Source organism: Clostridium sp. (assembly GCF_022482905.1).
GTDB lineage: Bacteria > Bacillota > Clostridia > Clostridiales > Clostridiaceae > Clostridium_B.
Genome location: NZ_JAKVOI010000001.1, coordinates 2,306,860 through 2,364,530 on the forward strand (window position 1 = coordinate 2,306,860; position 57,671 = coordinate 2,364,530).

56 protein-coding genes, 1 CRISPR repeat array and 1 other annotated feature (2 of these 58 only partly in view) are annotated in these 57,671 nt (G+C 35.4%); of the genes, 23 read left to right on the forward strand and 33 right to left on the reverse strand.

Going from position 1 to position 57,671, the window contains the following annotated elements:
- The 6 genes in view from LKE46_RS11375 to LKE46_RS11400 are tightly spaced (at most 55 nt apart) and all read right to left on the reverse strand, a layout consistent with a single transcriptional unit that may run on beyond the window.
- Window positions 1-329, reverse strand: partial view of a P-II family nitrogen regulator gene (locus tag LKE46_RS11375; protein ID WP_291722133.1) — the 5' portion only. Its footprint begins 25 nt before the window's first position; only the first 329 of its 354 coding nucleotides appear in the window; its start codon is at window positions 327-329; its stop codon lies beyond the left edge, outside the window.
- A gap of 20 nt (window positions 330-349) precedes the next feature.
- The gene (locus tag LKE46_RS11380; RefSeq protein ID WP_291722136.1) at window positions 350-673 is read right to left on the reverse strand and encodes a P-II family nitrogen regulator; all 324 of its coding nucleotides are present in this window, start codon (window positions 671-673) and stop codon (window positions 350-352) included.
- Between the two features lie 55 nt (window positions 674-728).
- Complete coding sequence (locus tag LKE46_RS11385) at window positions 729-1,379, reverse strand: DUF1989 domain-containing protein (RefSeq protein ID WP_291722139.1); 651 nt, start codon at window positions 1,377-1,379, stop codon at window positions 729-731.
- Window positions 1,380-1,398: 19 nt separating this feature from the next.
- The gene (locus LKE46_RS11390) at window positions 1,399-2,118 is read right to left on the reverse strand and encodes an urea amidolyase associated protein UAAP1 (protein ID WP_291722143.1); all 720 of its coding nucleotides are present in this window, start codon (window positions 2,116-2,118) and stop codon (window positions 1,399-1,401) included.
- A gap of 12 nt (window positions 2,119-2,130) precedes the next feature.
- On the reverse strand, window positions 2,131-2,787 hold the full coding sequence (locus LKE46_RS11395) for an urea amidolyase associated protein UAAP2 (protein WP_291722146.1): 657 nt from the start codon (window positions 2,785-2,787) through the stop codon (window positions 2,131-2,133).
- 37 nt (window positions 2,788-2,824) lie between these two features.
- Window positions 2,825-3,544: an urea amidolyase associated protein UAAP1 gene (locus tag LKE46_RS11400; RefSeq protein WP_291722149.1), complete on the reverse strand. Its 720-nt coding sequence runs from the start codon at window positions 3,542-3,544 to the stop codon at window positions 2,825-2,827.
- A 310-nt stretch (window positions 3,545-3,854) separates the two neighbouring features.
- Between LKE46_RS11400 and LKE46_RS11405 the strand changes: the two genes are divergently transcribed.
- Entirely contained in the window at window positions 3,855-4,625 is a 771-nt protein-coding gene (locus tag LKE46_RS11405; RefSeq protein WP_291722152.1) for a response regulator transcription factor, read from the forward strand.
- A gap of 190 nt (window positions 4,626-4,815) precedes the next feature.
- On the opposite strand, the gene LKE46_RS11410 is transcribed toward LKE46_RS11405, so the two are convergent.
- Both LKE46_RS11410 and LKE46_RS11415 read right to left on the reverse strand, forming a co-directional pair.
- On the reverse strand, window positions 4,816-6,096 hold the full coding sequence (locus LKE46_RS11410) for an FAD-dependent oxidoreductase (RefSeq protein WP_291722155.1): 1,281 nt from the start codon (window positions 6,094-6,096) through the stop codon (window positions 4,816-4,818).
- Window positions 6,097-6,112: 16 nt separating this feature from the next.
- The gene (locus tag LKE46_RS11415; protein WP_291722158.1) at window positions 6,113-7,078 is read right to left on the reverse strand and encodes a sulfide/dihydroorotate dehydrogenase-like FAD/NAD-binding protein; all 966 of its coding nucleotides are present in this window, start codon (window positions 7,076-7,078) and stop codon (window positions 6,113-6,115) included.
- Window positions 7,079-7,243: 165 nt separating this feature from the next.
- Here LKE46_RS11415 and dapD point away from each other — a divergent pair, with 165 nt between their 5' ends.
- Complete coding sequence (gene dapD, locus LKE46_RS11420; protein ID WP_291722161.1) at window positions 7,244-7,960, forward strand: 2,3,4,5-tetrahydropyridine-2,6-dicarboxylate N-acetyltransferase; 717 nt, start codon at window positions 7,244-7,246, stop codon at window positions 7,958-7,960.
- A gap of 50 nt (window positions 7,961-8,010) precedes the next feature.
- Here the strand turns inward: dapD and LKE46_RS11425 are convergent, their stop codons facing one another.
- Window positions 8,011-8,850, reverse strand: coding sequence for a dimethylarginine dimethylaminohydrolase family protein (locus LKE46_RS11425; protein WP_291725669.1), 840 nt, complete (start codon window positions 8,848-8,850; stop codon window positions 8,011-8,013).
- Window positions 8,851-8,962: 112 nt separating this feature from the next.
- Between LKE46_RS11425 and budA the strand changes: the two genes are divergently transcribed.
- Both budA and LKE46_RS11435 read left to right on the forward strand, forming a co-directional pair.
- Entirely contained in the window at window positions 8,963-9,682 is a 720-nt protein-coding gene (budA, locus tag LKE46_RS11430) for an acetolactate decarboxylase (protein ID WP_291722164.1), read from the forward strand.
- Between the two features lie 75 nt (window positions 9,683-9,757).
- A complete protein-coding gene (locus LKE46_RS11435; RefSeq protein ID WP_291722168.1) occupies window positions 9,758-10,147 on the forward strand; it encodes a DUF1523 family protein in 390 nt (129 codons plus the stop codon).
- A 112-nt stretch (window positions 10,148-10,259) separates the two neighbouring features.
- Here LKE46_RS11435 and LKE46_RS11440 read toward each other — a convergent pair whose 3' ends face one another.
- The 6 genes from LKE46_RS11440 to LKE46_RS11465 all read right to left on the reverse strand — a co-directional run bounded on the left by LKE46_RS11440 (window position 10,260) and on the right by LKE46_RS11465 (window position 17,685).
- Complete coding sequence (locus LKE46_RS11440; RefSeq protein WP_291722171.1) at window positions 10,260-12,263, reverse strand: methyl-accepting chemotaxis protein; 2,004 nt, start codon at window positions 12,261-12,263, stop codon at window positions 10,260-10,262.
- A 98-nt stretch (window positions 12,264-12,361) separates the two neighbouring features.
- Window positions 12,362-13,108, reverse strand: coding sequence for a TIGR03915 family putative DNA repair protein (locus tag LKE46_RS11445; RefSeq protein ID WP_291722174.1), 747 nt, complete (start codon window positions 13,106-13,108; stop codon window positions 12,362-12,364).
- A 13-nt stretch (window positions 13,109-13,121) separates the two neighbouring features.
- A complete protein-coding gene (locus LKE46_RS11450; RefSeq protein ID WP_291722176.1) occupies window positions 13,122-14,408 on the reverse strand; it encodes a putative DNA modification/repair radical SAM protein in 1,287 nt (428 codons plus the stop codon).
- Window positions 14,409-14,581: 173 nt separating this feature from the next.
- Window positions 14,582-15,169: a hypothetical protein gene (locus LKE46_RS11455; protein ID WP_291722179.1), complete on the reverse strand. Its 588-nt coding sequence runs from the start codon at window positions 15,167-15,169 to the stop codon at window positions 14,582-14,584.
- Between the two features lie 354 nt (window positions 15,170-15,523).
- Complete coding sequence (locus tag LKE46_RS11460; RefSeq protein ID WP_291722182.1) at window positions 15,524-17,269, reverse strand: ABC transporter ATP-binding protein; 1,746 nt, start codon at window positions 17,267-17,269, stop codon at window positions 15,524-15,526.
- A gap of 116 nt (window positions 17,270-17,385) precedes the next feature.
- A complete protein-coding gene (locus tag LKE46_RS11465; RefSeq protein WP_291722184.1) occupies window positions 17,386-17,685 on the reverse strand; it encodes an MTH1187 family thiamine-binding protein in 300 nt (99 codons plus the stop codon).
- Window positions 17,686-17,887: 202 nt separating this feature from the next.
- On the opposite strand from LKE46_RS11465, the gene LKE46_RS11470 reads away from it, so the two are divergent.
- Window positions 17,888-18,961 (forward strand): hypothetical protein, encoded by a 1,074-nt coding sequence (locus tag LKE46_RS11470; RefSeq protein ID WP_291722187.1) that lies wholly within the window; start codon window positions 17,888-17,890, stop codon window positions 18,959-18,961.
- 48 nt (window positions 18,962-19,009) lie between these two features.
- On the opposite strand, the gene LKE46_RS11475 is transcribed toward LKE46_RS11470, so the two are convergent.
- The 9 genes from LKE46_RS11475 to LKE46_RS11515 all read right to left on the reverse strand — a co-directional run bounded on the left by LKE46_RS11475 (window position 19,010) and on the right by LKE46_RS11515 (window position 27,644).
- On the reverse strand, window positions 19,010-20,203 hold the full coding sequence (locus LKE46_RS11475) for a trans-sulfuration enzyme family protein (RefSeq protein ID WP_291722190.1): 1,194 nt from the start codon (window positions 20,201-20,203) through the stop codon (window positions 19,010-19,012).
- Window positions 20,204-20,228: 25 nt separating this feature from the next.
- The gene (locus LKE46_RS11480) at window positions 20,229-20,951 is read right to left on the reverse strand and encodes an amino acid ABC transporter ATP-binding protein (RefSeq protein WP_291722193.1); all 723 of its coding nucleotides are present in this window, start codon (window positions 20,949-20,951) and stop codon (window positions 20,229-20,231) included.
- Entirely contained in the window at window positions 20,948-21,628 is a 681-nt protein-coding gene (locus LKE46_RS11485) for an amino acid ABC transporter permease (RefSeq protein WP_291722196.1), read from the reverse strand. Before LKE46_RS11485 ends, LKE46_RS11480 begins: the two co-directional genes overlap by 4 nt.
- An 11-nt stretch (window positions 21,629-21,639) precedes the next feature.
- Entirely contained in the window at window positions 21,640-22,434 is a 795-nt protein-coding gene (locus tag LKE46_RS11490; RefSeq protein ID WP_291722199.1) for a basic amino acid ABC transporter substrate-binding protein, read from the reverse strand.
- A 177-nt stretch (window positions 22,435-22,611) separates the two neighbouring features.
- Window positions 22,612-23,973: an aspartate aminotransferase family protein gene (locus tag LKE46_RS11495; RefSeq protein ID WP_291722202.1), complete on the reverse strand. Its 1,362-nt coding sequence runs from the start codon at window positions 23,971-23,973 to the stop codon at window positions 22,612-22,614.
- Window positions 23,967-24,737 (reverse strand): tetratricopeptide repeat protein, encoded by a 771-nt coding sequence (locus LKE46_RS11500; protein ID WP_291722205.1) that lies wholly within the window; start codon window positions 24,735-24,737, stop codon window positions 23,967-23,969. The genes LKE46_RS11495 and LKE46_RS11500 overlap by 7 nt, the downstream gene beginning before the upstream one ends.
- A 31-nt stretch (window positions 24,738-24,768) precedes the next feature.
- Window positions 24,769-25,509: an epoxyqueuosine reductase gene (locus LKE46_RS11505; RefSeq protein ID WP_291722208.1), complete on the reverse strand. Its 741-nt coding sequence runs from the start codon at window positions 25,507-25,509 to the stop codon at window positions 24,769-24,771.
- Window positions 25,510-25,537: 28 nt separating this feature from the next.
- Complete coding sequence (locus LKE46_RS11510) at window positions 25,538-26,734, reverse strand: trans-sulfuration enzyme family protein (protein WP_291722211.1); 1,197 nt, start codon at window positions 26,732-26,734, stop codon at window positions 25,538-25,540.
- Window positions 26,735-26,843: 109 nt separating this feature from the next.
- Window positions 26,844-27,644 carry a MerR family transcriptional regulator gene (locus LKE46_RS11515; RefSeq protein ID WP_291722214.1) on the reverse strand — a complete coding sequence of 267 codons (801 nt, stop codon included), beginning with the start codon at window positions 27,642-27,644 and terminating at the stop codon, window positions 26,844-26,846.
- Between the two features lie 312 nt (window positions 27,645-27,956).
- Window positions 27,957-28,900: a CRISPR direct-repeat array (repeat unit 30 nt; unit sequence GTTGAACCTTAACATGAGATGTATTTAAAT).
- Between the two features lie 753 nt (window positions 28,901-29,653).
- On the opposite strand from LKE46_RS11515, the gene LKE46_RS11520 reads away from it, so the two are divergent.
- From LKE46_RS11520 to folK, 6 genes are all read left to right on the forward strand, one after another.
- Window positions 29,654-30,718 carry an alpha/beta hydrolase gene (locus LKE46_RS11520; RefSeq protein ID WP_291722217.1) on the forward strand — a complete coding sequence of 355 codons (1,065 nt, stop codon included), beginning with the start codon at window positions 29,654-29,656 and terminating at the stop codon, window positions 30,716-30,718.
- Between the two features lie 60 nt (window positions 30,719-30,778).
- Window positions 30,779-30,913: a CPC_1213 family protein gene (locus tag LKE46_RS11525; RefSeq protein WP_291722220.1), complete on the forward strand. Its 135-nt coding sequence runs from the start codon at window positions 30,779-30,781 to the stop codon at window positions 30,911-30,913.
- 153 nt (window positions 30,914-31,066) lie between these two features.
- Complete coding sequence (gene folE, locus LKE46_RS11530; protein ID WP_291725671.1) at window positions 31,067-31,621, forward strand: GTP cyclohydrolase I FolE; 555 nt, start codon at window positions 31,067-31,069, stop codon at window positions 31,619-31,621.
- Window positions 31,622-31,626: 5 nt separating this feature from the next.
- On the forward strand, window positions 31,627-32,106 hold the full coding sequence (locus LKE46_RS11535; RefSeq protein WP_291722224.1) for an HD domain-containing protein: 480 nt from the start codon (window positions 31,627-31,629) through the stop codon (window positions 32,104-32,106).
- Between the two features lie 43 nt (window positions 32,107-32,149).
- Window positions 32,150-32,959 carry a dihydropteroate synthase gene (gene folP / locus LKE46_RS11540; protein WP_291725673.1) on the forward strand — a complete coding sequence of 270 codons (810 nt, stop codon included), beginning with the start codon at window positions 32,150-32,152 and terminating at the stop codon, window positions 32,957-32,959.
- A 2-nt stretch (window positions 32,960-32,961) separates the two neighbouring features.
- Window positions 32,962-33,792: a 2-amino-4-hydroxy-6-hydroxymethyldihydropteridine diphosphokinase gene (folK, locus tag LKE46_RS11545; RefSeq protein WP_291722229.1), complete on the forward strand. Its 831-nt coding sequence runs from the start codon at window positions 32,962-32,964 to the stop codon at window positions 33,790-33,792.
- Between the two features lie 11 nt (window positions 33,793-33,803).
- On the opposite strand, the gene LKE46_RS11550 is transcribed toward folK, so the two are convergent.
- Window positions 33,804-34,913 carry an iron-containing alcohol dehydrogenase family protein gene (locus LKE46_RS11550; RefSeq protein ID WP_291722231.1) on the reverse strand — a complete coding sequence of 370 codons (1,110 nt, stop codon included), beginning with the start codon at window positions 34,911-34,913 and terminating at the stop codon, window positions 33,804-33,806.
- A 64-nt stretch (window positions 34,914-34,977) separates the two neighbouring features.
- Window positions 34,978-35,209, reverse strand: a binding site (T-box leader).
- A gap of 682 nt (window positions 35,210-35,891) precedes the next feature.
- Between LKE46_RS11550 and LKE46_RS11555 the strand changes: the two genes are divergently transcribed.
- On the forward strand, window positions 35,892-36,071 hold the full coding sequence (locus LKE46_RS11555; protein WP_291722233.1) for a hypothetical protein: 180 nt from the start codon (window positions 35,892-35,894) through the stop codon (window positions 36,069-36,071).
- A 208-nt stretch (window positions 36,072-36,279) separates the two neighbouring features.
- Entirely contained in the window at window positions 36,280-37,302 is a 1,023-nt protein-coding gene (locus LKE46_RS11560) for an acyltransferase family protein (protein ID WP_291725675.1), read from the forward strand.
- Here LKE46_RS11560 and LKE46_RS11565 read toward each other — a convergent pair.
- Together LKE46_RS11565 and LKE46_RS11570 are read right to left on the reverse strand one after the other, a co-directional pair.
- On the reverse strand, window positions 37,295-37,987 hold the full coding sequence (locus LKE46_RS11565) for a GDSL-type esterase/lipase family protein (RefSeq protein WP_291722236.1): 693 nt from the start codon (window positions 37,985-37,987) through the stop codon (window positions 37,295-37,297). The two genes, LKE46_RS11560 and LKE46_RS11565, sit on opposite strands and share 8 nt — an antisense overlap.
- A gap of 56 nt (window positions 37,988-38,043) precedes the next feature.
- Window positions 38,044-38,418 carry an IDEAL domain-containing protein gene (locus tag LKE46_RS11570; RefSeq protein ID WP_291722287.1) on the reverse strand — a complete coding sequence of 125 codons (375 nt, stop codon included), beginning with the start codon at window positions 38,416-38,418 and terminating at the stop codon, window positions 38,044-38,046.
- A gap of 173 nt (window positions 38,419-38,591) precedes the next feature.
- Between LKE46_RS11570 and LKE46_RS11575 the strand changes: the two genes are divergently transcribed.
- Window positions 38,592-39,467 carry an SDR family oxidoreductase gene (locus tag LKE46_RS11575; RefSeq protein ID WP_291722290.1) on the forward strand — a complete coding sequence of 292 codons (876 nt, stop codon included), beginning with the start codon at window positions 38,592-38,594 and terminating at the stop codon, window positions 39,465-39,467.
- 64 nt (window positions 39,468-39,531) lie between these two features.
- On the opposite strand, the gene tyrS is transcribed toward LKE46_RS11575, so the two are convergent.
- The gene (gene tyrS, locus LKE46_RS11580) at window positions 39,532-40,752 is read right to left on the reverse strand and encodes a tyrosine--tRNA ligase (protein ID WP_291722293.1); all 1,221 of its coding nucleotides are present in this window, start codon (window positions 40,750-40,752) and stop codon (window positions 39,532-39,534) included.
- Between the two features lie 318 nt (window positions 40,753-41,070).
- Here tyrS and LKE46_RS11585 point away from each other — a divergent pair, with 318 nt between their 5' ends.
- Entirely contained in the window at window positions 41,071-41,232 is a 162-nt protein-coding gene (locus LKE46_RS11585) for a zinc-ribbon domain-containing protein (RefSeq protein WP_291722296.1), read from the forward strand.
- A 37-nt stretch (window positions 41,233-41,269) separates the two neighbouring features.
- Here the strand turns inward: LKE46_RS11585 and LKE46_RS11590 are convergent, their stop codons facing one another.
- On the reverse strand, window positions 41,270-41,836 hold the full coding sequence (locus LKE46_RS11590) for an ECF transporter S component (RefSeq protein WP_291722300.1): 567 nt from the start codon (window positions 41,834-41,836) through the stop codon (window positions 41,270-41,272).
- 191 nt (window positions 41,837-42,027) lie between these two features.
- Here LKE46_RS11590 and LKE46_RS11595 point away from each other — a divergent pair, with 191 nt between their 5' ends.
- Window positions 42,028-42,183 (forward strand): hypothetical protein, encoded by a 156-nt coding sequence (locus LKE46_RS11595; RefSeq protein WP_291722303.1) that lies wholly within the window; start codon window positions 42,028-42,030, stop codon window positions 42,181-42,183.
- 98 nt (window positions 42,184-42,281) lie between these two features.
- Window positions 42,282-43,268 (forward strand): phosphatase PAP2 family protein, encoded by a 987-nt coding sequence (locus LKE46_RS11600; protein ID WP_291722306.1) that lies wholly within the window; start codon window positions 42,282-42,284, stop codon window positions 43,266-43,268.
- 51 nt (window positions 43,269-43,319) lie between these two features.
- Here LKE46_RS11600 and LKE46_RS11605 read toward each other — a convergent pair whose 3' ends face one another.
- Window positions 43,320-44,909, reverse strand: coding sequence for a peptide chain release factor 3 (locus LKE46_RS11605; RefSeq protein WP_291722311.1), 1,590 nt, complete (start codon window positions 44,907-44,909; stop codon window positions 43,320-43,322).
- A 244-nt stretch (window positions 44,910-45,153) separates the two neighbouring features.
- On the opposite strand from LKE46_RS11605, the gene LKE46_RS11610 reads away from it, so the two are divergent.
- The 6 genes from LKE46_RS11610 (at window position 45,154) to fucO (ending at window position 51,964) form a co-directional block, all read left to right on the forward strand.
- A complete protein-coding gene (locus LKE46_RS11610) occupies window positions 45,154-45,957 on the forward strand; it encodes a Cof-type HAD-IIB family hydrolase (RefSeq protein ID WP_291722314.1) in 804 nt (267 codons plus the stop codon).
- Window positions 45,958-46,418: 461 nt separating this feature from the next.
- Window positions 46,419-47,696, forward strand: a complete 1,278-nt coding sequence (locus LKE46_RS11615) for an MFS transporter (protein ID WP_291722317.1) — start codon at window positions 46,419-46,421, stop codon at window positions 47,694-47,696.
- Window positions 47,697-47,773: 77 nt separating this feature from the next.
- A complete protein-coding gene (gene rhmD / locus LKE46_RS11620; protein ID WP_291722320.1) occupies window positions 47,774-48,973 on the forward strand; it encodes an L-rhamnonate dehydratase in 1,200 nt (399 codons plus the stop codon).
- Between the two features lie 165 nt (window positions 48,974-49,138).
- Window positions 49,139-49,888, forward strand: coding sequence for an IclR family transcriptional regulator (locus tag LKE46_RS11625; RefSeq protein ID WP_291722323.1), 750 nt, complete (start codon window positions 49,139-49,141; stop codon window positions 49,886-49,888).
- A gap of 20 nt (window positions 49,889-49,908) precedes the next feature.
- Window positions 49,909-50,826, forward strand: a complete 918-nt coding sequence (locus tag LKE46_RS11630) for a dihydrodipicolinate synthase family protein (protein ID WP_291722326.1) — start codon at window positions 49,909-49,911, stop codon at window positions 50,824-50,826.
- Complete coding sequence (gene fucO, locus LKE46_RS11635; protein WP_291722329.1) at window positions 50,816-51,964, forward strand: lactaldehyde reductase; 1,149 nt, start codon at window positions 50,816-50,818, stop codon at window positions 51,962-51,964. The genes LKE46_RS11630 and fucO overlap by 11 nt, the downstream gene beginning before the upstream one ends.
- A 75-nt stretch (window positions 51,965-52,039) precedes the next feature.
- Here fucO and trpS read toward each other — a convergent pair whose 3' ends face one another.
- The 3 genes from trpS to LKE46_RS11650 all read right to left on the reverse strand — a co-directional run.
- Window positions 52,040-53,047: a tryptophan--tRNA ligase gene (gene trpS / locus LKE46_RS11640; protein ID WP_291722332.1), complete on the reverse strand. Its 1,008-nt coding sequence runs from the start codon at window positions 53,045-53,047 to the stop codon at window positions 52,040-52,042.
- A 165-nt stretch (window positions 53,048-53,212) separates the two neighbouring features.
- Window positions 53,213-53,593 (reverse strand): desulfoferrodoxin, encoded by a 381-nt coding sequence (locus LKE46_RS11645; RefSeq protein WP_291722335.1) that lies wholly within the window; start codon window positions 53,591-53,593, stop codon window positions 53,213-53,215.
- Between the two features lie 91 nt (window positions 53,594-53,684).
- A protein-coding gene (locus tag LKE46_RS11650) for a GH36-type glycosyl hydrolase domain-containing protein (protein WP_291722338.1) crosses the window boundary here: on the reverse strand, window positions 53,685-57,671 show its final stretch. It continues 4,602 nt past the right edge of the window; only the last 3,987 of its 8,589 coding nucleotides appear in the window; the start codon falls outside the window, past its right edge — the gene reads right to left on this strand; its stop codon occupies window positions 53,685-53,687.

A 57,671-nucleotide genomic window follows, 5' to 3' on the forward strand; every position in this document is an offset into this window, starting at 1 on the left:
TCGCCTGTTCTAATTCTTGTGCCATCTTCCACATCAACTACAAATATCTTCCCATCTCCGGAGTTACCTGTTTGATTTATACTTTTAACTATATCAATTAAAGTATCAACATCTTCATCCCTGCAGAATATTTCCATCATCTTCTTTGATACAAAAGGACGTTTGTTATATTTCAGCAGTTTATCTCCATTTTTCGTGACATAGTCTACACTGCTTTTGCCTCTTCCAAGAACATCTTTGCTGCTTAAAGAAAAAAAATTGTTCTTTACCAGAGCTTCTTTTGTTTTATAGTATCTATTTGGGCGTAAAATAATATACACTAGTTTCATAAAGGCCTCCAATCTCCTGTTTATTCTTCCTTGCCGGAACTTATTGTTACACTCTTCTCAACAGGAATTACAAAAATTTTTCCATCACCAAAAGATCCTTCCTTATCCGTTCTTGCATTCTGAATAATGATCTTTTTTATTTCCTCTACATGTTCATCTTCTACAACCATCATGATCATTTCCTTTGGGATTTCATCATAAGAAACGTCTCCTACCTTTAACCCTCGCTGCTTTCCTCTTCCCAATATGCTGATTCTTGTTGCTGAAGCATAGCCCTGATCACAAAGAACATTTAGAACTTCATTCGCTTTTTCAGGTCTTACTATGGCTTTTATCATTTTCACAATTTTATCTCCTTTCAATTTTTCATATTGTACAGTTCAAACCTTATTTTTACCTTTATTCGTCCCAAATATAAACTGCATTTGGTGTTGGTTCATATCCACTGCACGGATTGTTTATTTGTGGACAATTGCTTATTAAAATCATGGTGTCATTCAGAGCTTTAAATTCTACGTAGGAACCTGGTTTTGAAATACCATCCAGAAATTCAAATCTCCCATCTTCCAATTTTAATATCTGGGCAAACAAATTAACATTCGGTACCAGGTCTACTTTACAGTACTTGTCTGCATGATCTGAAATTTTCATAAGGAACGTATCCCTGCAGGTTTTCATGTGAAGTGTATGATGCCCGTATCTTACTGTATTACTTTCAGTTGCACATGCACCTCCCATTGTGTCATGACAAGTACAGGTGTCTGCAACAATCTCGAGCAGCTCTTTTCCGGATTCTGTTACCAGTACTGTTCCCACATTGATATACAATTTCTCCTGACGAACAATTGTCTGGGTTGCACTGTAATGATCTTCAGGATTATGCAAGTCATAGCATAAAAAATCCAGGCCCTGATTACCTTTCAAATCTACAATTCTGAGAGTTTGACCTTTAACAAGAGGATGCATCCACCCATCTCCTGCAGGTATAATCTTTTCATATATTGCAGTTTCTATTTTTTTATCACTAAATGTTTTCTCAAACTCAATCATGTCTATTCTCCCCTCTTTACTAAATTCCCAGCAAGGTATTATATTCCCAGGTGTTTTCAAAAGCACGTCTTGTATACTTTGAATAATTCACACAATAATCCAATCCATCTACAGGAGGAGCTTCTAATATTTCAATTTTAATCGGTACTGATGGATATTCTCTTTTCTCATCCAGTGGATTTGGAGTATTTGAAAGAACTATGTATACATCCATTTCCGTACGAATGGTTACAGAAGCTTCTTTAGGGCAATAATCTTTTATAAAAATCAAATTTCCTCTTTGATCAGCATCGACTTTGGAAAAGAAGTTGACTGGAGGCATCAAATCCCTCTTGCTCATTCCATTTTTAGTTAATTCATTAATAAAGTTTTCCTGACCTGACTTTAAATATTTATTTCCGTCCTTCTGGTAACTTGTAACACCGTATTTTTCATCTGTCATAACTCTGGTAGTATAACCAGTTACCGTATCATGTCCATCCAAATCATCTTCCACAATGCTTGCAAGTGCCCTTCCACAGTCACTTATAATTGCATGTCCTTTTTTTAAGAAAAATGAGTGCTGTGCCTTTATAGTGTCTGGTGCATTATAATGTTCCGACAAATTTCTGAAATTATACATCAGTACGGCCAGATTTGCTCCTTCCCCCAAAGCAGTAAACTTAATAAGTCTCTCCTTACAAATATTACCTGACCAGCGGTCCCCCGGAGCAAGGGTTTTATTCCATATTATATTCATTTAATTCCCTCCTTAATTTTTCTTGTCCCATATGACTAATCTAACCGGCGTAGGATTATATGCATTACAGGGGTTGTTCAACTGAGGACAATTGCTTATTAGAACCATGACATCCTCCAGAGCTTCCAGTTCTACGTAACAACCCGGTGCGGAAACCCCGTCGTCAAACTTCAAGCCGCCTTCTTTAGTAACCGGAACATTCATAAAAAAGTTGATATTTGGTGCCAGATCTCTTTTCATATAGAATTCATCCTTATTTGCAAGTTGAAGCATAAAACTGTCACGACAGTTATGCATATAATCTTTTTCTCTTGCATATCTCACAGTATTGCTCTGGGAAGAGCAGGCACCCCCAAGAGTATCATGCCTTCCACAGATATCTGCAACAATCTTCAATATTGGTTTTCCAGATTCCGTTCTCAAAATACTTCCCGTTGTCAAATATATATTTTTCTGTCCTATTATGGTCGATATTGCTCCATAATGATCCTGTGGATTATGAATATCATAGAAAGTCGTATCCACTGCCTGATTTCCACCAAGATCCACAATTCTAAATGTCTGGCCCTTTCTCAGCTCATGCATCCATCCGTCTCCAGCCAGTAATGTTTCATCATATACTGCATCTTCTATTTTTAAATCACTTTCTTTTCTTATAAAACCGTTCATATTTATCTCCTTCCCTGTTTAAATCAATTTGTTTGATTTAATACCCCATTAAATTGTAATAATCCCACGTATTTTCAAATGCGCGGTAATTTTCCGGCCTGTAATTTACACATTCATCGTTCAAATCCACAGGTGGTGCATCATATATTTCAACGGAAACTGGAACAGCCGGATATTCGGTACGCTCGTCTAAAGGGTTTGGCGTATTTGATAAAATCAATATTATGTCCATTTCCGTACGAAGAGTAACAGTCGCACCTTCACTGCAGTGCTTCTCATCATAATGCATGCTTCCATCACCTTCACAATAAACCTTTGAAAAGAGATTTACACATGGTACCAGATCCCTGACATTCATATTGTTTCTCACAAGTTCCACTGCGAAATTTTCCTCTCCACTTCTAAACCATTCATTGCGCACATCCTGATACTTGCTGTTGCCGTACTTTTCATCTGTCATCTTTCTTGTACTATAACCTGATATGCTGTCGTGCCATCCAAGACTGTCCTCGGTTATGCTGGCAAGCACTCTGCCATTGTCACTCATTAGAACATTGCCTTTAGTAAGATGAGATGTAAATTGTGCCTTTAGAGTATCCGGCATGTTATATCTTTCTGAAGTATCTCTCATGTTGTACATAAGCATTGATACATTGGCACCCGATTTTAATGCCTTAAAGTGTATGTATCTTCCTCTTCCTATATTGCCCGACCACTTTTCACCGGGTTTTAAAGTTTTAGACCATATTCTCTGCATATGTCATTTCCACCTTTCTCTCTTTTCATTTATGTCGAAATAAAACAATTTATTAATAATTTATGCTGTTTTGTTGTGATTTTTTATTATTTTAATATTAATAATGATGAAATTTTAACACAAAGAAAATTTGGTGACAATTATCCTAAATGTTGATTTTTTTAATAAAAAAATAGAACTTCTAGCACTAAAGTTCTACTCATCCATCACATTTTTTACATCTATTTTTGACTTTTATAGTCATGTATGTTAACATAATAAAATATTAATATACAATTTTTCTTGATTTCACTTTAAGGGAGGTAAGATAATGTCCAATATCAGTGAACATGATTGGCACGTAATCAACAATATACTTTTAGAAATATATTCACTGGATGATATTAAGGATATAGCAAATGAATTTTTAAGCCTGATTCGTGCTATTATCCCATACTCCAAGGCATATTTTATTTTATTTAATGAAAAACAATCAATTGATTACGAAAAATCCTCTTTTTATAACGTAACTGAAGAAAATATAAATAGATATATTAACTATTTTTACAATATAGATTATGTAAGTTACATATTCAATTTCACGCAGCCTATAACTTTCAAGGATACTGATATTATAGCAGATGACTTAAGAGAAAAAACCGAATTTTATCAAGGATTTCTACTTCCACAAAATATTCCTTATGGTGGAGGCATTTTATTTGTAAAAGAAAATAAGATACTAGGATTACTCAACCTTTTCCGTTCAAAAGAATTGGGGGATATAACACAAAGGGAACTGAGTATTCTTGAAATAATAAAAGATCATTTAAATAATATTCTGGCTTCCATTAGTTTAAGCAGTAAGGCTAATGACGGGAGAAAGAGTTTAAAATCAGCTAATTTTAAAAGATATAATTTATCCAATCGTGAGAACGAAATATTAAAACTGCTCATAAAAGGTTCCAGCAACAATGAGATTGGCAAAGCATTGTGTATCAGTATTTCCACTGTAAAAAAGCATGTCTACAACATATTTACCAAACTTGGTGTCAACAGTAGAATGCAGCTGATCAGGTTTATTGAAAATAATTATAAAATATAGAAAATTTAATCGTAATGCAATTAGGATAATCTGGTGAAAAACAATTATCTTATTTTTTTATATCAGTTATACTATGTTTAACTTGTCTATCCATTTCTGTCTGCTGAAGTACACAGCAAAATCACTCTTTCCTGACAATAATTATAAATTAATTGTCTAAAATTATTGTTGGGAAAGAGTGGCTTTTATTCTAACTTACCAAATTCACGTTGAATATATTCAAGAGTCCAAGCCTTTTTATTCTTGATCTTATTTCATCCTTATCTATGGAGTACAGTCCTCTTTCTTTCATCCTGCTGAAATATTCCGAGCCGGCAAATGTATATCTGTTCTTTCTGCCATCCTCAGTACGTATTTTACTGTTTGCATAATTTATTATATCGCCTATGATCGTATCTGTAGGCAATATTACAGTCGGCTTCTTCAAGCCATATCTCACTGCATTGTGCCCGGCAAGTGATCCAGTGCATATAGCCTCAGTATGCCCTACAAACAATCCGCTCTTTTCTCCACCGCAGAAAAGATTTTTTACTCCCTTTACTCTCAAATCATTGTACACAGGAGCAACAGACAAGTATCTTATGGAATTCCCCTTGCCGCCAGAATACGGGTCTATAAATTTCGCACTCTCAAGTCCATGTATTTTCCTCAATTTTTCAAGTGGGTAATAGGATGTCATAAGTTTTACATGTCCGGTATCAAGAAGGACTACATTTTCTGCAAATTCCTTCAGTGCATACTGCTGGCATACCTTTGCCTTCAACTTATCCATATTGACATCTTCTTTCGGCACCTTAAGAACTACAACCCCTTTTTCTTCAAGTTCACTCAGGATATCCACGGCAATTGTCTCCTTTGCCAGTTTACAGGAACCGCTGAAAGCTCCATAATTTCCATCAAGCCTTTCTCCGTGAAGGTCCTCCACCCCGGCGCACTTGCTTATGCTTATCCTCGGTCCAAAGGATGGACATCTAAGTACACACATGGAACATCCATTTCCATACTTTATGCAATTTCCCATTGGTCCTGTAGAACCCGTGGTTTCAACAAATACATCCCCTTCTTCATAATCCCCAGCTGAAGTATATATTCCACTTATCCTGTTTCCATCCATCCTGACATCGACAACTCTTGAAATCAAATTTAGTTTTATTCCGCTGTCAAGGAGATATTTTCTGACTACAGGTTCTATTTTATTTACATCATATAGCCATGCATGTGCATGTCCCGGGAAATCAATATTCCTATGTCTTGTAAGACTATCCGTAATATTTATCAAATCCCCGGCACCCAAGGCTTGAATTTCTTCTGCTGCGGTATATCTGCCGTTGTTCCTCATTATTCCCCCTACATTTCCGAGTCCAAGCACCATATCGGTTTTTTCATAGATGACAACATCTGCGCCGGCTTTTTTAGCAGTAAGTGCTGCTGCACAGCCAGACCATCCTGAACCTATAACTACTATTTTCATAAAATGAAATGCCTCCTTAAAACAATCTTCTATCTTTGAATAAATCTCTTGGGTCTATTTGAACCTTGCACAATCTTTTAACAACATCATTTTCATAATGCTTTGTACAACTTGCACATATTCCCTCGCCGCAGCTCATTTTGGCATTGTTGCAGCATGAAAATCTTATCGTATCATCTGCAAATTCAAGAATATTGTAGGTCAATATATCAGGTCCTCCACAGTGAATTATATTTATGGCATTTTCTGATATGATTTTCTCCAATATGGACCTGAAATTCTCCGTTAGCTTTCCATCTTCAAGCATATCGCAGTATATAGTTTCAGAGCTGTACTCTTTGAAATACTTTTCTCCAAAATTGTTTTTAAACTGTGTATCCACAATGGATATGACTCTGTTGTTGTTTGAATGCAGTTCTTTCATGACATGAATGGAAGGTACTATGCCTATACCTCTTGCTGCAACTATGGAAACCCCGTTTTTTGCCTTGTATATATTTGAAAGTCCCATTATCCCATTTGAAAATGGTCCCCTGACAAGCACATAATCGCCTTTGTTAAGCCTTAATAGACTCTTTGTTTTGGTTCCAGCAGTCTTTATCATGACTTTTAATGTCTTCTCCTTCTTGTCTGCTTCCATTATGGACAGTGGTACATCATAGTAGATTGGATCTCCATTTTTTCTCAAGAATACAAAACTTCCAGGATATATAAGTTCTCTGACCAAATTTTCAGGTGCATCTATGACAAAGGAATAAAGATCCTCTTCAATAACTTCTTTCTCTTCTATAAGACAGCTGTAGGTTTTTCTTAAGTTGTTCGGCCTGTTTCCATTGGATATATATTTTTCATATATACATACTCCACACCAGTTCTTGCATTGGCAAAAATGCCCTCCAGAAAGCTGAGAGCACAATATGCAGTCCAGTGTCTCTGCAAGATGGCATGGGCAATAAATGCTTCCAGCATCAATACAATACATGTACACAACCTCCGTCTAATTCTATATGAATTTTTATTATTTTTATAAGACTATACATTATCAGGGTATTTTTTTATAATGGGTTTTGTTACTTAAAATGGTTGGATTTTAAAAGTTTTATATGTTATAATTTGTTTCAATAAGTCAAGAAAGGATGATTTTAATATGGAAGAAAATTATGACTTAACAAACCCCTACGAAATTGCAAGATACATAAAAGAATCCAAGAAATCTACTCCGGTTAAGGTATATCTAAAAGGGGACTTGTCTGGATGCGATTTAGGCAATATGGAAGATTACAGCGGATCTGATTTTCATATTATTTTCGGTGAGAGTGATGAAATAGCAAATTTTCTGAAAGAAAACGAGGACAAAATCAAACAGTTCAAGCTGGAGTATGACAGGCGCAATTCTGCCATTCCCCTTATAGACCTAAGAAATATAGATGCGCGAATAGAACCAGGTGCAATAATAAGAGATAAAGTAAAAATAGGAAAAGGTGCCGTAGTAATGATGGGTGCCGTAGTGAATATAGGTGCTGAAATAGGTGATGGTACCATGGTCGATATGAATGCCGTGGTAGGTGCAAGAGGAAAGCTCGGCAATAACGTTCATCTAGGTGCCGGAGCAGTTGTAGCAGGTGTACTGGAACCACCAAGCAAATCTCCGTGCATAATAGGAGATGAAGTGCTGATAGGTGCAAATTCAGTCATACTTGAAGGGGTAAAAATCGGTAAAGGCTCCGTAATCGCAGCAGGCTCCGTAGTAGTGGATGATATACCTGAAAATGTGGTTGCTGCAGGTTCTCCTGCAAAAGTAATAAAGGTTGTAGACAGCAAGACAAAGGACAAGACTAAACTTTTAGCTGATCTTAGAAAATAACAGCAAAGAGGATTGCCTCTCAAAAATCGTGGTCAATCCTCTTTAAATAATTATCTGCTTAGTGGGAACGTCATGCAGTGTATGCCGCCGCCATGCTTGAACATCTCATTTATATCAACTTCTATCACATCAATTCCATTTGCCCTGAGCTCATCATTGACTTTTTTATTATTTTTAAAAGATACCACCCTGTCATTTCCAAGAGCTTGAAGATTGCAGCAGCACTTGAGCAGCCCACTCCTATCCACATCTATTATCTGAAAATTTCTATCCTTCAATATTTTAAGGAAACTGTCCGGCAAAACCTCCCTGCATGCTACGGCAAGCTTCTCCGAAATCATGTTGAAGCACATGTCCAGATGGAGACATTTTTCCGGGCTTGGAACTGATATTACACTGTATCCATATTTCTCTATCTGCCTTCTTATTTCATCCACACCAGTTTCATCAGTTCTTTCAAGCACTCCTATTGCTATGGTATTTTCATCCAGCATCCAGAAATCTCCACCTTCAAAAATGCCTATGCTGCATCTTGCTATGCATGGAATACCCATATTGCCCATTTTCTTCTCATAAGCTGTTGTCTCTCCCTTACGTCCATCATGCTTAAAGCCGCCCAGTATGTATCCCTCTTTTATACATGCTCCAAAGTCCCTTGAAAACACCTGATCCTTGAGTTTTTCATCCGGGGTCATAAGTACAACTTCAACACCGTTTGACCTGTATGCATTCACAAGTTCAGCATGCTCCCGTGCACACAGGTTATTATCTATCTGAATCTCCCTTCCATTTATCATCTTTTTTGAAACTGCATATGCTGGAGGACACATCAATACCTTCTTCAATAATCCAACTGAATTTTTTACAAAATATCCGCTAATTTTTCTCATCTCCAAACTATATTCTTCTAATATATTATTCTATCAAAATTATCATTAAATTATTTATTCCAATCCGAAATTTTTATGAAATATGCTATAATTGTTTTTGAGGTGATAGTGAATGGATGATGAGTTGAGGGTTCCAAATCATATATACCAGATGTCTACCATAAATGCCCTGGTTTCAGGATTATACGACGGATGTGTTTCTTTGAGCAAACTTCTCCAGAAAGGTAATTTTGGAATAGGAACTTTTAAAGGTCTTGATGGAGAGCTGACCCTGTTAAACGGTATTTTTTACAGGACAAGGCCTGATGGAAGCATATATACATGTTTGGAAAATGTATCTGTTCCATTTGCCGTAATTACTGAATTTGAAAACTATAATCTGCACAACATCAAAAATTGCCTTTGTTATGAGAGTATAAAGGAAAAGCTTGACAATCTCATTGAAAGTAAAAATATATTCTATGCCCTTTATATGAAGGGAAGCTTCAACCATGTCAAAACCAGAACTGTGGTAAAACAGGAAATGCCCTACAAAGTAATGTCGGATGCCGTTAAAAACCAGCCTACTTTTGAATACAGAAATATCGAGGGCCATATAGTGGGATTCAGGTGCCCCTCTTATGTAGAAGGTCTCAATGTACCTGGATATCATTTTCATTTTATAAGCAGCGATAAAAAATTTGGCGGTCATATATGTGAATTGTCAATAAAAGATGCAGATATCCGCATACAAAAGTGCTCCTGCTTTAGAATGGAACTTCCTGAAAATGAGAATTTTTACAAGTTGAAAGTCACAGACAGAAGCAATGATATAAAATCTGTTGAAAAATAATCCCATTTTATACTAATACGGCTGCAAAAAGAGTAATAATAAATATAGCAAGTTTTATTAGTTCAAGGGGATTATATGAAAAGAAGAAGAATCAGAATTCGCTCACTTATAGTTATCTTTATCTGTATACTTGTAACAACTGCCTTATTTCCACACTTTATAAGACACACCTATACCATTACTGTATCAAACAAACAGATAAATAAACAAAATGAGGAAAATATGTATATGATATATACCCAGATGGACGATGGAAGCGTAAGAACGTTCAAAAATATCAACAGCATAGTTGAATTTAAATTCAATTCCGATGATATATACGGAGGCATGCAGATTTACAGAAAATACGAGATCAGAGCATATGGTCTTAGAATACCCATCATATCCTGCTATGAAAATATAGTGAAAGTAAAAAAGGTGAAAGACAACTTTATCTATCCTGGAAATTATTTTCAGTCAAATTAAAATCAGGGAAAGGAAGCGGGAACTACTCCCGTTTCCTTTCCCTATTTTTAACAACTGCCAATAAGTCAGTTTCAAGGCCGCATATGCAGAACCATGTTATATTCACAAAATCTTATGAAATAGTCACCCTGTCAACATATTCATTTAGTTTATCAGATATGTCCTTCAATTTTTTCATATTTTCATTTATATTTTCTATGGAATTATTTTGTTCTTCCACAGAAGCTGCCAGTTCCTCACTTCCTGCAGATGCTTCCTGGGAAATAGCCGATATATTCTCTATGGATTTGACGGCTGAATTCCTGCTTTTGTCTACCTCATCGATCTTAGCAGCCAGCAGATCTATGTTCGACAGCATTTCCACCATATGCTTTTCAATCATGGAGAAGGATTCATTTGACTGTTTCATACTCTTGTTTGCTTCATCATTGGCACTTGTGGAATTTAAAACACTTAACCTGGCTTTTTCTATTTCATCCTGTATTTCCTTTATTATGGATGAAATTCTGCCTACAGCTTGTCCTGTCTGTTCTGAAAGTACCCTTACCTGATCGGCTGCTACGGAAAATCCCTTTCCTGCTTCTCCAGCCCTTGCAGCCTCAATTGCAGCATTTAATGCCAGGAGATTTGTCTGTTCAGATACAGATTGTATTGTTCCAACTATTTCACCTATTGATTTGGATTCTTCCGTAAGGCTTTCCATGCTCTCTGATACATCTTCGGAAGCTCTGCTGCTGTCTTCAAGTTTTTGATTCAGTATCTTTATTGATTTTATGCCGTCTTCACTTATATTTCTCGTGGAATGGAAATGTTCCCTCACTTCAACTGACATATCAGATATATCCTTTATTTTCAAGGATAAATTGTTCAATTCTTCTGTACATTTGTTTGCCTCACCTGACTGGGTCACCGAACCCTTTGCCATTTCATCCGTAGTTCTTGAAACTTCTGTCACGGATTTTGAAGTTTCATTCAATTCATTTCCTATATTGATCGAATGATCAAGTATATCACGGGAACTATTCTTTAGATCAGAAAATACTTCAACAAGTATATTGGAAAGTAATTTTAAATCTCCTGCTATAGCTCCAAGTTCATCCTTATTTCTTATTACACTGTTCAATTTATCCCCATCATATTTAAGATTAAGCTTTCCCATCTGCTCTATTACATATCGTATATTACCTATAGGCTGTGATATCATTTTTCCAAGATATTTGGAGACAGCTGCAGCTGCCGTTATACAGGCTGCAAGTATGATAAAATTCAGAATTATCAATGAGTACAGGGATTTTGAGAATTCACTTTTAGGTACTGCAAATCCTACAGTCCAGTTTGACATTTTCACTTTTGAGGATACAAAATATCTTTCCGTTCCATCATAATCCTGTATATTGTACACATGGCCGTTGCCAATTCCAGTTTGTTTGTATTTTCCCTTCATGAATGTATTTATATTTTTCAGTTTATCATTTGACGGTTTTAAATCTTTATAAGGATGTACAAGTACATTATTTTTATCATCCAGTAAATAGCCATAACCGTTTTTAGCTACTTTAGCCTTTTCTATTACATTTGTTATTGCATCCATTTTCATATCTTCCGATATTACCCCTATGATTTTTCCATCTTTAACAAGAGGCATTGATATGGAAACAACCATTTTTTTCGTTGCCATATCATAGTAAGGTGCATAAATAAGTCCATTTGACGCAATTGCATTTTTGTACCAAGCCCTCATCTTAACATCATAGTCTTCTGGAGGTGTCCAGTTAGCCCCATCAATAAATGGTCTGTCCTCGGAACCAATATACAAATCTGAAATATCTGGATTTGCTTTAAGCTTTCTTTTCAAATAAGCAAGTGACTTATTATCATCACCGACAATATTGTTATCATGCATATTGTCTACAATATTTGTAAACTCAGCAGTCTGTTTTTCCAACCAGCTGTTTATAATTTCAGAGTACTTCTGAGATGATTCCGTCATCTTTTCTTCATACTCTTTTACAAGTGCAGTTTTAGCTATAAAATAACTTCCAATCAATGAACACAGCAATAGCACTACAGTTAATCCCAGTACGGAAAAAGTTATTTTATTCCTTATACTTTTCATAAAAAAGCCCCCTAATCCAATAAGTTAATTTATTTATATATATCGATGTATTGTTTTATCATCTTTAATACTTTTTGGAACATAGCGGGCAGGTCCTGTCATAAAAATTCAGTCATATATTTCCAATATCGCTTCGGCATGTTGCTCATACGGCACTTTGGATTTCTCCGTTCTTGTATTCCGATGGTATTATAAAAAAGCTTCCACAGTTCCCTGAAATGTATTTCCTCTTCATCAGGTTCTGGCATAGTGAAATTTTCAGCCGGAACAATTGAATGTTCACAGGAATCATGAACAAACACAATATCATAGGTCCTATCATAAATCAAAAAGTACTCTCCGGGATATCTTCTGCAGAAGTGGCTTCCAATAATAGGCAGAACACAATTCTCAGGCTCTATCTGTGCTGCAAGTCCATCGTTGAAAACAGAAAACCTCAAGAATCCTTCTATAAGGTGACTTTCATTTTTCAAATACTTCACTGCTTTAAAAAGCCTGTTTACCACATCGTCTGCAAGCATGGTCATAACTGGAGGGCCATAATAATATCCCTTTCTCAAAAATAGCAGTATATATAATTCTTTTTGAGAAACACAGCTTAAAAATGCATACTTCACAAAGTTCAGAGTCTGATTTCCCATTTTCCTGGGTATAGATTTAATTACTCTTCCAGATTTGATTGAATCTGTCGTAACTTTTATGGAGGGAAGAAAAGTTGTCTGTACTTTAAAATGCGGCATTATATCAAGCGGAATTTCTCTCCTATAATAGCTTTCAAATACACAACACATGAGCCCTTCAAAGCTTCCATCATATTCATAGATGACATCTGATCTTTTAATCATATATTCACTCCTCCTATACCAGTGACAGTTCATTGAAAAATGACAGCTGTTCAAAATCAGGTCCTGAATTCAGATTTTTATAATATCTGCGGGCTTCACTTTTGGACATCAATGATTGCAACACCGAATTACGGTCAGTTTTAAGATTGTCAATTGTTTTCCCATTGCAGATTATAAAATACTGTGCCCTTTTAAGTACTATTCCAAGCTTTTTGAGCATGTAAAAATCAAGAATGGTATTCCTTCGCACATACACAATTCTCTTTGCACTTCTTACTCCAATTCCCGGAACTCTCAGAAGCTCTTCGTAGGACGCATGGTTTACATCTATCGGAAAATAATCCATATGACTCAGTGCCCAGTTGCACTTGGGGTCTATGTAAGGGTTGAAGCTCCGATGATTATCATCCAGAATTTCAGCTGCCTTGAATTTATAATATCTCATTAGCCAATCAGCCTGATAAAGCCTATGCTCTCTCAATAGAAGTGTTCCTCTGTCCGGACATGTCACAATTGGATTTTGAGAAACAGGTACATATGAAGAAAAAAAGATTCTTTTCAATTTGTACTTTTTATAGAGATTTTCAGACAGGGTGAGTATCTGAAAATCCGTATCAGGAGTAGCACCTACAATCATCTGTGTACTCTGACCCGCAGGTACAAATCTGGGTGAATGACAATACTTTGTCCGCTCAATTGAATTTTCACCTATTCTATCCTTGATATACCCCATTGGACCAAGTATGGAATGTTTCGATTTATCCGGTGCCAGAAGTTTCAGACTGCTCTGTGAGGGCAATTCTATATTTACGCTCATTCTGTCAGAAAACATTCCCAGTCTTTCTATGAGAATATTGTCAGCTCCAGGAATTGCCTTTGTATGTATATATCCAAAAAATCTATACTCATCCCTAAGTATCCGCAGAACTTCAAGCATTATTTCACAGGTATAGTCAGGACTCTCAATTACGCCCGAACTGAGGAAAAGTCCTTCAATATAATTCCTGCGATAAAAATTAATTGTGAGATCTGCAAGCTCACGGGGAGTAAAGGAAGCTCTTGCAACGTCATTTGACCTTCTGTTGACACAATATCTGCAATCATATGCACACACATTTGTCATAAGAACCTTTAGAAGTGAAATACACCTTCCATCTGAAGCAAAACTGTGGCATATGCCGCAAGCCTTGGAACTTCCTATTCCCCCTTTTCCCGGCTTTCTGTCCACTCCACTTGAAGTACAGGCTACATCATATTTTGCTGCATCAGTTAGAATTTTCAACTTGTCAAACACATCCACTGTATTTCGCCTCCTCATTTAGTTTATATTACCATAGAACTTATGTTCTTGTAAAGCATTCTTCACACAAAATAAGCATCCTGAATAACGGATGCTTATTAAAGGTCATCACTTATTAAATAAACTAAAACGTGCTATTTTTTATCTTGTGCATTGCTCTTGAATTAAGGCCTTCACACTATAACAGGCATTATCAATTTATTTTCAATTTCCTTCCAAAAGCTATCAAAGCATGGGTTTTCTTCTATGTACCTGAATATGGATTTTATTTCATTTATGGAAGTATAGGAAATACAGGAAGTCTTATTATTTTTTTCATTTTGAGGAGATTTCAACGTAGTACCTGCATCCATATTCAATATTTTATTTATCTCTCTAATTAATATTTTATTGCCGTATATCCTCAAGCGCAGGGATTTGTATTTTATCTTTTTCTGCTTATTTTTATATCTAGTACAGTAGTCAAATCTGCTGTGCAATTCTATATACGCTCTCAGGAAATCACCATACTGTTTTAATCTAGGCAATTGCCGGATATCAGAATTTCTGCTGCTCCAGCCTATATCCTTTAATTTTTCTATATTAAAATATTTTGTACTCAATACATATTGCACATTGTTCTTATCTTTTTGTTTATATATATTATTTCCACAAATTCTTTGTATTTGCTCAAGAAAATATTTATTTTTATTCTTAAAAATCAATCTTCCCCGTGATATATACCCAATTGAGAATATTATGCCCAAAATATAATCATTCAAAACCATCACCCCATTGATTCTATGTAATCTTCATATCGAACAATAAATTCTTCTGTAATTATTTACGAATATTAAAATTGATTTCAGGGTGCTTTTTATTAAATTTTTCAAATAGCCCATGAATACTTTTGTAAAATGGACTACAATGCAATTGAAGCAGAGAATACAATAAGAGAATGAATATACTCAAATATCTGAATAGACTAGGCAAAAAAACAAAGCAAGCATCCGAGGGGCTAACTCAAAATGCTTACAATATTAAAAATATATTAAATGCAGGTTAATATTAAATTTATGAACTTGTGATAGTAGTAAGAATAGAAGGTTACTGCTGTACATTCGCAGCAAAATTCTCTATTCCCTTATATCCAGACCCTCGAACTGCATATTGTAGTAGTGAGAATAAAGTCCGCCTTTTTGGAGAAGTTCCTTGTGGCTCCCTCTCTCTTTTATACCCTCATCGTCAATAACTATTATTTCATCTGCATTTCTTATAGTACTGAGCCTGTGGGCAATAACTATGGTAGTCCTGTTTTTTGCAAGCTTTTCAAGGGACTTTTGTATGAAGTTCTCACTTTCATTATCCAGTGCCGATGTTGCCTCATCCAGGATCAGTATAGGCGGGTTTTCAAGAAATACCCTTGCTATGGAAATTCTCTGTTTCTGTCCTCCCGAGAGCTTGACTCCTCTTTCTCCTACATAAGTATCATAACCGTTGTCAAGACTCATTATATAGTCATGTATATTTGCTTCCTTGGCCGCTATTATCACATCTTCCTCCGAGGCGTCAGGCTTTCCATATTTTATATTGTCCCTCAATGTTCCGGAAAAAAGATATACATCCTGCTGTACTATTCCAATGGAATTTCTGAGAGACTCAAGAGTAACATCTCTCACATCAATGCCATCTATCATTACAGAACCAGATGAAACATCATAAAATCTCGGGAGCAGCGAACACAAGGTTGTCTTGCCTCCCCCGGACGGTCCGACAAACGCAATTTTCCTCCCCGCCTCTATCTTTATATTTACATTGTCAAGTACCTTTTTTTCATCAGTATAGCTAAATGAAACATTTTTATATTCTATATCACCTTTTACATTTTTGAGTTCAACTGCATCTTTTTTGTTAACTATTTCAGGTTTGGTACCTATTATGTTCATAAACCTCTTAAAACCAGCAAATCCTTTCTGAAACTGCTCTGCAAAATTTATAAGTATGTCTATAGGATTTATAAATATATTTATGTATAGTGCATAGACTGCAAGATCCGATATGTGCAGTGAACCATTTGCTATAAAAAATCCACCTGTAACAATTACTACTACATATAGAAGTCCCTCGAAAAATGCATTTCCGGCCATAAATTTTCCCATTGCCTTATAGCTTTTTTCTCTTGAGATCCTGTATGCATTGTTGTTTTTATCAAATTTTTTCCTTTCAATATCCTCATTTGCAAAAGATTTCACAATTCTTATTCCCAGAAGGCTGTCCTGAACAGAAGAATTTATATTACCCATCTTTTTTCTGTTGTCAAAAAATATTCTCTGCATTTTTTTGTTCTGATAAAATGAAAACACAACCATCATCACAGTTACCACAAGAAGTATGAAAGTCATCTGTGGATTTATAAACATGAGTATCAAGAAGGAACCTATTATTTTAACTGCAGATATAAACACATTTTCCGGACCATGATGGGCAAGTTCTGATATATCAAACAGGTCTGAAACAATTATAGACATCATCTGTCCTGTATTGTTCTCATCATAATAGGAAAAGGACATCTTTTGCAGGTGATAAAACAGATCCTTTCTCATATTGTTTTCCATTCTCGCTCCCATTATATGTCCCCAAGAAGCAATAAAATACTGACAAAAATATTTTATTATATAAATGAGAAATAAAATTATACCGATATAAATTAGAGAATGCAGTATAACTGATTTGTCCTTCAAGAATATAGTTGTTGAAAGATACCCTAAAATCAGAGGAAATGCCAGATCCACCAATGATACTACAAGTGCACAAAATAAGTCCGCATAAAAAAGGCCCTTATAAGGCTTATAATAGTACAAAAATTTTTTAAATAGTTTCATAGAATTTTCTATCGTCCTTTCTTATATCTATAAATGATTATTATAACATTCCATATAATCAGTGTAAAGACAAAATATATGAATCGGCAGTCTATCTGAAACCACCGATTCATATACTACAGTTTTTCTTTTACCGAGTTGAGCTTCTGACTCATAGATGCGTCTTTGTCTCTTCTGTCATCTATGCTTATAGAAGTAATTACTCTCTTGGCACCATTTTGGAAAGGAACTTCATGCATTTTTCTTATAACCTCCAAAATAACGTCCAGATCTCCCTCAAATACTGTCGCCATAGGTGTAAGTTCATATTTGATACGCTTCTCATCCTGAAGTATTTTATGACAATCAGCCACATATTTGCTCACACTTGTAGATCCTGTTCCAATTGGTACAATTGTTGCCTGTGCTATAGCCAAATTTAACACCTCCATTTTAATTTTAAAACAATTTGCTGCAAAAAAAAAGAGCTGGGGTCAGTTCCCAAGCCTTAAAAATATACTTTAAAGCATCTTATAGACAACTTTCATTTCCATTTTTATGAATTTTAGTTTGACACCCATACCTATCTAATTTATAATTTAATTGCATAATGCTAAAAATTAAGGAAGCGAGATTGATATGCTAAATGTTATTAAAACTGCGGTCATAACGATAATTATATCATTTATATCCGGTTTATTATTGGATTATTATAAAAATTTGGCACCCAGAATACTGTGCAATATAAAAAATACAGTACCTAAAAGGATAAATGGGAGAAAGATCTGTGAATATATTGTTACTGTCAGCAATGTATCAAAGAAGACAATTCATGAACTGAGTCTGAATATACAAAGTTTACAGAACAGCTTGAAGATTACAGATGCCAAAATCACAAAAGGTTTGAAATTTGATTCCTCGGTAAAAGACAAAATAATAGATATTCACATTCCATTTTTGAGTAAGGGCGATAAATTTTCAGTTATAGTATGTATCGAAAATCAACGTGCAGTAAATGCCAAACCTATTGTTGTACTCAGGTCACCTGAAAATTTCAAGAGAATAAATTCCATATATCAAATTGGGATTCTATCCTCATTGTTCAAAAGGAGACAAAATACAGGGCAGGCAATGGCAAATAGCACAAACAGGCCACCAATTGAAAATAAAAGAATAAGTGGAAAACCCGGTATCAGTAAAAAAGCTCTGTTATCTATCGTGTCAATCATGTTGGTTGTGATTGTGGGAATAATGGTAAAATCTTATTTCAAAGGATTACCTTCAAATACACGAACACCTGCTGTAAATACAAATACTTCAAAACAGTCAACTGATTCGTCAGGATCATCATATGGCAATACGGGAAATACAAATAGTAAAACATCACAAACGGATAAATCTGAAAATACAGGCACGAAAGCATCCAAAACTGGTTCCTATGGAAATACGGATTCAAAATCATCAACAGGAAATTCCGGTACAAAAACACCTGAAACAAAATCATCCGGCAATTCTGATATAAACAAAACTCCGGCAGACTCATCCGGGAACTCGGATAAAGGAACACAGACAGGAGATTCATCCGGAACATCTGGAACATCTGGAAATTCTGATACAAAAACACAGACACAGACGACAGGATCATCCGGCGGATCATCTGGAAATTCCGATACCCAGACTCCTCCAGCATCATCCGGAAATACAGGCAACTAAAAAATCCTGACAGTCAATACATCAGACTGCCAGGTAAATTAATTTTCATTATTTAAAAACTTCCAATGCCTTAAGAAAATCCCCTATCAGATCCTCACCTTTTTCTATTCCTACAGATACTCTTATCAGCCCGTATGTTATTCCCATTTCTAGTCTTTTTTCTTCGGGCACATCATAGTGTGAAGACATAACAGGATGAGAAATGGTTGTCCTGTATCCTCCCAATGTCATGGCATAATGGGCAAGCTTGAGTTTTCTCATGAATCGATTGATTTTCTCTTTATCATCAGACAATACAAAACTCAGCATTCCACCAAATTTGTCATCAAACAACCTCTTTGCCAGCTCATGCTGAGGATGTTTCTCCAAGCTTGGATGATTAACTTTCAACACATATGGACAATCATCCAGGGCTTTTGCAAGCATTGCTGCATTTGACATCTGCTTTTCTACACGAAGTGACATTGTTCGCATGCCCCTTTGAACAAGCCATGAAGTAAATGCATCCGCTGAAGTACCAAGCAATACCTGCAGATCATAGGCTTTTTTTATGAGTTCTTTGCTGCCTGTGGCCGATCCACATACGGCATCACTATGTCCGTTTGCAAATTTCGTGAGGCTGTTCACTGTAACATCGGCTCCATGTTCAATAGGTCTGAAAGCAACTGATGTCATAAATGTATTATCCACAATCAGCAAAGCATTATTCCTATGAGCTATATGTGATATCTCATCTATATCAACGACAGTAATCATCGGATTTGAAACTGTTTCTGTATAAAGTACTTTGGTATTGTCCTTCATGGAATTTTTCACTTCATCAACATTTGTAAAATCTACATATGTTACATCGATACCGTACTTCGGCAGAACTTTACTGAATATATCTATAGTTTCTCCATACAGAGTCTTATCTGAAAGAACATGATCTCCCTGTTTGACTATAGATAAAATTGTTGTAGAAATTGCAGCCATTCCTGAACTGCATATAATAGAATCTTCTCCTTTTTCAAGATATGTCATAAGTTCAATCAGCGCACTTCTATTCGGATTCCTGTTTCTGTTATAGCAAAAACCTCCGACATCATATCTCTCCTGCAATTCTTGAAGATCCTGCACATTAAAGGCAGTTGTCAGATAAATCGGAGCAGTTTCCGGATTTGAGGCCAGTTTATTTATATATGCTCCTTGTCTCATTAATTCTGTCTCAAATGAAAATTCTTTATCCATATCTTTAAACACAAATATACCTCCTCATTTCACCACACTAAAGTATTTTGCTCAAAAAAGCTTTTGTTCTCTCTTTCTGTGGATTATCAAACAACTCAGATGGAGTATTTTGTTCAATAATGTATCCACCATCCATGAATATAATCCTGTCTCCTACCTCTCTGGCAAATCCCATTTCATGAGTGACAACAATCATTGTCATTCCATCCTTTGCCAGCTGTTTCATAACATCCAGAACCTCTCCAACCATCTCGGGGTCCAATGCAGAAGTCGGTTCATCAAACAGCATTACTTCAGGCTCCATTGCAAGTGCTCTGGCTATTGCTATACGCTGTTTCTGACCTCCTGAAAGAGAATTTGGATATTCGTCGGCCTTATCCCTGAGTCCCACTTTTCCAAGTAGTTCCATAGCCTTCTCCCTTGCATCTTTCTCTCCGACTTTTTTTACTTTCATAGGCGAAATCATGATATTTTTAAGCACACTCATATGTGGGAACAAATTGAAATCCTGAAATACCATACCCACCTTCTCTCTGATTTTATTTATGTCGGTTTCTTTGGACATTACGTCGACATCATCTATATATATATGCCCTTCTGTAGGGTCTTCCAGCTTGTTTATACATCTTAGAAAAGTTGATTTTCCAGCTCCGGAAGCACCTATAATTACTACAACCTCACTGTCTTTGATTTCTACATTGATATCCTTTAAAATTTGATTTTCACCAAAGGATTTTTTTAAATGTTCAACTCTAATCATTTAGCATCCGATCTCCTTTCCAACCTGCTTACCAAACCGCTCATAGAAAGAGTAAGTACCAGATAAATAGCCGCGGATGCAAGATACGGTTCCCAGACCCTATAATATTGTGCATTCATTGCCTGAGCCCAGTACATCAATTCAGGTGTTGCTATTGTCGATGCAAGTGAGGAATCCTTTATTAAACTTACAAATTCGTTTCCAAGTGCAGGAAGTATACTTTTTAAAGCCTGAGGTAAAATAATATATCTCATTGACTGTGCATGTGTCATTCCAAGTGAACGCGATGCTTCCATCTGCCCTCTATGTACAGATTGAATACCAGCTCTTATTGTCTCTGCAATATAAGCCGCTGAATTCAAAGAAAGAGAAGCTATAGCCGCAATTACTCCATTTGTCTCTCCAATAACGGCAGGTATGACACCAAAGTTCATTATAAGTATTTGAACCAGCAATGGAGTTCCTCTAAAAAAGCCTACATAGCAGGTAAATATTGAAGATATCACTTTGTTTTTAGACATTTTTCCCAGACAAATTATCAGACCGATTATTGTTCCGAAAATAACTGCTGCAATTGATAATCCTATAGTAAGCAATGTACCAATTACAAGAAAATGAGAATATTCAGAAATAATATCAAATCTAAAGTTCATTGCACCCACTCCTTTAAAAATCATGTCTCAAGATATCAGTTCTGGGATTTCAGTTCCTCCATATTTGGATCAACCTTAAACCACTTTTTATATATAGACGAGAATTTTCCATTATCGTACAACTTGTTAAGTGCCTTATTAAAATCGGTTTTCAGTTTACTTCCTTTTGGAAATATAATTCCAAAGTATTCCGGAGAAAATGTTTTATTATCTTGAATAATGCTCAAACCTTCCTGTGAATTATTTGCAAGGAATGATCTATTGCTGGTATCGTCCCCTACAACTGCATCTGCTCCTCCATGTATAAGTTCCATATAAGACAATCCTGTTTTAACCTTTTTAATATTAGGATTATTTTTTCCGAGAAGTTTTTCCACTGCTTCCTGTCCTGTAGATCCGCTCTGTACTGCAACAGTTTTCCCTTTCAGATCCTTTCCGGATTTAATTGAGCTATCCTTTTTAACTAAAATACTCTGTCTCGATACAAAATAGGGAATTGAAAAATCATAGGTCTGTTTTCTGTCATCCGTTATGGTTATCCCCGATATACCAAGATCTGCTGTTTTATTGCCTATTTGTGTAAACATTGCATCCCAACCGACATTTTTAATTTCATAGTCATATCCTGCTTCTTTTGCAGCAGCTTTTATCAGATCAATATCAAATCCTACCAGATTGCCATTGTCTAAATACTCGAAGGGATTCCAATTAGCATAAGTGACTATTTTCAATTTTTTGGAATTGTTCGAATCAGTTTTGTTCGAGCTGCAACCAGCAAATGACAGTATAAAAACCGATAAAAAGAGCATGGCAAATATTTTCTTTTTCATTAATAAACACTCACTTTCATTTTCAATATCTTTATCAAATTTATATTATACACGTGTATATTATGAAAACATGTTAAAAATCAGCTGTATTTTTATATATATAATAAACTCTATTACTGCTATAGAGTCAACAATGTTTTTTTAATTTTATGTTTTTATTCCTGATTTATTAATAATTTAATATTCGTATATGCATTTTTTTATACTTTGTTCAAAAATATCAAAACCACATTCCAGCTGCTCGTCAGTAATAACAAGCGGTGCCAGAAATCTTATTACATTCCCGTAAGTTCCTGCACTTTCAAGCAAAAGCCCTTTTCTTGACGCATTATCTATCAATCTGGAAGTGAATTCCCTATTGGGTGCTTTGGATACCTTGTCCTTTACAAATTCAATTCCGACCATTCCACCCATTCCTCTCACGTCACCGACTACACCATATTTATCCTTCCACTTTTCAAATGTCTCCATACATCTTTTCCCTATAATTCTGGAACGCTCGCATAAATTATCTCTCTGTATAATTTGAACAACCTTCAGGGCCGCTGCACATGCAACCGCATTTCCTCCAAAAGTTCCTCCGATTACACCATCCGGAACTGCATCGAAAATCTCACTTCTTGCAGTGATGGAACTGAGTGGAATCCCATCCGCTATGGACTTTGCCGCAGTAAGGATATCGGGTTCAAATCCATTTTCCCTCCAGTAATCTGATGCGAACATTTTTCCTGTTCTTCCAAATCCGGACTGTACTTCATCAGCAACAAGAAGTATACCATTTTCATCACATATCTCCCTTACGGCCTTTACCCACTCTATCGGAGCCGGAATAAATCCTCCCTCACCCTGGAGCGGTTCCAGAACTACGGCTGCCACATATTCTGCCGGTGAGCATTCCTCAAATACCTTCCTGAGTTTTGCAACATAATAATCTATTGCCTCATTATCATCCAGTCCTATAGGTTTTCTATACAAATACGGATACTCAGCTCTATATACTCCATCAGGAAAAGGTCCCATGCCAAGAGCATATGATTTCTTGGAGGTCATGGCCATGGTAAGCATTGTCCTTCCATGAAACGCCCCGGAAAATACTATGATGTTGGGTCTCCTTGTATATGCCTTTGCAATCTTTACCGCGTTTTCATCCGCTTCGGCCCCGCTATTTGCAAACATGGTTTTCCTCATTTTACCTCTCACCGGAACTATCTGATTCATTTTTTCCGCCAGCTCCACATATCCTTCATGGGTTACCACATTGAACATTCCATGCAGATACTTCTCACTTTGCTTCCTGATTGCCTCCACAACTTCGGGATTGGCATGGCCTACATTCAGTACTCCAACTCCTCCTATCCAGTCAAGAAATAAATTCCCATCAACATCTTTTATAATTGCACCCTGTGCCTCATCCATTACACAGGGATAAATGCATTTTATAGCACCCGGAGTTGACTTCTTCCTTCTTTCTAATATTGCTTTCGCTTTAGGTCCCGGTACCTCATCAGTTATTATTCTAGGTAACTCTCTGTTCAACATTTAACTTCGCCTGCCCTTTCATAATATTTTTTTGCCAGTTTTAAAAAATTTCTGCGTCCACTTTCCGAATCTCCCGGATATCCTCTCCTGTAAAAATCCGCAAGGCGCAAAAGGTATTCTCTGCATGGAATCAGCTCAGCTGCCCTGACAAGCCTTCCAAGTTTAAAACTATATGCTTCCTTGATATCTCTTTTATAGGGAAACTCATCAAATTCTCCATGAAACATGTCAAAGGCAGCAAAAATTGCCTCCTCGCAAAATCCCCCGTATGCCTTCATAAAACATTTTTCTGCCATATGAATGTCCTTTTTGTAAGACCCTTTTCCATCTCTATATGCAATACCTATTTCATACAGTGCTTCCATATTTGAATCTTTTACAGACTCAAGATAGAAAAGTCCCAAATCTTCATCCTTTTTTACACCATAACCATATAGATGGCACATTCCCAGTCTGTACCCAGCCTCCTTGTCAGGCAGTTTCATATCTTTCTCAACAACTTTTCTAAAATAGAAGTTTTCCAGTTCAAGGTCTGATACGGTACCCATATTGTTTCTCATACAATAAGCCAGTCTATACAAAGCAGGAACATAATCCTTCTCCGCCGATTTCCCATACCACAGAACCGCTTTCCTGTAATCCTTCAACCTGTATTGGTACTCGGCGTATTCATATTCCTCTTCCCTGCCGACAGGTCTTTTCTTCATCCAATGCAGAGTTTCGGCAAGTGCCCGCTCATGCTGACTGTCAGTATATCTGCTCAATAAATCCACCTCCAAAAGAAAAAGGATAAATTCAGATAAAACCTCTGCAGGCGCAGGGACCTGAACTGCACATCCCACAGCCCTGTTCCAGATCGTGAATATTCTTTCCATCCAGATAGGCATTGCACCTGAACCTGTCATAGCCTTCAACAGACAATGCTCCGGTAGGACATTTTTCTACACACACTTTACATTTTCCACTCTTATAGTAAAGACAATAGGAGCCATCAGGTCTTTTGGTAGGCTCAATTCTCTCATCTATTATCAAGCTGTTCAATCGTCCGGCAGTACCACATTCAGTAATCAACAGGTGATTGAGACCAAAAGTTCCTATTCCGGCAATAACCGCAGAAGATTTATGAGACCATTTTGCAGTTAATTCAACTGGATCATAATTGTTGGTGGGAGGTTCACTTTTTACGTTTATGCCTTTTCTCACCAACTCACTTTCAAGTCTTTCACTTATCTTTTTCAGCAATATATTTCCGCAAGTGTAATTTTCAGACCATTCCTTTACTATGACCCTAGGTCCTCTCAATTTTTTTATGACATCTATTGAAAAAGGGATAAAATATACAATTACAGTTTTTGCACCCTCCAGTATATCCTGTGGATGAAGCTGCTTATGACCTATTATTTCACTCAATTTGTCATAGAGAGGGTCACATGCATCCGCAAATCCTATAATTGGACTGCGAAATCTGAAATTATATTTGTAATTTGCAAATTCATCTTCAACAATTGATCTTATTTCCTCTGAAAGATCATTCATGTATAAATTCCCCTTCTTTTCGGATATATTAAAATACTTCAAGAGCCTGATTGAAATCTGCAATCAGATCTTCGGCATCCTCTATTCCAACGGATACTCTCATAAGCCCATAGGAAATTCCCATCTCCTTCAGCTCTTCTTTTGGAACATTGTAATGTGAAGAATGAAGAGGATGTGAAAGCGTGGTACGTATTCCCCCAAGAGTTGGAGCATAATGTGCCAGATTCAATCTGTCCATGAATTTATCTATTTTTTCCCTGTCATCAGGCATCTCAAAGCTCAGCATTCCCGTCATGGTATCCTCATTCCTGAATATCTTCATGGCAAGCTCATACTGTGGATTGGTCTTAAGTGACGGGTGATTCACCTTTATTACACTGCTGTTCCTCTCAAGTGACGCAGCCAGAAGATGTGCATTTTTCATCTGTTTTTTAACACGTAGATCAATAGTGTGTATCCCCCTGTAAACTTCCCACGCACTAAACGGACAGCCTGATGTTCCAACAAGCATTCTTATCTGATGAATTTTATCAAACAGCTCCTGATCATTTACCGTTATTGATCCTGCAAGTGCATCACTATGTCCATTTATGAATTTAGTCAGGCTGTTTATGACGATATCAGCTCCAAGAGCCAATGGTTTAACGGCAATAGGAGTTGTAAATGTATTGTCAACCATGAGCATGGCTTCGGCAGAATGGGCTATGACAGCCAGTTTTTCAATATCTGCAAGTCTGTCTGTAGGATTACTTGCAACCTCCGTATATAACATTCTTGTATTTGGCCTGAGTGATTTTTTTACTGCATCAAGATCCGTAAAATCCACAAATTCGATGGATACTCCATAGTTTTTCAACAATAAATTTATAACATCAAAGGTTTCACCATATATATTTTTATTTGCAATAAAATGATCCCCAGGTTTTAGAAGTGAAAAGTATGTGGTTGTAATGGCTCCCATTCCCGATGAAAATATAAGCGTGTATTTCCCTTTTTCCAAATATGATATGGCCTCTCCAAGTGAATTTCGATTAGGATTCCTGGTACGTACGTAAGTATATCCTTTTGTATCATAGGTATTTTGAACATCATTCAAATTTCCCATACTGAATGCTGTTGTTAAAAAAATAGGAGCAGATTCCGGTCTCAAAGAAACCCCGTTGATCTTCTCTCCCTCATATAAAATACGTGTAGCCTCGCTAAACTCAATTTGATTTTTTTCCATGTCAGTACCTCCCAATAAAAATGAAATATATTTTTGAATTTAGCTAGATTATAAAGTCTATAATTATTATAGAGTCAATTATTTTTTTATCAAAATTTGATGTGCTTTTTTATGAATTTGGTGATATCAATATCTGTATTTCATAAGGACAATAATGATATTCCACAAGGTTGTCCTCATATTCACTTGCCACAACATATTGTGGGAGACTCGTATTCTCCAGGTACTTCATTATTATGGACGGATCATACTCACCTGCACAAACCTTGGCACGGAAGCAAAGATATTCTCCCTGTGGAAGTTCCATCAACCAGTCCGCGTCAGATTCAGGCTTTTCCTTCAAGTATATAAAATACCTACTTGGCTTGAAATTCTTATTTATCATGGAATCAAAATCTGCTATATATCCATACTGCCTTCTATATTTCAAATTCTGCTTGTTTTTCAATTGCGCAAGTCTTGTCTCCACAGTTTCCACCGTATCACCTTCATTGCAGTCCACATACATGATATATCTTTTGTCAAGACGAAGAACATAAGGAACATTCTCAAAGTGGTAATGATCTAGATACTCAAAATAATTTATATACCATTTAATATCCTCATGTACTTCCTTGATTTTCTTTAATTCGGATGCTATTCTCTTTTCCTGAATTTTGAGATAATTTAACATTTTATCAGTTTTTCCATCTTCAAGAATATCCTCTATCTCAGATAACGGAAGCTCCAGTCCCCTTAAATATTTTATCCTGTCTATATAGTGAAACTGCCTGAAAGAATAATATCTGTAGCCGGTATCAGGATCTACATACTCAGGTTTAAGTAATTTGAGATTGGAATAATTTCTGAGTGTCTGTATTGAAATTCCCATTAATTTAGCTGTTTCACCTATTGAATATAATTCTTTCATTAATAACTTCATCTCCATATTATTATGAATTTATCAATAAATATATCATTCTGTAATGTATTTTGTCAATTATTGCGTAAAATCGCTACTTCACTATCAACCCAAATAAACAAAACAGATTCTATTATAATTATTTTTCCAATCTATATAACAATCAAATATCATATAAGAGCTTGATATTACTAATTTACGATGTGATTTTCATTAATTTATCATATATGCTAAAAATGACTGGAAAATTTTTATCTTATCCCTTTATTTTCAAGGCATTCAGAGTTATAATAAAAATAAAGAATGGCTTTTTTGCTGTGGGTTGAACCTTAACATGAGATGTATTTAAATTATACATCCCAGGCTTCATCAGTATCTAAAATCTTGTTGAACCTTAACATGAGATGTATTTAAATCTTAATAGAACTTTTGGCTTGATGCATATACCAATAGTTGAACCTTAACATGAGATGTATTTAAATAATAGCAGACGAGATTGTTTGGAGATGCCTTTAAGTTGAACCTTAACATGAGATGTATTTAAATTAAATGTTATAAAAGGCCTTACTCAATATATAAAAGTTGAACCTTAACATGAGATGTATTTAAATGTTTTTGATAAAGCTTTAAATGAGGAAGATAATGGTTGAACCTTAACATGAGATGTATTTAAATTTGGCAAGTTCTTTCTGTATATTTTGATTTTCTAAGTTGAACCTTAACATGAGATGTATTTAAATGAAAACGACTTTATAAGACTTAGAAAGGTGTATAGGGTTGAACCTTAACATGAGATGTATTTAAATATAAATAATGGAAGGTTTTAATTAGCTCCATAGAGTTGAACCTTAACATGAGATGTATTTAAATGTACTATCAGAGAAAGAAATGCTTACTATGTATTCTGTTGAACCTTAACATGAGATGTATTTAAATTTATATAAATTTTTATACTCGATATCATCTTTTAAAGTTGAACCTTAACATGAGATGTATTTAAATCGAGATCTTAGTTGCACATCTGCTTTCCCTGATTTGTTGAACCTTAACATGAGATGTATTTAAATGTTGATGGGGCAACTCAATATTACATCTATAGAGATGTTGAACCTTAACATGAGATGTATTTAAATCGAAGGAAAAAAATACAGATAAAGAAAAAGACAATAGTTGAACCTTAACATGAGATGTATTTAAATACAAGTGCAACCGGTAGTACCACAGAAGGAAGTATTGTTGAACCTTAACATGAGATGTATTTAAATGAAAAATAAATTATTCTGATTTACAATAATTTATTCTAAAATCAAGTTGATTTTTAAAAAATATGTTACATTATATAAAAGAAGATATTGTGGTTTCAGGTTTATATGTTTGAATTAACTAAAAGTGCACTTATTAGCGTTGGTGCATTTTTAGTTTTTTGATTTCTTATCATTATCAACGGTAATTGAAATTTCATCACTCTTGTCTTTTAAACCAATTCTTATATCTAAAAATAGCATTATCCTTAAAATATGCAAGTATAGCAAAATACATACTATATCAGAACTCATTTTATCATCTACAATGCTGTCAAATTAATCACAAACACCTCTTTGCAAGAGATAAACAACTAGGAAGTGACTAATCCAAAATACTTATTATATTGAAATTTAAGTACCTACATTTTTTATGTATAAGAGTAAATAAATATTAGTCTGAAACACTTTGGCCAAAAGGTAGGGAGTCAAACAAAGGCACTCTGTCAGACCAATGCGAATGTATGCTGTGTTACAAAAACACTTGACCATTACAGTTGCTCTTTGTGCTCCCTATAGTATAAGATAATCAAATATTAACAAACACATTTCAAAACTAAAATAGCTGTATATCATGGATTAAATGGAATTTAAAATTATCAAAATCCATTTTGAACCTTAATTTGCAATATAAAAATCATAGTATATGGTAAAATTATAAATATATAAACACAATGAGCATATCAGACAGAACACAAAAATAATTTGGAGGAAAATATGAATACATTTGAAATATTTTTAATTATTGTATTTATGATTGTCACCGCTATTTATATTTATGCACACAAAAACATGCATTATGACGAAAAATCATTGAAACGGACATACAGTGCCGGTTATAAAGAAAAACAGGTGACTCTCAGTGATGGAACTCTGCTAAATTATGCCGAGGGACCGGATTATGACGGGAATCCATCTCTTTTGTTGATACATGGGCAGTCCATGCAGTGGGAGGATTATTCAAGGGTGCTGCCAGAACTTGCTAAGTACTATCATGTATACGCCATCGATTGTCACGGACACGGCAAGTCCAGTCACGATTCATCAAAATATACCGGAATTTCAATGGGCCATGATTTTGTATGGTTTATTAAAAATGTTATCGGCAAACCCTGCGTAGTATCCGGTCATTCTTCTGGCGGGATTCTGGCAGCCTGGATTGCAGCCAATTCTCCAGAAAATATCCTTGGAGTTGTGCTTGAAGATCCCCCATTTTTTAGTGTAGAGCCAAAAGAAATGCAGAATACTTTTGTATGGCTGGAGAATTTCAAGACAGTTCATAATTTTGTGAATCAAACAAAGGCGAAGGATTATACTACATATTATATGGAAAACAGTTATATGTGGGGATTGTTTGGAAACTTGAGGACAACTCTTGCAAAGAGCACGAGGAAATATAGATCAAATCATCCAGGAAAACCGTTGAAATTATGGTATGTACCATATAAATGGATTCATGGCACCTTGTACCTGGATAATTTTGATTTGAAATTTTCAGAGTCCTTCTACACAGGTTCCTGGTTCCATGGATTCAGTCAGGAAGAAATTTTATCAAACATAAATTGTCCTTCAGTATATATCAAGGCAAATACACTGTATGGCAGGGATGGAGTACTCTATGCTGCAAACAGTGACCAGGATGGCGAAAAAGTTCACAATTTAATCAAAAAAAATAAAATGATAAAAATAAAATCTGGGCATGATATTCATTTTGAAAAACCTGATAAATTTATTGAAGTCATGATATCACTGGTAAGACAGTCCAATTTCGATCCCAATTAAAACTTTCCGACATAAAAACAGGTTTTGAGGAAAAGCTATACCTGGAAGGGAGAGATAATTATGAAGCATAAAATGAATCATAACAATACTAAAAAAGAAGACGGCAAATTCAAAAAAAAGCATATAGATCATGATCCACAGGCTGAAAGTTCAAGAGCAAAATTCAACTCTCCATCAGAAAAACATCTTGATTAAAACTGAAATTGGAAAGAAAATATCCGGATTTGTAAAATCAAGTCCGGATACTTTTTTATCATATTTTTCAGTTCTTTCAAACAATATCATCTTTATGTGATAATATATATAATTATATTAAAATTATAATTTACAATAGGAGTGTTTCGAGTGGTGGATCAAGATAAAATCAGGCAAGCAGTAAGAATGATAATTGAAGCAATAGGTGAAAATCCGGACAGGGAAGGACTTGTAGAAACACCTGACAGGATTGCGAGAATGTATGAGGAGATTTTCTCGGGAATGGGAAAAGATCCAGATGAACATTTAAGCAAGGTGTTCACCGTAGAGGATGATGACATTGTTCTCGAGAAAAACATAACTTTTTATTCCATGTGTGAGCATCACTTCCTACCTTTTTACGGAGAAGTACATATTGCATATATTCCATCCGGCAAGGTTGCAGGGCTTAGCAAACTTGCAAGAACCGTAGAAGTATTTGCAAGACGTCCCCAGCTTCAGGAGCGGCTGACAGGCCAGATAGCCCATGCCATTTACAGCAACCTGAATGCCAGAGGTGTCATGGTTATAATAGAGGCCGAGCACATGTGCATGACCATGCGGGGAGTTAAAAAACCGGGGAGCAAAACTGTTACTGTTGTTGCCCTTGGAGATTTCAAGCAGGATTTAAAATTGCAGCGTCATGTGTATTCAATGATCAGCAGGTGATAAACATGGAAAAAGTTAACTTGATACTTCACAATAAAAAATTCAGAAAGTACATTCAGAAAAATATGGTATTGGAAAAGAACAGGATATTCTGCCGGCATGATATATGCCATATACTGGATGTTGCAAGAATAGCCTATATAATCAATCTGGAAAACAGCTTCCATCTGCAAAAGGAACTTATATACGCTGTGGCAATGCTTCATGATATCGGCAGATGGAAGGAGTATGAAGAAAACATTCCACACAATATTGCAAGTGCGGAAATTTCTACAGACATACTCAATGAGTGCGGATTCAGTTCACAGCAAATCAATGCTGCAGCCGAAGCCATTAAAAACCACAGGGGTAAAAATGTAAGGAGAGATATTTTATCGGAGATTATTTACATCGGTGACAAGATTTCAAGAAACTGTTTCTGCTGTAATGCAGCAAAAGAGTGCAACTGGCCGGATGAAAAGAAAAATCACGGCATTACATATTAAAAATACAAAAATAATCTTTGAGGTGATACATTTGGCAAACAAAATAAAGATAGGAAAAAATATTTTTGAACTCGGCAGCAGAACCTATATTATGGGCATTTTGAACGTGACACCGGATTCATTCTCAGATGGAGGTAAATTCAACAGCATAGACAGGGCATTGATGCATGCAGAGAAGATGCTGGAGGATGGGGTCGATATAATTGATATAGGCGGAGAATCAACCAGACCAAACCACACCCCTGTGGATGAAGATGATGAAATAGACAGGGTAGTACCAATAATAAAGATATTAAGGAAGAGATTTGATATACCTATTTCCATTGATACTTACAAAAGCAGGGTTGCAGAACTTTCCCTTGATGCAGGTGCTGACATGATCAATGATATATGGGGTTTCAAAAAAGATGCTGATATGGCTGAAACTGCCTCCAAATATGCAGTTCCCTGCTGTCTCATGCACAACAGGATAAATACAGACTACAGCAGCTTTGTTGAAGATGTACTTGCGGATCTGAAAGAGTCCATAAATATCGCTTTAAGGGCGGGAGTCAAAAATGAGAATATAATTGTAGACCCGGGCATAGGATTTGCAAAAAATTATGACCATAATCTTCAATTGATGAATCATCTGGAAAGGCTCAGGGAACTCGGATATCCGGTACTTCTTGGTACTTCAAGAAAATCAATGATAGGAAACGCACTCAAGCTTCCCGTAGATCAAAGAGTTGAAGGAACAGTAGCCACCACTGTAATAGGAATAATGAAGGGTTGTGATTTTGTAAGAGTACATGATGTTCTTGAAAATAAAAGGGCTGCTCTTATGACAGATGAAATTTTGAGAGGGAGGTAATTATGGACAGTATAATAATAAAAGATCTTGAAGTATATGCTTTTCATGGAGTAAACCAGCAGGAGAAGGATCTTGGGCAAAAATTTCTGCTGTCCCTTAAAATGTTTCTTGATCTGGATAAAGCCGCTCAAAACGACGATATATCCAGAACCGTCAACTATGCAGAACTATGCCTTCAAATCGAGGATGAATTCAAGGCACATAAATATAATCTGATCGAAACCGCAGGCGAAAAACTGGCTGAATTCATTCTCTCAAAGTACGATTTTATAAAAGGATTGAAGCTGACCGTAAAAAAGCCTTGGGCACCCATTGGCAGACCTGTTGCCTATGCTGCTGTGGAAATTCATAAATTCTGGCATGATGCATATATTGCACTGGGGTCTAACATGGGTGACAAGGCTGGGAACATAAAAAAGGCTATCAATGCCATTGACAATTCAACATACTGCAAAGTAATGAGAAGCTCCGGCAATTACGAGACCAGACCCGTAGGATATACCGACCAGGATAATTTCATAAATTCCGCTGCACATATAAGGACAATGCTTACACCGGAGCAGTTGATAAAATTTCTCCTGGGTGTGGAAAAAAACCTGAAAAGGGAGCGTATTGTAAAATGGGGGCCAAGAACCATTGACCTGGATGTTCTTCTCTACGATAATATAATTTCAAGCTGTGAAGATGTAATAATTCCCCATCCAAGGATGCATGAGAGGCTGTTTGTATTAAAACCGCTTTCCGAAATAGCACCATACATCCTTCACCCTATTTTAAATAAGAGAATAATGGACATAGAAAAAGAAGTGTCCGAAAAGCAGACACTCCTGTAACTTAAATTCGACTACAGGTGGCCAATCACCTGTGCCGGATTACCATTGTGTAATTTTAGTTTTTCCAAATCCATTATTGCATTATAAATCATGTCTCTTGTTATTTTATAAGGGACATGTTTTATATCCCCTGTTTCCATTGCCTTGTCCAATATAGTGTCAAGATCCTTTTCCTCTACTTCGATATCGGCCAGGCAGACTGGAAGACCCATACTCTTATTGAAACTGTAGATTCTATCACGTTCTTTATAATTCTTATCGCATGTAAGCATCACAAGTACTCCATAGGATACAACTTCTCCATGAAGATGATTTTTTTCCACATGTTCAAGCATGGTGCATCCATAATATACGGAATGTGCAAGGCAGCTATTATAATCGTTTATTACAAGAACTGATACAAGCCCTGTAGTAATTATTATATTTAAAATCACCTGTCCCAATTCACTTGAAACTTTGTTATTTCTAACATCTTCATAGGCCCTTCTGCCATATTTCAAAAGAGGGTCAACACAATTGCGACTTATATCCACACCTAAAGTATTGGTATGATCGAGTTGATCACCTCTTGATGAGAAAGTACATTCATATTCCTTGGACAGTGCATCTCCTATACCCGCCCATATAAAATGATCTGGCGCTTCTGCTATTATTTTTGTATTTATAAAACAATGAATTGCAGGTTTTTTAGTAAAATATAATTCTTTAAATACATGTTTGTCATCATATATAACTGTAGTTGCAGTTATTGAAGCACAATTTGAAGCTATTGTAGGGAATGTAAACAGCGGTTTCCCCAACTGATCGCACATGGTCTTGCTTGTGTCAACACTTCGTCCTCCCCCAACTGCAAACACCATGTCAGCATTTTTAACCGATGTGTTCCTTTTCAACAGCTCTACATTTTCATAGGATGAATCACCTCCAAACCATACAAAATCCACTATCTCTATATTTGAGCCCTTTATACCTTCCAAAAGCAATTCTTTGGACTTTGCCATTGCTGTCTTTCCTCCAATTACAACGGCCTTTTTCCCATAGGGTTCACATATTTCAGGAATTTCCTTGTAAGCATCCTCTCCTATACTATAACTCGGTAAAAATACGCTATAACTGCTCATTTATCTTTCCTCCCCTAATTATTTACAATATTTTGGACAAAATAAAAAGACCTAATCTCAATTAATTAGAGACAAAGTCTTAAATCTGCGGTACCACTCTATTTGCTACTAAAAGTAACCTCTCAATATTCAGCAATACAACAGCTGCTGCCGGCTATGCTTACACAATAAACTATTATCTTCAGCTAGCTACTCCAGGGCGATCTTCATTCTCAAGCAAATCCTGTCTTTCACCAGGCAACAGGTCTCTTATAATATGCTTAGTAGAACTAACTTTTCCCAATCATCATAATGATTTTTTCAATTTTTAATAATTATATTATTTATCTTCTTCGATGTCAAGCATTACATTTTATTAATTTTTGATAGGAAAGCATACTAAAAGCCAAAGCCACCAGTTATCTTTATTTTCAAAGATTAACTGGTGGTCAAGTAACTCCCAACTCGTCTGAACCATTTGATTCTACCTGAATATTCATCACCCTTTTCGATTTTTTCTACAACATTTTACATATTGTAAAACCTATCTAAGATCAACTTACTTTATGTGTAATTTTAAAGGCCATAGTATCATCAATAAAATTGACTTTCTGTAATAGTTTATACCTTTCCATTACACCACATCTTCAACTGTCATTCTGCATTCCATATACTCAACTGAACATTTACTTTTCACTATCATATACTTCCTGCTCTCCAACCTTATCAGATGTTATCTCTTTTAATGAACATTCTCTTAAATCAAATGTCCATCAGCATCTCAGCCATACTTTCCAACACTTTAAAAACAACTTTTAAATCATCTCCGAGTTAGGAGTGCTCTAGGAAGAAGTTTTATCCTTCTTCTTGATTTTATTATATAGTAAACGTTTAAATATGTCAATAACTTTTTAATATTTTTTTGCATTATGGTTTAAAAGTATATATCCTGTAAATAATTAAGGTATACTAATTCTAAATATCTGAGGAGGGCTGCTGTTGATTAAAGAAATAGATCACATAACTGCACTAAAAGCTGTCTATACTGGAAATCCTGAAGGAAAATTTATAAGCAGGGACAGCAGTTTGTGGATAGCAATAGACAATACGGGAGAAAGACTTAGGAAAAAGGAGTTCAAAAACATAGAAGACTGCAAAAAATTTCTAGACAATAAATAAATCTTATATGGAACAATTGTAACAGCATCAGAATTAAACGTAATTCACTATTAATAGTTATATTCTATATTTTATTGGACCTTTCAAGGACATTAATTCTACATAAATGTTATATTCAAATTTAGTTAATCAATATAACACCTTATTGTCACAATGGAATTATATAATTGCTCAATAAAGTCTATAGAAATGGAGTTCAATTATGGATATGGAGCTTAATATAAATTCAACAAAATATAGAAGCTGTTACTTTGACAATTTAAAATTTCTTCTGATCACTTTAGTAGTAATCGGCCATGCTATTGAACCATTAATTGGTTTATATCCAAATATCAAATTGGCATATAATCTTATATACTCTTTTCACATGCCTCTTTTTGTTTTTATTTCGGGTTATTTTTCTAAAAATATCAGCAATGACAAAAAAAATTTTTCTAAAATTGCCGGAATTCTTGCAGCTTATATTATTTTCCAATTGCTGTACTCTTTGTTCAATATCTACATACTTAAAGCAGAAAATTTCAAAATTACTTTTGTCTATCCATACTGGACTATGTGGTATCTCCTTTCAATTTTTATATGGAATCTTATATTGCCTTATTTTTCAAAAGTCAGATATTCTATCATAATAGCAGTTGCTATCTCCATATTGTGCGGATATGATAATAACATTGGATATTACCTGAGTTTGTCAAGAACTATAATATTTTTCCCATATTTTTTGATGGGCTACTTTTGTCACAAATATCATATAAATACTATGAGAAAACACATTGAAAAAAAATATGCTGTTTTGGGTTTATTAACTGTTTTCCTGATAATATATTTGCTGAATGGTAAAATTGACTATAGATGGTTCTATGGCAGTTTCACCTATTCACAATTGGACGGTTTAAATTATCCCAAATTCCTACTGCGTATGTTTACATATATTTTAGCCATATCCATATCCACCTTTGTCTTAACTCTCATTCCAGACAAGAAATTATTTTTTACAAAATTGGGTTCGAGGACCATGGCTGTATATGTATTTCATGGTTTCATCATCAAGATATTAGTTAAATATAATTTTTTTGATTATGTAAATTCCATTATAAGTGAAATATCCATTATCCTGCTTTCACTACTTATTGTAATATTGCTTTCTTCCAAATTCATCAATAAATTCACCAAGGTTATAATTCATCCAGGATTTTTTAAACAGATAAATTTGAACAAAAGTACTAATTAACATACTTTTCTATTTCCTTCTTCCACAACAAATATCCAAGACCATTTAAATGAGTACCATCGTAAGTATATCTGCCTGACAATTTATCATGTTCTACAAATTTATCAAATAAATCTATATATATAATTTTGCTGGCACTTAGTTTTTTTAGCTCATTATTTAAAAATTTGACATCCCTGTTGGATTTAATATTATTGTTCGGCAATATACTCTCAACATAAATAATCGTATCCGGGGAATTAATCCTTATTTGATTCAAAATCTGTTTATAATTGTTAAATATATAGACTCTATCCTCATTATGTAAAATATCATTAATTCCTATCATTAAAAATATTTTTTTAGGATACCCTCTGGTAATTGTATTCAATCTGTTTAAAATACCACTTGTAGTATCTCCGTCAATCCCTCTGTTTTTTATATCTGGATTATCAAATACTTCCATCCATTCAGATCTATTTGTAATGCTGTCTCCTAAAAATACGATATCCTCACTTTTTATGTTCAAAGTTTCAAACTGGCTCTGTCTTGCTAAATAATAGTCATTCTTTACAATATTTTTATTTATGTTCTGTTTTTGTAAAATTTGTACTCTATGGTGTTCATAAATTGTATGTATACTCCAAAATATAAAGAATATATTCAGTAATACAGATACAAAGCATATAATATTCCTCTTTTTCACATCTATGCCTCCATATTAATATCCATAAAAAAATGATACAGGTCTTCTGCCTGTAATCATTCAATCATCCCTTTCTGTTCCAATAAGAACCTGTATTCTTTTGAAAGTCTCATGAATTTTTCCCTGTCATTTGTGTCCAGGGACATGTTAATTGCACTTTTTATTATTGACAGCCTATTTTCTATATATTCATCATTGGATATCCATTCATAGATTTTAGCTATATCATTGTTTACACTATATTCCAATGCCGTATAAGTCATAAAAAAACTCAACCAGTGATTATGTGAATAATATTTTATAAAATCAATACCATATTGCAATTTCTTAATTGTATACACATCTGAACTTTGATGCCTCCATATCACCCACACCTTGCTGTTGTCTTCTAAATTTCTGATATCATTATAATTTAGTAATTCTCCTTTCATAAAATCATCTCCCCAAAACCTAATCATTGTAAAAAACTTTGTCCCTTTCAAATAATATATGAATTTCCTACTAATATTAAATGCAATAATGTCATTTTATGTGCAAAATCAGAACATGTATATATCTATTTAAAATACAAAAACTATCATAAAAAATAGGAGGTATTTTTAATATGAACGATAATTTTTATCTGAACTTCCCTCAATCAGTTCCACAGCAGAAACAGGATAGGCAGCCTGGAACTGAGTCCCAATTGAATCCAAGACCAGTATTTGAAGACCATGGTTATACAGGTTCCGAAAAGCTTAAAGATAAAACGATCTTAATTACAGGCGGTGACAGTGGTATAGGAAGAGCGGCTGCGACAGCCTTCGCAAAAGAAGGAGCTGATCTGGCAATAGTTTATTACAATGAAGACGGAGATGCAGCTGATACAAAAAATATAATAGAACAAAACGGCAGAAAGTGTATTCTAATCCCCGGAGACGTTTCAGACGACAATTTTTGCAAATCTGCAGTTCAAAAATCAATAGATACCTTCGGCAAAATAGATGTGCTTGTAAATAATGCAGGTGTACAATATCCACAAAATAGTATCGAGGATATAACAAACGAACAACTTGAAAAAACCTTTAGAACAAATATTTTCAGTATGTTCTATCTGACAAGGGCAGTACTTCCACATTTCAAGCCCGGCTGCAGTATTATAAATACAGCTTCCATAACGGCTTACAGCGGAAATGAAACTTTGATAGATTACTCTTCCACAAAAGGTGCTATTGTATCTTTTACACGTTCTCTGGCTCTATCCCTGGCAGGCAGAAAAATAAGGGTTAACTCAGTAGCTCCCGGTCCTGTCTGGACTCCCCTTATTCCTTCATCATACAGTATCCAGAAAGTCGGTGAATTTGGATCAAATAATCCTATGGGAAGACCTGCACAACCGGTTGAACTGGCATCCACCTATGTATTTCTCGCCTCGCCGGAAGCCTCTTATATAACCGGAGAAATCATACACGTAAACGGCGGACAGTTTGTAACAGGTTAAAAATACTGCAAAAAGGGACTGATACGTCTCTTTTTGCGATTTGAAAAGTATTGCTATTTTATTACTATTTTATTACTATTTTATTATACTTTTTCTTTCCTCTTCTTATCAACATACTTCCTTCTTTAAAGTCATCTATGCTAACAGCAAAATTTATATCGCTAATTTTTTTGTCATTTACAGTAAGTCCTCCCTGCTTTATGAGCCTTCGCACTTCACTTTTAGACGGTAATATAGCCGTATTCACAAGAAGATCAACTATGCTGCAGCTACAACTGTCCTTATCTATTTCAACAGTTGGAACATCATCCATGTTTGAGCCACCTGAAAACAGTGCCTCTGAAGCTGACCTTGCCTTATCCGCATCATCTTTCCCATGAATTAATTTTGTAACTTCATATGCAAGAATTGCCTTCGCCTTGTTTGTTTCCGAATCCTTAAGAGCTCCAAGTCGCCTTACCTCGTCCATAGGTAGAAAAGTCAGAAGTGCCAGGCACTTCTCAACATCGGAATCATCTATATTTCTCCAGTATTGATAAAATTCATATGGACTGGTTTTTTCTTTATCCAACCATATGGCTCCCCCTTCCGTTTTTCCCATTTTCTTTCCGTCACTCTTGGTCAACAGTGTAAATGTCATTCCATAGGCAGGTTTTTTCTCTTTTCTTCTTATAAGATCAACACCTGCAATTATATTCGACCATTGATCGTCCCCTCCCAGCTGGAGAACACAGTCATATTTTCTGTTGAGCTGGAGAAAGTCATAAGCCTGCATCAACATATAATTGAATTCAAGAAATGTAAGACCTTTTTCAAGTCTCTGCTTATAACACTCTGCCGTAAGCATCTTGTTAACTGAAAAGTGTACACCTATTTCACGGAGAAAGTTTACATAATTCAGATCCATCAGCCAGTTTGCATTGTTATCCATTATTGCCTTATTGTCATCAAAATCCACCAATCTTGAAAATTGTTTCTTGAAACATTGTGCATTGTGCTCAATCTGTTCTCCTGTAAGCATCTTTCTCATGTCCGTCTTTCCAGTGGGGTCACCTACCATTGCAGTTCCCCCTCCGAGAAGTGCTATTGGTCTATGTCCAGCCCTTTGCATATGTGCCATAACCATCATCTGTAAAAAATGACCTACATGGAGACTATCTGCCGTTGGATCAAATCCTATGTAAAAAGTTACCTTTTCCTTTCCAAGTAATTCCCTTATTTCTTCCTCATGAGTGGTTTGTTTTATATAACCCCTTTCTAAAAGGATATCATAAACGTTAGTCAACTTTTGCTCCACCTTTCAATATGTTTATTCTTATCAATTAAGTATTAGTATATAATTAAAGTTAATTTTTATCAACTATAGTCAATGTAAATTAATTCATATCCCAAAATTGATATCCCCCTGCCACTGATATACAAACATATTTTCCCAATGCATCATATTGTTTTTTTATTACTATATGATATAATGAATGTGGAGTTCTACTCCAATTAAATATTGTAAGTAGGCCAAATTTTTTCAAGGTACCAATTTCTCCTTAAATCTAGGGGGTAGTTATCAAGAATAAAATTAGTCCTATGATTTTAAGGAGGTTTTTTTATGCCAGACAAGACTATTACATGCAAGGATTGTGGAAAAGAATTCGTATTCACAGAAGGTGAACAGGAATTCTACAAGGAAAAAGGTTTTGAAAATGATCCTGTACGATGTCCTGATTGTAGAAGAAAAAGAAAGGCCGAAAGAAATAGAACAAGAAGATAGTAAATAGTTAGGAGAGGTAAAAAAACCCCTCCTATTATTATTTGCTCCTGATTAAATTTGCCTTTTTCAAAACTTTCCCAAGAGGAAGAGCTATAGCTGCTCCTGCAATTGACTGGGCTATGTTTCCCGGAATTTCTGCCGCCGATAATACAAATGCCTGTGGAAATGCTACATTTGTTACAAAATGCATGAGAACAACTCCTGCAAAATAATAAGCTGCTATCATCCATATCCCGGCAGCTACACACGCCATCGCATTATTCAAAAAACTTTGTCCATCATATTCCTTTCTATAGGCAATGGATGCAGCAATATATGCCATTATTCCCTTTATAAAAAATGTAAATGGTGCCCAAATAGCATAGGGTGATAAAATATCAAACAAACTCATACCTACTGCTGCAGAAAAGAATGCTTTTTTCCTTCCCAATAAAATAGCAGCCAATAGTACCATACTGTCCCCCAAATGGACTACACCTTTAAATACAACTCCAGTAGGTATATTTATTACAGCTGTTGCAATATAAGTCATAGCTGCCATAAGAGAAATCTGTATAATATCATGTACCTTCAATCTGCTCAAATCCAATTTCTTTTGTTCCATATAATTAAGCCCTCCTAGATTAATTTATCGATTAATATACATTATATTTACAAACATAGAAAATTCAAAATGTATGGGTACAATTATTTTAGGTTATAACTTTATCTTATGGGGAAACACTAATACAGTAAATAGAATTTAGTAGGGAGGTACTGCTGCTATTAATTTCAGATTTGGGCAGCAGAGTTTATATGAATTTTATAAAATGGATTTCCAGTCTTATGATAACAATTTTTTTAATTGCAGGCGCATTTAAAATGAAGGGATTGTTTATAAATTCCATACTTTTTGTAATTTTGACAGTATTTGTAATTGACATGTTGTTTATACGGAATAGGTATTTATAAAAAATTCTGCCGATATTAATATTTTCCCTGTATTACAGTATATACTTGCCGTATTACTGGTGATATAATTTATCTTGTGTATAGGGAGGAGAATGTCTATGTATTATAGTATTAAAAGAAGAAATTTCACCTATAATATACAATATATTCTCAGTAGATTTTTAAATCTGCTTTATAAATATTATTTTATTGTTATAGGTGCTTTTTTCGTTGGAAGTGGAATATACCTCTGCTTTTACCCGTCTATTAGTGAAACCAGCAAAATATATATGTTTGTGCTGGCATTTATAAGTTTCTCTGTGTATAAAGATATGCGAAATGATGTAAAATTGCTTCCTTTTTTATTGATGTCAATACCATTTTTATTATTAGTACTGTATTTGAACAGGAACGGCTATGCAATGTGGGGAAAGATGCTGCACTGGCAGATATCACGGAGCATAATAATAAATCTGAATCCGTTATTCAGTATAATACCTTTTAACGATGGAAGCTTTGCAAGGATATATACATCCAAAACTTTAACCAGCTATTTTAGAATCGTATATAACAATGGATTTGTACTTCCTGTCCTACTTGCAATATACAGATCTGCAATTTCACTTGATTTTAAAAAGATGCTGAGATATGCTTTATCCGCCCATATTGTACAAGTATTTCTGATTACACCTTTCTATCTTGTTTTTCACCTTCAGGAAGTATGGTATGTACTCGGCCAGCCAGATGGACTTGCAAGAAATCTAAGTAAAAATGCCGCTGCCGGTGTGACTTTGAACTGTTTTCCATCAATGCATACTTCCATAGCCTTCGCCATGTTTCTGCTTGCATTAAGAGAAAAGGACAAGCTTTTTAAAATATTTATGTCATTTTTCTGCATGAGTATAATATTTTCCACTTTATATTTAAGAATTCACTGGGTACTGGATATAGCAGGCGGAATTTTACTGGCATATGTAACTGTAAAACTGGTTGACTTTACGTTTGCAAAACTGCAGCCCATTTTGCAAAAACTATTGGATAAATTTTACTATAAAAATTGCAAAGTTTCTTATATATATAACTATTATTTAGATACGATGAATTAAAATCACGACAGGAGGATAGGTATCACTACAACCTATCCTTAAATAATATTATTATGATTTTCCTATATCGGAAAGTACCAGCCCCTTATTATGTTCAAGTGCCCAGCTTATGGACCATTCACTTTGAAATATCAGAAGGTCTCTTCCTTTTAAGTCCTTGACTTTTTTCGTATCACTCGTAAGTACAAGACTTCCTATATTTGTATCTGAACTCTCTATCCACCTTATAGTCCTGTATGGAAGACTTTCCATTTTTATGTCTACATTATACTCATTTTTCATCCTGTATTCCAGTACTTCAAATTGAAGTACCCCGACCACCCCTACAATTATCTGCTCGATACCTATATTCAATTCTTTGAATACCTGAATTGCACCTTCTTCTGATATTTCAGTTATTCCTTTTATGAATTGCTTTCTCTTCATCGTATCTACTGTCCTGACCCTTGAGAAATGCTCCGGTGCAAACACAGGTATACCTTCAAACTTGAATTTCTTCTGGGACATGCAAAGTGTATCTCCTATATTGAAAATTCCGGGATCAAATACTCCTATTATATCACCTGCATAAGCTTCTTCTACAATTTCTCTATTTTGGGCCAGAAATTGCTGTGGCTGTGCAAGTTTTACCTTGTCTTTTCCCTGGACATGGAAAACCTCCATTCCCTTCTTGAACTTTCCGGAGCATATTCTCATAAATGCAATTCTATCTCTATGTGAAGGATTCATATTAGCCTGTATTTTAAATACAAATGCAGAAAATGGTTCTTCAAATACATCTATTTCACCTTTGTCCGACAATCTGGACATGGGCGGTGTGGTAAGCTTCAAAAATTCTTTCAAGAAAGGTTCTACTCCAAAATTTGTAAGAGCACTTCCAAAAAATATGGGGGTAAGCTCTCCCTCTCTAACTTTATTTATGTCAAATTGATCCCCCGCTACATCAAGAAGTTCTATATCCTCTTTAAGTTTGGACTGAAGTGCTTCACCTATGAGATCTTCAAATACGCTGTCATCAACATTTCCTTCTACAGACTCAACTTCAGTCTGACCATGATTTCCTCCATTAAAGACCTCTATAACATTTCTATTTCTATCAAAGACTCCTTTAAACTCAGAACCTGATCCTATAGGCCAATTTACTGGATATGATTTTATTCCAAGTTCATTCTCTATATCCTCGATAAGCTCAAAAGGATCCTTGCTCTCCCTATCCATCTTGTTTACAAATGTAAAGATCGGGATTCCCCTCAAGCTGCAGACATTAAATAATTTCTTGGTCTGCTCCTCTACTCCTTTAGCTCCATCTATTACCATGACTGCACTATCAGCTGCCATTAAAGTTCTATATGTATCCTCACTGAAATCCTGATGTCCAGGTGTATCAAGTATATTTATACAGTAATTGTCATAATTGAATTGCATAACTGATGATGTGACAGAGATTCCTCTCTTCTTTTCTATCTCCATCCAGTCAGACACTGCATGCTTCGATGTCTTTCTAGCCTTGACAGAACCAGCAAGCCTTATAGCACCACCATACAGCAGTAATTTTTCTGTCAATGTGGTCTTACCTGCATCCGGGTGAGATATTATTGCAAAAGTTCTTCTTCTCTCTATTTCATTTCCTAAGTCTGCCACAAATTTCCCTCTCTTCTACTTTTTATTCTCATCAATGATTTTAACTTTATTGCAGGGTAATGTCAACCTGGGCAATAAAGCCTTTTCAGCGGGAAAATATATCCCATACGTATAGTACTAATTAAACGTTTAATATACATGTTAATTATTTGATATACTGTAATACAAAAATTCATACAACTGATATTTAAGTGAACCAATGCTATAATGGCTGTATAAAAATATAATTTCTCTGGAGGTAAATATGTACAAATTGATTGCAATTGATATGGACGGTACTTTATTGAGAAACGATAAAACTATATCGTCAGAAAATATAGCTGCCATAAAAGAAGCAGTTGAGCACAATGTAAAAATAATTCCTGCCACAGGAAGACCCTCAAAAGGCATAAAAAAATATCTGGAACAATTAAATTTAATTTCAGATTCCAACTATGTCGTTTCCCTCAATGGTGCATTAGTGGAAAGTGCCAAATCACACAGGTCAATATATGAAAAACTATTATCATTGGATGATATCAAGTATATATACGAACTTGGTACAAAAATAAGTACAAACATACAAGTATCATTAAAGGAATCAATTATAACACCTGTTCCAAATAAATATAGTACAGGGGATGCCATACTAAATGGAATAGAACTTAAAATAGAAGATTTCTGCAAGCTTTCTCCAGATGACCATATATTCAAAGTCATGTTCATGGGCGACGAGCCTGTATTATCAAAGGGAATAGACATGCTTCCGGAGAATATATACCACAAATACACTGTACTCAGGAGCGAGCCATACTTTCTTGAATTTATGAATAAAGCTACAAATAAATGGAACGGTGTAGAAACCGCGGCTAAAAATCTTGGAATAAAGAAATCCGAGATAATATGCATCGGTGATTCAGGGAATGACATACATATGATAAAAAGTGCCGGACTTGGAGTTGCCATGGGCAATGCATCCAATGAAATCAAAAAACTCTCGAGCTATGTTACAAAAACAAATGAAGAAAATGGAGTAGCCCATGTAATATATAAATTCATATTAAAATAACGTGAGTTCAACATGTTAAATTGAAATACTTAAGAATAGGTATAGACTTGTGTAGGAACAGGATCTATACCTATTCCACAAACTTGAACAAATCCATCATATGTCAATTCCATATATTCTGGTCCAATTCATATAAAAGCTTGCCTATACCTTACTTCATAGTTTGTTTCTAAAGCTGTCTGATAATTTATCTATATTATAATCTGATTTTTTATATTATGAATTGAAATTTCTTTTTATTATAATTGACAAAGATAATAAAATATGCTATTTTATAAATATCATATATATGAATTTGATTCACATACGTGAAAAAAAGAGGGGTGATATTTGTGATTGCAAAGTTTTAATAGAAAATGCGATTTGCTTATTTTTTATAGATAACCTGAAAACCTTTAAAAGCAGTTTAATATAAAAAATGATATCTTATATTAAACTTAGATTAAGAGGAGGACGTTTAAATGAGTGAAAATGTAAAAAGCACGAATATTCCTAATGGACGTTGGTTACATATACTCCCACCACTGGTTTTAGTGTATATAGTTGCTTTTATGGATCGTACAAATATCAGTTTTGCACTTGCAGGTGGTATGGATGCTGAGTTGGGTATGAATGCCACAATAACCGGTTTGGCATCAGGAATTTTTTTCTTTGGGTATATGTTTTTACAAGTTCCTGGCGGAAGAATAGCAGAACGTGCAAGTGCAAAAAAATTTATAGCATGCACCATAATTGCATGGGGAGGTTTTGCAGTACTATCAGGCCTAGCCAATAGTACAATCCAAATACTTGTAATTCGTTTTTTGCTCGGTGTAGCAGAAGGTGGAGTCTGGCCTGCAATATTAACTATAATTAGTCATTGGTTTCCAGCACATGAACGAGGTAGGGCAAATGCAATTTTCATGATGAATGCTCCAATAGCCTCAATAATAACCGGTCCTTTGTCAGGATTTATTGTAACCGCATTCAGTTGGAGATATGTATTCATCATTGAAGGAGCAATCGCCATAGCATTATTGTTTATATGGTTTCCGCTTGTTGCAGATCATCCTAAGGATGCAAAATGGATAAGCAAAGAAGAGCGCGACTATATTGAAAAATCCATTCACCAGGAACAGATAGCATTAAGTGGCACTGCTTCCTCAAAAAAGATACCAATTTCACAAGTTTTGTCAAGCAAATTGTTGTGGATTCTATGCATTATATATGGCTGTTATCAGGCAGGTATTTATGGATATTCTTTATGGTTGCCTAAGATAATACAAGGTGTGAGCAAAGCCAGTATGAGTGGTATAGGGCTGCTTTCGACCATACCAAATATAATTGCAATATTCGGATTAATATACTTTTCAAAAAAATCCGATCGCACAATGAACAGGAAAAGGTATACAGCATTGCCGATGATAGGATTTGCCATATGTCTGTTTATATCAGTACAATTTAAAATTTTTAATCCTATAGTTTCATTTGCATTTATAGCTCTGTGCGGATTCTTTTTATACTCGGCAAATAGTGTATTTTGGACCATACCAAGCCAAATATTTGAATCCGATATGGCCGCACAGTCACGTGGAGTTATTAATATAATTGGCGGACTTGGTTCATTTTTAGGACCTTACATGGTAGGATTCCTTACAACAGACATTAGTGCATCCGCAGGATTATATGCCTTAATAATATTACTAGTTGTAGGATTTATTTCAACAGTACTTCTGCCAATAGCTAAAAACAATGCATAAATAATCATTAGTAAAAATGTAAACAATTTAAATTCAATCAATATAAATTAATATATTTAAAAAAGGAGAGATTTTATATGGAATTGGGTACAATGGGAAGAAAAATTGCTGCAATAAGAGCATATGTCGTAGAAGGTGGAGGCGCAGATTATCATGATCAATCAAAAGAGCATTGGATAGTTAATCAAATAGCTACACCTATGAGTGTCTATCCGGAATACAAAATGACTAGAACAAGCTTTGGAATTAATGCACTTAAATCATTGGTAGTCGAAATAGAATCGGATAATGGAGTAGTAGGTTTCGCAGTATCAACTGGAGGATATCCTGCAGCCTGGATTGTAATGAATCATCTTGATAGATTTGTTGTAGGACAACCTGTTGAAAACATAGAAAAAATTTGGGACCAAATGTATAAGTCAACTATGTACTATGGACGTAAGGGTGTTGTTATGAACGCCATTTCTGCAATAGACCTGGCACTTTGGGATTTACTTGGAAAACTAAGACAAGAACCAGTATATGCTATGTTGGGAGGAAAGGTCAGAGATGAAATAAAGTTCTATGCTACAGGACCTAGACCAGATCTTGCCAAACAGAAGGGATTTATAGGAGGTAAATTACCATTAATTTATGGACAGGCCGATGGTGAAGAAGGCCTTAAAAAGAATATAGAAAGGCTTGCAAAATACAGAGAAAAATGCGGAGATGGATTTTGGTTGATGTGGGATTGCTGGATGGCACTGGATCTCCCATATGCTAAAAAGTTAATGCAAAAGTCCTCTGAATACGATCTGAAATGGATAGAAGAATGCTTTAATCCAGATGATTATTGGGCTTATAGAGATTTAAAAGCATCAGCCCCTAATAATGTTATGGTAACTTCAGGTGAACATGAAGCTACAAGATATGGATTTAGAATGTTAATGGAGATGTGTGATCTCGATATAATCCAGCCGGATGTTACATGGTGCGGAGGAATGACTGAATTAAAGAAAATAGGTGATTTAGCTAAGGCTTATGGTAAAATGGTAATTCCTCACGGTTCAGGTCCTTATTCACATCATTTTGTGACTTCACAGACCAATTCACCATTTACTGAATATCTAATTATGAGTCCGGATGCTGATGCGGTTATACCACAATTTTATCCATTACTATTGGATGAACAGGTTCCTACAAATGGTAAGCTGGTAGTAAGTGACAAGCCTGGATTTGGTGTAAGGTTAAACAAAGAGCATGGCTTGATTGAAATAAAAAAAGGACAGAGAATATAACTAGCTGTTTAGGCAGATTTCAGGTATTTAATTAGTATTTTCTTCCCAGTTTTAAATTCTATTGTATAATTTAATTGACAAATATATGTGAAAAATAGTAAATTTAAAATAATATATATGTGAATTAAATATATATATATGATAAATTGGGAAGGATGATAATTTATGGCTGTAAAATCTGCTGAAAGGGTGCTGCAAATTTTTGAGCATTTAGCTGCATATCCTAATGGACAAACAATTAATGAAATCAGTACTCAGTTGGGATATGCTCCAAGCAGCACTCATGCTCTATTGAAAACTCTTTTAGATAATGGTTATTTATATATTGATGAAATAAAAAGATACAAACTTGGTCCTAAATTGATTCAATTGGGAAAAAGTGTATCTTCACATATGAGTATTGATAAAATAGCTCAACCTCTATTGGAAAAAACAATGGAAGAATTGGAGGAAACAATCTTTATGGCCGTTCTGTTTAAAGGGGAGGTCATTTATGTTGCTAAAGCAAATAGTTATAAGACGGTAACAACAAATGCACAAATCGGAAGTAGAAAGCCTATTTATTGTACAGGACTGGGTAAAGTTTTTTTAGCCTTTATGGATATTGATGAAAAAACTAAAATCCTAAATAATCTTAATTTCAAAAAATTTACAAAGAATACAGTTACATCTAAAGAGGAACTATTAAAACAATTAATTTCTTTTAGAAATCAAGGTTATACTGTTGATGATGAAGAAATTGAGGAGGGTCTCTATTGTATTGCAGTTCCAGTTTTCGATTCATCAAAACATGTTATAGCTGCATTGAGTGCTTCAGGTCCAAAGCAGAGGATGCTATCCAAAAAAGAACTCGTTATAAAAAAAATGTTGTCAGTATCAAACTTATTATCCTATCAGTTGGGTGATACAAAATAAAGTAGAAAGAAGGACTGAAAATGACTAATTTAAGAGGAGTTTACCCACCTATTATTTCTATTTTTGATGAAAATGGGAATTTTGATGTGGATGCAAATAAAAAGCAAGCTGATTATCTGATAAAGAACGGTGTTGATGGAATTACTTATCTTGGTACATCAGGAGAATTTTATTCTATGAATGCGGAACAAAAAAAGAAAGTTCTTGATGTAATGTTACCTTATGTAAAAGGCAGGACAAAAGTTATTGTAGGGGTTGGAGAATGCAACCTGCAGGATACGCTGGACATGGTTCGATACGTTGAAAAAATAGGAGCAGATGCAATTTTACTGGTAAATCCATATTTTAATGTATATTCTGACAATATGATTATTGCATATTATAATAAAGTTGTAAGATCTACTAATTTATCAGTGCTTATTTATAATATACCTGATTTGACTGGATATAATTTTAGCCCTGATGTTGTGAAAACAATTCTAAAAAATAATGAAAATATAATTGGAATTAAAGAATCATTGAACGATTTAGACCATGTAAAAAGTATTATCGAAGTTAAAAATGTAAATCCGGATTTCGCTGTATATGTTGCGTATGAAAATTTAGCATATGATGGATTAAATGCAGGAGCAGACGGATTTATAAATGCAACAGCAAATTTTGCTCCGGAATTTACGGTAAATACGTATAAGGCATTTGTTGAAGGCGATCTGGAAAAATGTCGTGAATATGCAGGAAAGATGAAGGATTCCATGGAAATCTACAATTTTAGCAAGCCTATCTATCTGGCGTGTAAACAAGCAGTTTATTTTAGAGTAATTGGACAAGATAGATTTGAAATTTTACCAGCCCTATCATTGAAAAATGAAACAAAAAATAAGATATATGAAGCAATGAAAAAACTGGAACTTTTTCAGGAGGAAGATTATGCCAAATAGATTTATTTTAAACGAAACATCTTATCACGGAACAGGAGCTATAAACAGTATAGCAGATGAAGCAAAAGCAAGAGGATTCAAGAAGGCATTTGTATGTTCTGATCCGGATTTAATAAAATTCGGTGTTACACAAAAGGTTTTGAATGTTTTAGAACATAATACACTGGATTACGAATTATATTCTAATATAAAACCAAATCCAACAATTGAAAATGTTCAGACTGGTGTTGATTCCTTTAAGAAATCAAAAGCAGATTATTTAATTGCCATTGGAGGGGGATCTTCCATGGATACAGCTAAAGCCATCGGTATTGTTATTGCAAATCCGGATTTTGAAGATATAGTAAGTCTGGAAGGTGTTGCCACAACAAAAAACAAGAGTGTTCCTATTTTTGCAGTTCCTACTACAGCCGGTACAGCCGCAGAGGTTACTATTAACTATGTTATTACAGATGTTGAGAAGAATAGAAAAATGGTTTGTGTTGATCCAAAAGATATTCCAGTTGTAGCTTTTGTAGATCCGGATATGATGTCCTCAATGCCAAAAGGATTGACTGCAGCAACAGGTATGGATGCATTGACACATGCTATTGAAGGATACGTTACAGTTGGTGCATGGGAATTGTCTGATATGTTTCATTTAAAGGCAATCGAAATTATTTCCCGTTCTTTAAGAAATGCAGTAGCCAATGAACCTGAAGGTAGAAAAGACATGGCATTAGGGCAATATATAGCTGGTATGGGATTTTCCAATGTAGGACTTGGTATCGTTCATTCCATGGCACATCCACTTGGGGCATTTTATGATACACCCCATGGTATTGCAAATGCAATTATATTGCCTACAGTTATGGAATACAATGCAGATGCAACAGGTGATAAATACAAATATATAGCAAAGGCAATGGGAGTTGCAGGTACTGAAAATATGAGTACTGAAGAATACAGAAAAGCGGCCATAGCTGCTGTTAAAAAGCTGTCGGAAGATGTAGGCATACCTGCCAACTTAAAAGACATTGTCAATAGAAAGGATATACCTTTTCTAGCACAATCTGCTTATGATGATGCGTGCAGGCCCGGCAATCCAAAAGAAACAAATGTTGAAGATATAACAGGTTTGTATGAATCACTTATTTAGATTTAAAAACTATTAATGTCCAAATTATAAAATATCGGCATGGATTTACAGTCTGAAAATCCATGCCTTTAAAAATTATCGTGGAATAAATCCTATTTTCTTCTGCATCTTTCTAAGAACCTTGTTTGACACATAATAGGCCTTTTCAGCACCTTTCTTGTAAATTTCTTCAAGTAGGTGTTTGTTATTAATATATTCATTCACTTTGTCCTGTATGGGCTTTAATTCACCTATTATAGCCTCGGCTACATCATTTTTGAATTCTGCATAACCGGAGTTCTCGTACTTCTTCTCTATCTCTTCAGTCGTACTTTCCTGAATTGCTATCAATATATTCATCAGGTTCTTTATTCCGGGCTGCTCGTCTGTATATCTTATTTTGCCTATGCTGTCAGTTACGCATCTACTTATTTTTCTCCTTATAACATCAGGAGAATCCATTATAAGTACATAGCTGTTTGGATTATCAGATGATTTTGACATCTTCTTTAAAGGCTCCTGAAGATCCATGATCTTGGCCCCGCTCTCAGGTATATAACCTTCTGGTATTGTAAATGTAGGACTGTATAAATTGTTGAATCTCTGTGCTATATCACGTGCAAGTTCTATGTGCTGGGTCTGATCCTTTCCTACAGGTACAAGATCAGCATTATAAAGCAGTATATCTGCTGCCATCAATATGGGATAATTTAAAAGCCCCGCACTTATAGGTTCACCGGAATCACTGTATTTCTGGGATTTATTTTTGTATTGAGTCATTCTGCTCAGCTCTCCAACATAGGTAAAACAGTTCAAAAGCCATGCTGCCTCGGAATGAGTCGGGACATGTGATTGAATAAATATTGTATTCCTCTCAGGATCTATACCTGCTGCAAGATATACTGCCAGAACTTCCAGGGTTCTTCTTCTGAGATCCTTCGGCTCCTGCCTGACCGTTATGGCATGCAGATCCACCACGCAAAAATAACAATCGTATTTATCCTGAAGTTTTACCCAGTTTTTGAGCGCCCCCAGATAATTTCCTATAGTAAGATTCCCCGACGGCTGAATACCGCTGAATATAACTTTTCTCTTCTCTTCCATATTCTAATATCCGATTTCTGATGTCAATAAAATCAAAAATCAGATCTCACCTACCTTCTACTATAATTATATGTAAATTTCTACAATATATCAAAAAATAATTTTAGATTTAAGGCCGAAACAAATTTCAACCTTAAATCCAAAAAATCACCTTATAATCTAAAGTTATTTGCTCTTCCACAATCCGTGAAGATTGCAATATTCTCTTGCAAAAGTTACTTTTTCATCCAATTTGAATTCTGCCTGTGGTTTATCATCAGGAGTCAGATATTTTCTATAGATTTTGTTATTGTCAGTATGAACTTCTATCCACTGTATATAGTGGGCTTCTGTCATAGGATGCTCAACTGATCCAACCTTTACCAGTACACCATCCGCTGTCTTTTCAATTACTGGAACATGCTTTTCAAGTGCAGCATCCACTGTATTCTCTTCCAGTAAGGTCATTTGTTTACGACAACAGGTTAAATTGCCCCCTCCTACACTCAATACTTCAACAATATTTCCACATACCTCGCACTTATAAACTTGCTTAACTTCTATCATCTGTTTGAACCTCCTTGTTTATGTTACATTTTCCTTACATAGATAAAGTTCTACATAATTATGAAAAATCCTTCTAAAATCACTTTAATTTCTATATATTTATAACTACTTCATGGGTACCTTCACTTAAAAACGGTACTACATTGTCATACATCCTGTTTCCATCCATCCATATTCCTGTACCGGAATCTCTACGCACTTCAATATTGTAGAGGCATTTTCCCCTACTGTATTTTATATTATAACCATTCCAGGTTTCAGGTATGCAGGGAGCTACTGTAAACCCTTTTCCAGCCTTGAATTTCAGTCCCAGAATACTTTCAATACCGGCTCTGTACATCCAGCCTGCCGCACCTGTATACCAGCTCCATCCTCCTCTTCCCTCATTCCCGGAAGATGCATATATGTCGGCTGCAATAACATAAGGTTCCAGTTTGTATGTTCTGCACCCAAGATAGGATTTACTGTGATTTACAGGGTTCAACATGCTGAATATTTCATAGGCCTTGTTGTTATAACCCATTTCAGCAAAGGCAATTATGGCCCATATGGCACCGTGGGTATACTGTCCTCCATTTTCTCTTATACCTGGTAAGTATCCTTTGATATATCCTGGTTCCAGACGCGATTTATTAAATGCCGGAGTCAGGAGAAGCACTATTCCCCTGTCTCTTTTCACCAGATTTTTATCCAGAGCTTCAAGAGCCTCCCTTGCTCTGGATTCTTTTGCAGCTTTAGAGATTACTGCCCATGCCTGGGCTATACAGTCGATCCTGCATTCATCGTTTTCTATTGAGCCAAGTGGAGTTCCGTCATCAAAATATGCCCTTCTATACCAGCTTCCATCCCATGCATTCTTCTCCAGATTATCTTTTATGAATTTCTTTTCTTCTGCATAATACCCTGCATTTTTACTGTCATCCATATAACCGCATATTGGTATGAATCTATCCAGTATGCTGTACAGGAACCATCCAAGCCATACGCTTTCCCCGCGCCCTCCGTTTCCAACGGTACTCATGCCGTCATTCCAATCACCTGAACCCATCAGAGGAATATTGTGATCACCAAATTTCAATGCCCTCTTTATAGCCCTTATGCAATGATCATATATTGTTCCACTGACTTCAGAGACTCTCGATATGCTGTATCTTTCATCTTCTTCCCCTTTCAGCTCACTGTCTTCAAGGTAGGAGGTTTCTTCTTTCAATATACTATAGTCTCCAGTATTTTCAATATAATCCGCCACAACATATGGAAGCCATAGAAGATCATCTGAAAATCTTGTTCTTATACCACTTTCAACAACAGGATGCCACCAGTGCTGTACATCGCCTTCCAGATACTGTCTTGTAGAGCTGTATATTATATGCTGTCTTGTTATGTCTGGATTCAGGTATCCTATTGCCATTACATCCTGAAGCTGGTCCCTGAAACCATATGCACCACCCGACTGATAAAACGCGCTTCTAGCCCAATATCTGCAGCTTAAGGCTTGATACTCAAGCCATCCGTTCAGCATGATATCCATGGATTTGTCGGGAGTATCAACTTGTATTGTTCCAAGGAAATCATTCCAGAAATTTTTGCATTTATCAAGTTCATATTCTGACTTTTCAACATCATTATACTTTTTTATAACCCTGCTTATATTATCATGATCTTTTTCCTGTCCGAACAATACGAGTAAATTTTTTTCCATATCCGGAGCCAGAGTCACATCAACACTCTCTGCAAGACATGGATCGAAGCCTGCTCCAACTGTATTTGAGAGATTGTCATCAAAAAGGCCTCCGGGACTGTCTGTACTTCCTCCACGTCCTATGAATTCTGTCCTGTCCCCGGTATATGAAGCTTTCTCCCCGCCCAGGATACTTAGATAACATATATTCCTTCCAAAGTGTTCACTATATGGATTTCCTGCATAAATATAACCGTTCTCTTCACTCAATCCTGTGAACAGATACTGTGCTGTCTGTTCATGCGCAACACCAAGAACAAGTTTTGCATAGTAATTTACAGAAAGCTTTTTTATGTCCTTGCTGTTGTTCTTTAATTTCACACTGCACAGTTTCACACTCTCATCCATATCCACAAACATTGTCATTTCTCCGGATATGTCATTTGCCCTATGCTTGAATACTGAATATCCAAACCCATGCTCGATTACATATTCTCCTGAATCCCTCACTGGCTTAGGCGATATGCTCCATATTTTCCCGCTTTCCCTGTCTTTTAAATACAGGGCTTCCGACTCTCCATCCATTACGGAATCATTTGTCCATGATGTTAATTTATTCTCCCTGCTGTTTTCATTCCATGTATACCCCATTCCAGCCTCTGAAACATGGAACCCAAAATGACTGTTCGAAATAACATTTATCCAGGGTGCAGGAGTATTCTTGTAATTTTTAAGTATTATAATATAAGATCTGCCATCTTCGGAAAATCCACCAAACTCATTAAAATACTGCAGCTTTGAAATATCAATTCCATAGCTGAAACTGTTGTTTCCATTACCTTCCATCTTGTTGTGATGTACATATCTATCATTTGAACCTGTATCTATGCCAAGCTGCTTGATTGTATCCCCACTGCTGCTGTCAATTACCAATCTGGCTATGGCTTTCAGAAGATCCACGGCTTCACTTTCCAGGCTTCCTGAATTATGAACAAATACTCCTCCAGGCTGATTCTGTTTATTTCTAAGATGGCTTGAATCTACAAGCTCCCTTACTTGATTTTGGACAGGCTGCAAATATGAATCCTCTTCCAGGTTTAAAATTATCAGATCTGTTTTCATACCTTTTATACTAAAATACTCATGTGCCTTTAAAATTTGTCTTACAAGTGAAATGTCCTCTTCTCCCTTTATTATGATAAGTACTATGGGAAGATCTCCGGAAATACCATAGGGCCATAGGGCAGACTGACCTTTTTGTATGTTCATGATGCAGCTGCTTCTTTTCCTCATATTTTCATTCATGAACAATATCCTGGATGCCATTTTCTGGTATATATTTACTCTCGATGCCTTTAATCCAAGATATTTCATCTGCATATACGCTTCACTAGCGGCCATCTGGAATTCCCTATCCACATTGTCCATATCCCTGTATTTTCCAGCCAGTTCCATTATTTTATCCCTTGAGTTGGAGACAGCTGTAGTATAGGCTGCTTTAACGGTTTTCCCAGGCTCCACCCTTATTCTCACCCTCAGGCTTATCACAGGATCAATAACCTCCCCCGTAGTTCCTGTAAGTACTGCATCATTATCCATAGCCCTCGGATTCTGCATATTTCTGTTCCTTCCTATGAAATTTTCCCTGCTGGTTTCATATTGTACAGTTCCTATCTGTGTACCATCTATTGCAATTGTCTGCATGAGCCAGTTCTTGTCTGCCTTCTTCGTCCTCGGTCTTCTGCTTGCAACAAGACATGTTGGATTTTCCATGAATTCAGTTTGTATGAACAGATTGCTGAATGCCTGATGTACCAGATCTGCAGTATATGGTGCAAGAGTAACCTCCATATAGCTTGTGATTTCAACTTCTCTCATATGATCACTGGTATTTGTTATGGATATTCTCCTTATTTCTGCATCGTCGTTCCGGGATACGGCTATCTCCGTATAGGTTTTTATATTTCCATCTTTTCTTTCAAATTCAACTTTATCTTCATAAAATATAACCTTATAGTCTTCTCCTTCACATCTGCATGGTTCATATGCAACACTCCAGTAGTCATTTGAATTTATATTTTTAATGTAGAAAAACATACCGGTGTCATCTTTTGTACAATCCTCTCTCCATCTGTATACCATCATCCCGTCTTTTTTACTGTATCCGCTTCCACTGTTTGTTATCATTATGGAATAGTCTCCATTTGACATTATATTTGTTTCAGGATACATTGTAGCGGCAGTAAGATATTTTCTTTGAGGCATTGTAATTTTATGCTCTTTCAGAGAGTGAACATATTTGTTTTTTTCATTTTTATTGTATACTATGGAGTTCGGTACCTTCTCCTGAAGGAGAAGCTCCACGGATTTTACACGTGGTATGCTGTGAAACCTCTC

What these genes read in the sequence shown, in the direction of transcription:
- LKE46_RS11625 (WP_291722323.1), top strand. Translation starts at nt 49,139, where the DNA reads ATGGCTGTAAAATCTGCTGAAAGGGTGCTGCAAATTTTTGAGCATTTA.
- LKE46_RS11485 (WP_291722196.1), bottom strand. Translation starts at nt 21,628, where the DNA reads ATGATTTTTAAAGGAGTGGGTGCAATGAACTTTAGATTTGATATTATT.
- LKE46_RS11590 (WP_291722300.1), bottom strand. Translation starts at nt 41,836, where the DNA reads ATGGAACAAAAGAAATTGGATTTGAGCAGATTGAAGGTACATGATATT.
- LKE46_RS11520 (WP_291722217.1), top strand. Translation starts at nt 29,654, where the DNA reads ATGAATACATTTGAAATATTTTTAATTATTGTATTTATGATTGTCACC.
- LKE46_RS11470 (WP_291722187.1), top strand. Translation starts at nt 17,888, where the DNA reads ATGCTAAATGTTATTAAAACTGCGGTCATAACGATAATTATATCATTT.
- LKE46_RS11440 (WP_291722171.1), bottom strand. Translation starts at nt 12,263, where the DNA reads ATGAAAAGTATAAGGAATAAAATAACTTTTTCCGTACTGGGATTAACT.
- LKE46_RS11560 (WP_291725675.1), top strand. Translation starts at nt 36,280, where the DNA reads ATGGAGCTTAATATAAATTCAACAAAATATAGAAGCTGTTACTTTGAC.
- budA (WP_291722164.1), top strand. Translation starts at nt 8,963, where the DNA reads ATGGATGATGAGTTGAGGGTTCCAAATCATATATACCAGATGTCTACC.
- LKE46_RS11595 (WP_291722303.1), top strand. Translation starts at nt 42,028, where the DNA reads ATGAATTTTATAAAATGGATTTCCAGTCTTATGATAACAATTTTTTTA.
- LKE46_RS11515 (WP_291722214.1), bottom strand. Translation starts at nt 27,644, where the DNA reads ATGAAAGAATTATATTCAATAGGTGAAACAGCTAAATTAATGGGAATT.
- rhmD (WP_291722320.1), top strand. Translation starts at nt 47,774, where the DNA reads ATGGAATTGGGTACAATGGGAAGAAAAATTGCTGCAATAAGAGCATAT.
- LKE46_RS11410 (WP_291722155.1), bottom strand. Translation starts at nt 6,096, where the DNA reads ATGAAAATAGTAGTTATAGGTTCAGGATGGTCTGGCTGTGCAGCAGCA.
- LKE46_RS11445 (WP_291722174.1), bottom strand. Translation starts at nt 13,108, where the DNA reads ATGATTAAAAGATCAGATGTCATCTATGAATATGATGGAAGCTTTGAA.
- LKE46_RS11535 (WP_291722224.1), top strand. Translation starts at nt 31,627, where the DNA reads ATGGAAAAAGTTAACTTGATACTTCACAATAAAAAATTCAGAAAGTAC.
- LKE46_RS11610 (WP_291722314.1), top strand. Translation starts at nt 45,154, where the DNA reads ATGTACAAATTGATTGCAATTGATATGGACGGTACTTTATTGAGAAAC.
- trpS (WP_291722332.1), bottom strand. Translation starts at nt 53,047, where the DNA reads ATGGAAGAGAAGAGAAAAGTTATATTCAGCGGTATTCAGCCGTCGGGG.
- LKE46_RS11425 (WP_291725669.1), bottom strand. Translation starts at nt 8,850, where the DNA reads ATGAGAAAAATTAGCGGATATTTTGTAAAAAATTCAGTTGGATTATTG.
- LKE46_RS11385 (WP_291722139.1), bottom strand. Translation starts at nt 1,379, where the DNA reads ATGATTGAGTTTGAGAAAACATTTAGTGATAAAAAAATAGAAACTGCA.
- LKE46_RS11510 (WP_291722211.1), bottom strand. Translation starts at nt 26,734, where the DNA reads ATGGAAAAAAATCAAATTGAGTTTAGCGAGGCTACACGTATTTTATAT.
- LKE46_RS11505 (WP_291722208.1), bottom strand. Translation starts at nt 25,509, where the DNA reads ATGAATGATCTTTCAGAGGAAATAAGATCAATTGTTGAAGATGAATTT.
- LKE46_RS11435 (WP_291722168.1), top strand. Translation starts at nt 9,758, where the DNA reads ATGAAAAGAAGAAGAATCAGAATTCGCTCACTTATAGTTATCTTTATC.
- LKE46_RS11600 (WP_291722306.1), top strand. Translation starts at nt 42,282, where the DNA reads ATGTATTATAGTATTAAAAGAAGAAATTTCACCTATAATATACAATAT.
- LKE46_RS11525 (WP_291722220.1), top strand. Translation starts at nt 30,779, where the DNA reads ATGAAGCATAAAATGAATCATAACAATACTAAAAAAGAAGACGGCAAA.
- LKE46_RS11395 (WP_291722146.1), bottom strand. Translation starts at nt 2,787, where the DNA reads ATGAACGGTTTTATAAGAAAAGAAAGTGATTTAAAAATAGAAGATGCA.
- LKE46_RS11495 (WP_291722202.1), bottom strand. Translation starts at nt 23,973, where the DNA reads ATGTTGAACAGAGAGTTACCTAGAATAATAACTGATGAGGTACCGGGA.
- LKE46_RS11550 (WP_291722231.1), bottom strand. Translation starts at nt 34,913, where the DNA reads ATGAGCAGTTATAGCGTATTTTTACCGAGTTATAGTATAGGAGAGGAT.
- LKE46_RS11615 (WP_291722317.1), top strand. Translation starts at nt 46,419, where the DNA reads ATGAGTGAAAATGTAAAAAGCACGAATATTCCTAATGGACGTTGGTTA.
- LKE46_RS11390 (WP_291722143.1), bottom strand. Translation starts at nt 2,118, where the DNA reads ATGAATATAATATGGAATAAAACCCTTGCTCCGGGGGACCGCTGGTCA.
- LKE46_RS11630 (WP_291722326.1), top strand. Translation starts at nt 49,909, where the DNA reads ATGACTAATTTAAGAGGAGTTTACCCACCTATTATTTCTATTTTTGAT.
- dapD (WP_291722161.1), top strand. Translation starts at nt 7,244, where the DNA reads ATGGAAGAAAATTATGACTTAACAAACCCCTACGAAATTGCAAGATAC.
- LKE46_RS11415 (WP_291722158.1), bottom strand. Translation starts at nt 7,078, where the DNA reads ATGTATTGTATTGATGCTGGAAGCATTTATTGCCCATGCCATCTTGCA.
- LKE46_RS11645 (WP_291722335.1), bottom strand. Translation starts at nt 53,593, where the DNA reads ATGATAGAAGTTAAGCAAGTTTATAAGTGCGAGGTATGTGGAAATATT.
- LKE46_RS11575 (WP_291722290.1), top strand. Translation starts at nt 38,592, where the DNA reads ATGAACGATAATTTTTATCTGAACTTCCCTCAATCAGTTCCACAGCAG.
- fucO (WP_291722329.1), top strand. Translation starts at nt 50,816, where the DNA reads ATGCCAAATAGATTTATTTTAAACGAAACATCTTATCACGGAACAGGA.
- LKE46_RS11480 (WP_291722193.1), bottom strand. Translation starts at nt 20,951, where the DNA reads ATGATTAGAGTTGAACATTTAAAAAAATCCTTTGGTGAAAATCAAATT.
- LKE46_RS11585 (WP_291722296.1), top strand. Translation starts at nt 41,071, where the DNA reads ATGCCAGACAAGACTATTACATGCAAGGATTGTGGAAAAGAATTCGTA.
- folK (WP_291722229.1), top strand. Translation starts at nt 32,962, where the DNA reads ATGGACAGTATAATAATAAAAGATCTTGAAGTATATGCTTTTCATGGA.
- LKE46_RS11460 (WP_291722182.1), bottom strand. Translation starts at nt 17,269, where the DNA reads ATGAAACTATTTAAAAAATTTTTGTACTATTATAAGCCTTATAAGGGC.
- LKE46_RS11405 (WP_291722152.1), top strand. Translation starts at nt 3,855, where the DNA reads ATGTCCAATATCAGTGAACATGATTGGCACGTAATCAACAATATACTT.
- LKE46_RS11570 (WP_291722287.1), bottom strand. Translation starts at nt 38,418, where the DNA reads ATGAAAGGAGAATTACTAAATTATAATGATATCAGAAATTTAGAAGAC.
- LKE46_RS11400 (WP_291722149.1), bottom strand. Translation starts at nt 3,544, where the DNA reads ATGCAGAGAATATGGTCTAAAACTTTAAAACCCGGTGAAAAGTGGTCG.
- LKE46_RS11490 (WP_291722199.1), bottom strand. Translation starts at nt 22,434, where the DNA reads ATGAAAAAGAAAATATTTGCCATGCTCTTTTTATCGGTTTTTATACTG.